The sequence below is a fragment of the Psychrobacter nivimaris genome (assembly GCF_043419765.1).
Taxonomy (GTDB): Bacteria; Pseudomonadota; Gammaproteobacteria; order Pseudomonadales; family Moraxellaceae; genus Psychrobacter.
Window position 1 is genome coordinate 671400 of the sequence record NZ_JBHOFX010000001.1, and the last position, 57671, is coordinate 729070.

Below are 57671 nucleotides of genomic sequence, written 5' to 3' on the forward strand. Positions count from 1 at the left end.
GTCTAAAATTCGGCAGCCCTCAAGCAGTGCTGGACATACCAGACCACAGCCGTAATAACGATTCAATACCTCATCGTGAATATTTGCGAGTAAGGGCTTGAGCCACTCAGGCATATTGCTGATATCACAACAAGCCGAAGTCTTTAAATCATCGGTACTCTGTAACTCTTTGCCATAGTAATTTTGTACGACGTCATGCATAACAATATCCTTATTGAATGTACCATCCAGTTAAAAGTATTAGGGCGTGTCCTCATTTTAAAAATGGTGATAAAAATGAGATAAATTGCAGTCAAACAAGAAAAATAGCGCAGATAATATCGAGATATTAGTCAGCTATTTGACGCCGTTTGGCAAGATTTAGCCATTTTTAACCCATTTAGATAACTATCGATTGAATTGAGGACACGCCCTAGTAAATCATCTTAGAATATACAACTACGTTGGTGAGTTTATTAATCCATTTTTCAATGAAGCGTTATCAGCTATTATCGACCTTAATATTGACGTGAGAATCTAACCAGCCTGACGGCAAATGTACTAGATCTTCAGGCTCATCAATGTCATGTAACGGTGTTAACAATGCCAATGTCCAACCCAAATCCGCCACATGCTGCTTGGTCACAGTGGCCACACTAGCCGTACTCCAAACAATGTCCGAAAACAAGCTTGCATCAACCTCTCTAAATCCTAACAGTACATAACCACCATCAGTCGCTGGAATCATGACCACATCCTGTTGATTTAGCTGCTGTACCGCTGTCTGAATACATCCTGACGTAAGACTAGGACAGTCCGTACCAATTAACACAACCTTTTTAAAACGTTGCAATGCTTGCTGACTGGCTATCAACATACGCAAACCCAAATCACCCTCTGCCTGCGCAGACCAACGCAATGAGTCAGGCAAATCAAATGCTTGCCAGCATGGATCTGTTGGTGCTGGACTCACACATAGCTCAACGGTAAAGCCCGTATCAATAGCCTGCTCAATACTATGCAGTAAGAGTTGCCTTGCCATACGTGCAGCGCCATCTACCCCTAGCGCTGGCTGCAAACGGGTTTTTGCCTTATTAGGCGCTGGATACTTTGCAAACAGAATGATGCAGGTATCTTGCTGTTTTGCAGATGAATTAGCTGTCACTATAACGGTCTCTCAATTAGTCAAATGTACAAGGACGAACTCTTTCTTATTTTGTCTATCATATTTATAAATCAAACAATCTCACTACTTATGGTAGCGTTGCTTTAAAACGTTAGGCGATACGCCGCGCCAATAATCAAAGCGCAAATGCCACATCAAGAAAATCGTCCGCCATGTACCATGCTGCTGCCAACGCCTCGCTGAGGTCGTCACTGTGCTTTTTAAACAAGCGGGCCTACTAATGGTTTTTAGACGCTTACATAGCTCAACATCTTCCATCAATGGCTGATCAGGATAGCCACCAATCTGCTCGAACAAAGACTTTTTGATAAATATTGCTTGATCACCAGTGGCTATACCCATTAAGCGCGAGCGTTGATTTATCATTAATCCGACGATTTTTAACAATGGCTCACGACTATCTAAACGGACATCAAAACGTCCCCAATCGTACTGAGCTACTGCCTGCTGAACGTTATCTATCGCGTCAACTGGCAGCTCGGTATCAGCATGTAAAAATAGCAACACGTCACCTGTTGCCAACATAGCGCCCGTATTCATTTGCCGTGCACGTCCTACCGTAGATTCGATAACACGCCATTCGATAGCTGATTGAGCAATCTCTGTACTTTTGAGCATCTCTTTGGCGACAGTAACCGAACCATCCACTGAACCACCATCGACCAATATCAATTGTTGCGGTGCTGGATCGAGATGGACAATATGAGCCATAAGCTCAGGCAAGTTATCCGCTTCATTTAATAATGGAACAATAATTGATAGGTTCAATGGATATACCGTCACGTTAATCAGCGATTAAGATTAAAAACTGGCTTATTTTTTATTCAAATTCCAGTTGTAGTCGGTATAGCTTATTTTTATCTTGCCTTGTTTGAGATCTGCTGTCTGAGCTTTGCTCAATCCTAATGACGAGCTGTAACGACCTAAAAACCCTGCCAAATCTTTTGTGCCACGCCAATTGGTTGCAAAATCCTCTTTATACCATTTAAAAATTGGTGATACTTTGAGCGTATCGCCTTTGAGACTGTTGCGGCTACTGTCTGCTAAAAACTTAGACGTTGCCTGCTCTAACTGACTGTCTAAACGCTTGCCAGTAAAGGCATCATCTTGCAGTGCAGGGCAACCGATACTGGCACAATTGACCGCAAAATGAATTCTCGGATCGTTGTAACGTTTAGAACCACGAATCAAGTTGTGCTCGATATCATCAAGTGAGCGCGTCTTACCGAGTAGCGAAACAAACTCTTGCTTCCATGGTGACCCAAACAGTCCGCCAATATCTTTGATAGATTTGACGTTTGGATATTTCGTCAATACCAAATCAACCGTACCAGCGTTATAAACATTGATTAAAAATGCCAACTGCTCATTTTTACTCCAACGATTGAACTCTGATTGAGATACCTTGCTCGTCGCTTCTAGATAGCTTGTCAGCTTACTTTGATCTGCTTTCATACCAGCATAATTGACCACTGAAGCTTTGCCACCGTTGGTCATGGTCACATGCTTATTTAATAAGCTATCCCAGCTCTGATGGTTGAAGTCAGCATGAGCAGCCACACTTGCTAATAAAATAGTCGTAGCAATCACTGGTTGGGCGAAAAACGTCTTCGCTGAAAAGTTAAATACTGACATAGGACTTACTCCGTTTACACTGATTGTTTTTTATCTAAATTTTTATGTATGCTAAAAGCACCTATGTTTAAAGTACTTAGGCTTAAAGCATCTATGTTTAAAGTGCTTATATTGAAAGTGCTTACATTAGAATAGCTAAGGCGTGTCTGCTAACGCTGGCTCTACTGGCTCTTCTTCTAACGCGCCGCCACAGCTACTGCCCTGTCCTGCTGTACAACCATAGCAGTGGTCAGCAATGGCGATGTCATCACCAGAAGGGTTTTGCGTTAACAAATCACTTAGGTGTCGCCGTGACTTGTTGGGGACAGGTATCTCTAGCTGCTGATTAAAATCACAATCAAATAGCTCACCTAACCAATTGACACTAATGGTCGAACGGCACATGACCTCGGCTAAATTGGCAGCCATATAATTAGTTTTGAGCAAATCCATATACGGATGGAACTGGTCTTTTGCCAATAGCACCGCCCCAAAACGCTGAATTGGCATATTTGTTAGGGCAAACAGATGATTAAACTCGATGTCAAAGTGCGCTTTTAACTCACGCTTGTAATCTGCTTCAAGCTGGTGTTGATTGGGCGGCAACGTCGCACCTTGTGGGTTGTAGACCAAATTTAATGTTAAACTTGAATCAGGCTTGCCGTACCCCAAGCTGTTGAGCTTCTGTAATCCCAATATACTGTCATCAAACGCACCTTTACCGCGCTGTTTATCCACGTTTTCTAAGGAATAACAAGGCAGAGACGCCACCACTTCAACTTGGTTGTCTGCCAAAAACTGCGCCATATCCTCATAACCCTCTTCCATAAGAATGGTCAGGTTACAGCGGTCTATTACTTTGACACCTAATGCCCGAGCGGCCGTGACCAAATACTTAAAATCCTCGTGCATCTCAGGCGCACCGCCCGTCAAATCAAGTGTATCGATGTTTTGTGCTTGTAATACCTCTGGTATCAGCTCAACCAACTCACGTGACATCATCTCGGTACGATAAGGGCTGGCAGCCACATGACAGTGCACGCAGGACATATTGCATAAGTAGCCCATATTGACTTGTAATATCGTCAATTGACGTCGTTTTATCGCTGGAAAATCAGTATGCTCAAGTAACTCGATAGTTGATTTCATGGTGGTCTAAAATCCTGTTAGCAGTACAACTAAAAAAGGATAGCAACGTAACATTAAAGATTAGAAAACACAGATAGCGCATTGCTTTTACTGTTTATTTTTAATATTTACAACGTAAAACCTGATTGCTTACTTTACGGTTTATCTAATCAATCATACCTGATTATGAATACGCATTGATGACTAATCAGATGGATTTTATGGTTTATTCCAAATGAGCATTAACCTTCGTTAGTTTCTTATCAGCTTCGATGAACCGCTTATCAATATACTTTTTGAGATGCCATACCCAGCGACCTTGTAGATTTACATTACCCCAACTACCAATGGCGTATTTATCACCGCAAGACAGCAGATATAGCGTGCGCGACTTTGGCTGATAACTCTTCATTACGTTGTCACCCAGATAGGCCAATAAATTATCAGCTTCGACAGCACCACCATGCACCGAGTGAACCCCTGAGTGCGCCACGTATTTATCGATTCGTGTCGCCACATCACCAACCGCAAACACATTAGGATGAGAGACGCTCTGTTGCTTATCGTTTACTGCGACAAACCCATCACCTTCGATTTCTAAATCCGTAGAAGCTGTCCATGCCGACCCTATGACGCCAGTCGCAGCGATGACCGCATTGATGGGCAATGATTTATGCGTAGTTGATAATTTACCGTCACGATAATCGCTCGCTCGTTCTCGAACTATCGTAATATCATGACGATGTAACTGCTTAATAACCCGCTGTCGAAAGCCTGAATTAAACCCTGACAAGAGATTCTCGCCGCATATCAATATCACTTGATGGTGACGATTGATGTTCCGTAGTGCAACTTGAGCGGCCATGACCAACTCTATGGCCGCAGCGCCTGCCCCAATAATAGCCAATTGGTACTTTTCAGATGACTGGGCATCCTTCAAAATCCGCTGCCATTGGGTGATAAATGTTGATAACGGTCGTATGGCAATCACGTCAGTATCAGCATGGGCATTAACAGCGCCAACATCAACATCTGTATCGTCACTGTCGCTTCTGTGATCCTTGTGATTGTATAGCCAACGCATGTCTGTATCTGCGCCCGTATTTAGAGACAAGACGTCGTAGTCAAAATCCGTTTGTTCATCGCCAGTCGTAACCACCTTGTTTGACGCTGCGTTTACTTTTACAAGCGATTGCTGAATAAAGCGCACGCCTGCTCGTACACAAAGCGATTTGATATCGATACTGATATCATGCAGCTGATAATGCCCTGCCATCCAACCCGGTAACATGCCAGAATATATCGTTTGCGGTTGCTCACTAATTAAGTGAATGTCTGCATCGGTCGTATCGGTATTCTTTAAACGCGCTGCGCTAAATCGGCGTAACATGCCAATGTGAGCATGACCTGCCCCTGCCAATAGTAGTGTCTTTTTCGGTGAAAATTTTGTCATAGATGATTCTATCAAGCCGATTGGTTGCTGTTAGTGTTTGATGGAATGTTGATTAATATAAATGACTTTAAAAACTCATTTAAAAGTATCATATAAATAAGACAAATCTGTTGCAGGCGAACAGTAAGAGCGTAAATGGCTTATGTAGCGTCAAAAGTACTTACTGCGCTAGGGCTTGCTCTTATTTTAAAAATAGCGATAAAAACAATAAAATAAGGTGAAATTATTTACCAACGCCCAGTACAATAGAACATTATAAGAGCCGCATGATAAATTGCGCTGCTTGACCCATTATTTGAGAAACATCGTCAAAACCGTTAATGAAAATTATAAGTAATCAAGGAACATTACATGAGTACCAACATCGATACCAGTAACGATCACATTTTGTCTTCTGACAATATTCACTACTTGCATCATGACTTTTTTGAACCAAGTAGCAAAGACGTCGAGATTAGCGCGACTTTACTGATTGTGCATGGCATGGCAGAGCACAGCGGTCGCTATAACGATTTTGCACAGTTTTTAGCAGATAATGGTATCGCTGTGGCCACTTATGATCATTTGGGTCATGGACAGACTATCAAGACTGAAGCCGATCTTGGGTTTTTTGGTGAGGAGCATCCGGTACAGTCGTTACTAAAAGACGTGATTGTGATGGCCGATAGCCTAAAAGACCGTCATCCAGACGTCCCGCATTTTGTGATGGGTCACTCAATGGGGTCGTTTATCGTGCGCAATGTACTGAAACATCATGCGCATAATTTTACAGGCGCCATCCTAATGGGTTCCGCAGACGCTAACCCACTGGCCAAGGTTCTATTACCTATTAACAAGCTACTCGCCAGAGTCGCCCCAAGACAACCGAATACAGTTTTTGCCAAGGTGATGAACAAAGTCCTTAACAGCCAACTATCTGATCGTAATTCGTCCTCACAGTTTGCGTGGCTCAGTGAAAATACCGCAAACATTGAAGCCTATGAAGCCGATCCTAAGACTGGTTTTGACTTTACCAATAATGGCTTTATGACATTGTTTACGCTTATGGATACTGGACTGAATAAAAATTGGGCTACCACTATTGCCAAAAACTTCCCAATGCTATTTATCAGCGGTGAAGATGATCCGATTGGTGAAATGGGTCGCGGTATACGTAGGGTTGTCACGCGTCTGGATAAGCGTCATTTCAGTCATGTCGATATTCAGCTGTATCCTAATATGCGCCATGAAGTGCTGCACGAAAAGGATAAACAGACTGTGTATCAAGATATTTTAGAGTGGATAGAGACCAACACGACAGACGATTAAATCATGATAAATGAGTTGTTTTGAGGGAGTACCTGAAAACGACTCATTCAATACTGTCATAATAAGACCCTCAACGTGTTTGCTAAAAGCGGTCAAATTAGCGACAATACGGCAAGCAAGTTTTTGGACCAAGCCATACCTTGAATTTTCTTTAGGCCGGGTCATATAAGTCTTTAACCATAACATTAAGATCACCCTCCCTTTCATTCATTTTAGGAACCTTTATGTCATTACAACAAACCATCGAACAAGCATTTGAAAATCGCAATGAATACAGCCCAGCTAATATGCCACAAGACGTGCGCGATGCTATCAATCAAGTACTTGAGCAACTAGATAACGGTAGCCTGCGCGTAGCAGAAAAGAAAGATGGCGAATGGGTTGTCAATCAGTGGGCCAAAAAAGCCGTACTATTGTCTTTCCGTTTAAACGATAACTACGTCCAAGCCGCTGGCGAACACGTACAGTTCTATGACAAAGTACCGACTAAATTTGCTAACTGGACTGAAGCACAGTTTAAAGAAGCAGGCGTACGCGTTGTACCACCAGCTGTCGCTCGTAGAGGTTCATTCATCGCAGCAGGCGCAGTATTGATGCCGTCATACGTCAACATCGGTGCATATGTCGATCAAGGTGCGATGGTTGATACATGGGCGACTGTTGGTTCATGTGCTCAAATCGGTAAAAACGTGCATCTGTCAGGCGGCGTTGGCATCGGTGGCGTATTAGAGCCATTGCAAGCAAACCCTACCATCATCGAAGACAACTGCTTCATCGGTGCACGCTCTGAAATCGTTGAAGGCGTTATCGTTGAAGAAGGCGCTGTCATCTCTATGGGCGTCTACATCGGTCAATCGACGCGCATCTATGATCGCGAGACTGGCGAGATTCATCGTGGTCGTGTACCGGCAGGTTCTGTTGTCGTACCAGGTAGCTTACCGTCAGAAGATGGCACGCACAGCTTGTACGCTGCTATCATTGTGAAAAAAGTTGATGCGCAAACTCGTGCAAAAACATCAGTAAACGAGCTATTACGCCTAGCCTAAATACTTAGTACGTACCATTATTTGGTACATAATATTGTTTTATATGAAGATGCTGGAGGATGACTCCAGCATCTTTTTTGCAGCTTAATATAACGCGTTACGTTATAATCCTCTTTTAGTTTGTCTTTATACAAACACAAAATCATTCGTACCATCCCCTGCCTTTTTATTACGATTGATAAGCGCTTCATCGCCTTATCGACCTTTAACTGTATTTGAAATATTATGAGTGAATCATCATTACGCACCGCCGCTATCCCTGTCACTGACCCCGAAGCAGGGTTACGTCTGACTGAGATTTTTTATTCCTTACAAGGTGAGGCAATCACTTCAGGCTTGCCGACGATATTTGTGCGTCTAACGGGCTGCCCGCTGCGCTGCGTCTATTGTGATACCGAATATGCTTTTACTGGCGGTGAACGTCAATCATTAGAAACCATCATAGAAACCATCAAAGGTTATCCGTGCAAGCGCATCTGTCTGACGGGCGGTGAGCCATTAGCACAGCCAAATGCCATTGAATTGATGAAACGTTTGCTGAGCGATGGGTATGAGATATCCCTTGAAACCGCAGGCGCGCTCACGGTAGAAAACGTGCCAGCAGCAGTCAGTAAGGTAATGGATCTCAAAACACCAAGCTCAGGCGAAGTCGATAAAAATCTATGGTCAAACCTCGACTATCTCACTCAGCATGACCAAATCAAGTTTGTCATTATGAATCGTACAGATTACGACTGGGCAAAAGCTAAATTGACCGAGTATAAGCTAAACGAACTGGTCGGTACGGTATGGTTCTCTCCGATGTTTAATGTCGCAGATGATGTCGATGAACAGCTTAGCCCTGAAGTACCTGTATTGGCGCGCGAGCTAGCAGAATGGATGTTGGCTGATGCCTTGCCAGTTCGCTTTCAGCTGCAATTACATAAGATCATTTGGGCGGATGCCAAAGGCAAGTAACTATCAGCAAGTAACAAACAGAAAGTGTTAACACGTTGAGTGCCATGGATAAGGTAGCGGTATGATCAAACTCATTTTATTGGGCTTGCTAGCGGGTGCGTTTTTTAGCTCGACATTTATCTTAAATGAGCTCATGAGTAGCGCAGGTGGACATTGGTTTTGGTCAGCGAGTCTACGCTATGTCTTTATGCTATTGATTATCACCGCCGTTATTGCGATACAACATGGCTTTGGTCGTATTAAAGCGCTAATGAATATTTTTCTTCAGCATTGGGGCTTTTGGTGCATTACTGGCAGTATTGGGTTTGGACTGTTTTATACCGGTATTTGCTATGCCGCAGATCATGTTGCGGGATGGGTAGTAGCAGCTACCTTTATGTTTACCGTCGTCACCAGTTTGCTTGTACTATTGGCATTTGGTCAACGTTTTGATAAAAAATTCATCGTATATGCTGTCATTGTCTTTATCGGTGTAGCACTCGTCAATATCAGTGAAGGTCTGCATGCTGCCTCTATAACTGATGCTGTTCCAATGTCTGACATGCTGCTCTACGGTGCGCTACCCGCTCTTATCGCCGCTTTTAGCTACCCAATTGGTAACCAGCTGGTTTGGCAGGCTTCTCATAATGCCCGCCAGCGCAATACTGAACTACAGAAGGCAGCAGCGTTGAACGCTCAAAGAGCTAGTATTGGTATTGATATTAACGATCAAAGTGAACCACTCATATCCGAAGCTTATGATCTGCCAGCTACGACATATGATGCTACCGACCTCGATATCGTACTTCAAAGTAACAACACTGCGGCAACCTCATTTCTACAAAATCTAATTGCTCGTATTCCTTCTATCGAAACCACGCTACTGCAAAATGCCTTTAACAAAGTGTGGCTAATGACTCTTGGGTGTTTGCCATTTTGGCTGTTTTTGGGCATTATAGTGCGCCCTGACCAGCCCCACTCCTCCCAAATAATCAATACGTTGCTCGTTGCTCTATTGGCAGGCGTGGCAGCGACCACTATATTTCTGTATGCGCGCGAGCAAGCTGTTACTTCAAGCGAAGTTGCAGGGGTTGACTCAACTCAAGCCAGTGAAGTTATTTTTGCTTTGATTGGGGGTATATTATTGTTAGATAACGCCATACCTTCGGCGATGGGACTGGTCGGTATAGGGCTAATTATTGTAGGGCTGATATTCTTTGCAAAAGACGGTTAAATGGCACTATAACACTACGCCTATTTCGTTAAATTTATGCATTGAATAACCGCCTAAAAAACACCTATCACTTTGATGATCTCGATTTGGCACTATAACCATGGGTAATGCTTTGATTTTTCCTGATATTCTATTATATTTATTGGACATGGTTGGCATTGTTGCCTGCGCGATTGCAGGGACTTTGCTTGCGCAGCATAAAGGCTTCGACATTGCTGGGTGTATTCTGGTAGCAATGGTCAATGCCATCGGCGGTGGTACTTTACGTGATATGGCTCTCGACCGTCACCCTCTATTTTGGATGACTGACCTTAATTACGTGATCGTTATCACGGTGACCTCTCTTATTTTACAAATATTCTTTCACCTTTATCATAAGATTGACAACGCATTGAAGCTTTTTGATGCTATTGGGCTAGCAGCTTTTAGTGTCATTGGTTTTAAGGTAGCCTTAACCTTAGACATGTCTCCCCTCATTGCTATTATGATGGGGGTCTGGACTGCCATTATCGGTGGTTTGCTCCGTGATATCATTTGTAATGAGATTCCGCTGGTACTACAGCGTGAGATTTATATTACTGCCAGTATCGCAGGGTCTGTGACCTATTTATGTTTACAGTATTTTGGGGTGGGCGCCAGTCTCAACGAATTTATTATGCTGTTTGTCATCTTTGCAGTTCGTATGCTCGCGCTCAGATTCGACTGGCATCTACCTTCTATTCGACTCGTGGACTGATTGATTGAGCAAGACTCTGCGTAGATGGCCTTTGTTTGACTGACAATAATTGAAAATAGTGAGAATTGCCCATGTTGGCTATTGTATTGGACCCTACCGTACTGATCACTACTTTTGACCCGCGCTCTTTGATATATTTCTTCGATATGATTGGTATTATCGCCTGTAGTGTTTCAGGAACGATACTTGCTAAGCACAAAAACTTCGACGTCTTCGGCTGTCTGCTCGTGTCTATCGTCACTGCTATCGGCGGCGGTACGGTACGTGATGTCATTTTGGATCGCCATCCGTTATTTTGGATGGTAGATATGAGCTATCTGACCCTCATTACGATTTCATCGCTAGCGATGCAGATATTTTTTCATCCAAACTCTAGACGAGTGGATAAGTTCCTTAAACTATCTGACACCATTGGTCTGTCAGCATTTACGCTAATCGGTATCAAAGTTGCTGATAGCATGGGTGCCAATGTGCCTGTAGCGCTATTATTAGGTGTGATTACCATTGTGGTTGGTGGCATCATTCGCGATATGATTTGCAATGAGATTCCATTGGTACTACAGCAAGAGATTTACATCACCGCAGCGTTAACGGGTGGTATTCTGTACTTTGCTCTAAAGAACTTAGGAGTGACAGATTGGGTAGCTGACATCTCTACGATGAGTACGATTTTTACTTTGCGTATGCTTGCTATTCGTTACGATTGGCAGTTCCCCACACTAGAGTGGAAATACTGATACTAGGGCGTGTCTTCATTCCAAAAATACCAACGCGCCCATCTTTGAGCGCGTTGGTATTATCGATTTGGCATTGCCGTTTTAGCCTTACTCTACCACAGCCAAATCCTTGACCATCAGCTGTAAGCTTTGCTTGCCATTCCATTCATTGATGTCTAGCTGAAATAATAAATGGACTTGCTTGGCACGGTAATCCCAAGCGTCATTATCGAAGTTAAAGCAAATGGCCTCTATCGGATATTGAACGTCTGGATAGCGTAGCGATAACTTAAGATGTTTGTCTTTTAAAATCTTGAAGCTCAATACCTCAAACACACCGTCAAATATCGGTGGTGCAAATCCATGACCCCAGATACTGGCATCGGCTAAATGCTCGGCAAACCACAAGCTAAAGTCACTCGCTTGCAAAGGTCCATCGGTGAATTTTTGCTCTGCAAATACCTCATCATCCATCTGAGCCATCACTTCGTTAAAAGCTGTGACAAATGCCTCAAAGTTACGGCGCTTGAGGGTCAGACCTGCTGCCATCGCGTGCCCACCGAAGTGACTGATTAAGTCTGGATAACGCTCAGCAACTTGTTCAATCGCATCACGAATATGTACGCCAGCGATAGAACGTGCAGAACCTTTAATAGCACTATCTTCATCCGTTTGTTCAGTGTCTGCTGGTGCAAAAACGATACTGGGTAAATAATGGCTTTCTTTTAAGCGACCAGCGACAATGCCAATAACTCCTTGATGCCAGTCATCTTGGTATAGAATAATACTACGCGCACCTGAATTGCTAGTCTTAGCAGTAGAGACAGCTTGAGTAGCCACATTCTGAGTAACAAGCGCTTGAGTAATTGTGTCATCGTTACTAGTATTATCATTATCATTGATATCGCCACTCACACTCTCGTCGCTATTATTTTCATTAGCCAGTGCTTGTACGATACTATCAGCTTGCGCACGCATCTCGCCCTCTACATGACGACGCGTACGGTTCAACTGTTCAAGCTCTTGTGCCAAACGTTGTGCGGTGCTCCAGTCTTCAGTCAATAAGCATTCGATACCGATGCGCATATTATCCATACGCCCAGCTGCATTGATACGTGGCCCTAATACAAAACCAAAATCCTGAGCATGAAGCTGTTTGGGATCACGGCCCGCTTGCTCAAGCAATGCCAGTATTCCTATACAGCAGCGGCCTTGACGAATAGCCGATAATCCGTGATGTACCAAGATACGGTTGTTTTTATCCAGTACCCCAACGTCTGCAATCGTCCCAAGTGCGACCAAATCCAAATATTGGCTCACCTGTACCGTAGACTTGCCAGCTTCGCGGCGCAACTTTGCTAAGCGTCCGAGCACATAAAATGCGACTCCAACTCCGACCAATGCCTTACTAGCGAAATTACACGCCAGCTGATTGGGGTTGACCACCGCTTCCGCAGGTGGCGTTTCTTTGGTCGTGAGATGGTGGTCGGTGATAATCACCGTGATACCATCAGCTTGGGCGCGTGCCACCCCTTCATGACTTGAGATACCATTATCAACAGTCACTATCATATCTGGCTGAAAATTCTCAATACCTAACTCGACAATCTCTGGCGTCAGGCCATAACCGTACTTAAAACGATCTGGTACTAGGAAATCAACGACCGCACCCATTTTTGTGAGCGCGCGCATCATTAGTGCCGTACTGGTAGCACCATCACAGTCAAAGTCACCAACGATCAAGATACGCTGACGCTCATCAATGGCCACATCTAATAAGCGCACGGCTTCAGTGACACCGTGCAGGGCCTCAGCAGGCAATAGACCTGATAGGCTAGTCTCCAGCTCATCAAGCGCAGTGATACCTCGCCCTGCATACAGACGGGCAAGCGTGAATGATTGAGCGGCAAATGGTTGCAGCGCGGCGGGCAACTCGTCGATGCGAGTGCTGGTATAACGGGGGGTTAAATTTAGCATGAGGGTATTCTACTGGCTTTAGTAGAGGGTCACAATGACAATTTATACTACCTCTGTATATCATTAGGCATTGTGCAACCTGATGAATAATGCCTGTAAACTAGCAATAATTGATACCGCCATTTTTATAGCTCATGTAAATCACCTTCGTTTAATCACTTACAAAAAAGGTGCACAGTGTGAGCAATTTCATTCATTTTGCTACAAAGCAATGATTGTAAGCCACGCATAAATCCATAAAATAGTAAGCAACTGAAAGATTTGTTATCTATTGAACTTTTTATCATTTATATTTTAATTATTTATAAGGACACTTTATGAAAACCACGCCACTTGCTGAAAAACTTCCAAATACGATCGACCCTAACCTAGACCTTGATAAGGTTAAGAAAGAATGTCAGGGAATGGTAAAGAGACGCGCTAGAGTTTCTGCTGGTGTAGCAGTCGTTCCAGTGCCATTTTTTGATGTGGCAGTTGATGCGGGCATGTTGACGCAGTTGATTCCAGAAATTAGTGAGCGTTTCGGTCTCATTGAAGATCGTCAGTCGGCTATTAACCTAGAATCACGCGAAGTACATTGGAGCGCAGTAAAAGATCGTACCGTAGATTTCGCTGGTCTAATGGCAACACGTGGTATCGTCAAAAAAACCATTCAAGGTTTCGGTGGTCGTATCGCTGCTAAACAAGTGACCAAGTTTATCCCACTTGGCGGTCAATTGGTTGCTGCAACGATGGGCTATACCATTTTTAAGAAAATCGCCAATGACCATATCAATGAATGCTATAAGTTAGCAAAAGATATTCAGCAAAAAGAACACGGCAAAAACGTGTAAATAAGCCGAATAGCTTAGTCTATATCAAGCCAGTTAAGTGATTACTTAGCTGGCTTTTTTGTGGTTTATACAGATAGGTTATAGCGCTGCAAAATAAAATGCGCTTGTGGTTAATGATGTTATTGCTAGGTTTTACTGATAATATACAGCTTGATTTATGACAGACACCTTAAAGGACTAACTTATGAAAAAAATCTTGGCTTCAACGATGATGCTAGCGACTTTTGCTTTGGCGGGGTGTACCACAACAGGTGCTACAAACAACGGTACAGGTACAGCAATCGGTACCGCAAACGAGATCGGTATGAATGTTTTTAGAGCTGCGATCGACAACCAATGCCGTAGCCAAATCGAAAAACAAAACGCGTGGCGTGTTGCAAGCGTCGCCATGACAGAAGCACAGCAAGAATCTGTTAAAACCAATGTTTGTGGCTGTGTCAGTGAGCAAGCACCGCAGCAAGTGACGATTGTTGAACTGGGCAATGCCGCGATTGACTCTCAGTACCGTACTCAGTTAGTCGCACAAGTCGTCGCCAAATCTCTACAGAGCTGCTATACAAGCTTTGTTCAATAGAACAATCAAATGATTCGTTAGAATAAAAAATAATAAAAAGGGTGCGTTATACATAACGCACCCTTTTTATTGCTAACAGATTAGTTCAATCAATTAGCCTAAAATTTATTTGTATCAGATGGTTGAGACGTTATAGAAGCCGTAAAAGGTAACGATTGGCTACGACGGAAATACTTCGAGGTGCTATCAATAATTTTATCTACTTCCTTAATTAAATCATTGATTACATCATCATAAATACCATGGTATAGCTCTTTTTCAAATGCTGTAAATGGGTGTTTGCGCGATGCTGAACCCACCTCAGTGACACCGTCTTTACTATAAAAAATATCTACGCGACCATTACTATTCAACACACAATTTAATAGTCCGCCTTCAATCTCCATCTCTACGCGTTCTGGCATAAAAATATAGTCATCCACATTGATAAGCTTTTTCTCTACTTCTCGTTTAAAAAATGATTTGATATCGAACATAGGTACATCCCTAACTTTATAATTATAAGATACGTGAGCATGCCGAGCACTGTGACTGTTACCCAGTATTCATCCGCGTGATTAACGGGTCATGCTTTACTCAGTTATCCTATAAGATAGCGTTAGATTATTTAAGGTGCGATATGTAAAACTGCGTTTGATGTTGGTAAAAATGAGAGACTACAGGTGGTTCTCTTTGTAGATATCGGGTGCGGGTTCAAATATTAACCAACCTTTTTTTATCCATTCTTGAATAATATCCTTGCCCATTATATGCATAAGATTAGCAAGTGACATGTGTTGTGACTGATGATACTAAACCTTTATAACAACCCTATTCAGCAGGTTCTCACTGTTGAGACTAAACATTTCTCTGATATACTCGGCATCTGAAGAATCTAAAGAGTGTCCCCAAATAATAATCTCATAGTCATTTTGAAGCAGGTAATCTATAGGCGGCTTATTTATTAACTTTACGTCAGTATTATCTAAGAACATATAATCTGTATTGTTTACAATTTTTTGAAAAGTTTTAACAAAGCCATATACTTTATATTTTTTCAGTTGTTCTTCATCTAAATCGCTGATTCCAAAAACGATATTCTTACGTTCTGCACTGCCATGAATATACTCCACTTCTATTTGATTAAGTTGATCATCAAGAATCTTCGGATACAGCCTTTCAAAAGTATTGGAATAATTAAATGTATAAACTGCATCAATCTCTTTTCCTAAATCACCAAAACTATTAAAAGGTCTAACTGGCTTAAGTTGATTAATTACTAAGTTTATATAGCTAGTAAATATTTCCGAGAAAAAAGTTAGATCTGCTAATAGCCTTCCAAATAATTCAGCTCCTTTAAAACCAGTATAAGAACTGGAAATTCTATCCAAGTACTTTGTATCTATAACTCTATCTATATCAAAGTTCATAAAGATACTAGATTCATGGCTCTTATCAGCTTTTGCCTTTTCTCTTTTATCATGACTATCATACAATCTAAAATTCTCAACTGCTTTACTCATGCTATAGTTGCTAATTTCTTCGCATGAACCGAATATTTTTGAGATAATAGAAAAATCTCTAAGAATTCTTTGTATTTGAGTACTCTTAAATCTCATTTCATTGAGGTACTTTGGAGAAAACTGAACTAACTTATCACCTAAAAATTTATCAAAATCAGCTTTGCTAGTTTGATATCTATCGATTTGATATTCAGTATTAAAATTTATATTTACACTTGAAATAGTACTGTGATCAAAGTCTTTACTGAGAAGAGTATCAATACTTAATAAAACATTTTCTATCTCAGTCTCAAAATCAATCCACGTATCTACATCGGTCAGATGATGCTTGAAATGCTGAAACCAACCATTATTTATTAACTTCTCTTGCAGATCATTCACGGTATGAATCGATAACCTCAAATTATCTGTTTTATACAACTGCCTAGTCTTTGTAAAAAAATCTTTATCTCTATCGGAACATTCACCTGCGATATATTTGCGGAATAAACTATCAAATCCCAGCTCAGTGTCTTCTTCACTGTCTTCTACTATTTTCATTGCGTCCATAAAATGTACGTAAGCCGTTGGTAAATAGTGAGCTAAATCAAAACCATTGCCTAATACAAATATTCTTTTAGTATCCAAAGCCATAACTCCTTCAAATGTTTTTTCATTATACATTAGCAAACTATATTTGACTGACGTAGGAATTACGAACTCTAAAAGTAATTGTTGGTAGAATTTACCCTTTAATTTATTCCAAAAAAAAGGAAGCGACCAATAAGCAACTTCCCTTTTTTATTATCGAACTGCATTAACTAAGTTAGTTAGACCCAGCCTTTTTCACGAAATGATTTGAGTACCTCTACAAATACTGCCATCTCATCAGGTCGGCCAAGTGTTAAGCGATTAAAGCCAGTGATTGGCGCAAACTCACGCCCGACAGCGATACCATGTTCTCGCATTCTATCGATATAGGTTTGCACATCGCCTTTTATCTCATGGAATATAAAGCTCGCTTGTGATGGCAAATAGCGCAAACCAAGCTCATCTAATGTTTGCTCAACCAGCTGACGCGATTGATTGGCTGTACGTAAGCTCAATGCTAGAAATGCTTCATCATCAAGCGTCGCTAACGCAGCTACAGCACCTGACAAATTGGTATTATCAATCGAGATAAATGCTTCTAATCTAGCAATCGTTTGCGGGCTAGCAACTGCATAGCCGACACGCATGCCAGCGAGTGCACATAGTTTTGAGAAAGTACGCACCACAACGATATTTTCTGAGTACTCCTCTCGTATCCATGCGACACCACTCTCAAAACTTGGATCAGTCACATACTCTGAATAAGCTTCATCGAGTAAAAAGTAATGGTTACTTGGTGCATTTCCTACCCATTCTTTGAGCTTTACTGTGTCAGTAATAGTCGACGTTGGGTTGTTTGGATTGCACAGATAAAACAAGCTAATACCGTCAAAGCCATCAGCCACTTTTTGCATACCTTGCAAGTCAAAGGCGTAGTTTTCAGTCGTCAGCGGTACTTTTACCACAGGTACATCGATAGATGTCGCATATAACTCAGCATAGGCAAAGGTTGGATGCGGCACAATAACTTGGAACTTCTTGCCTGCTACTAATGCTTGATTTTGTAGCATTTGGACGACAGTACGAATATTTTCACTAGAGCCACTGCCTAGAGAAATTTGACTCTCTGTCACACCGTTTATCTCAGCGACTTTGGTAATAAGAGCCGCACGTTGGTCATCGGGATAACGAAAGCCGATGTCTAAAGAGTTGATAACCGCTTGTTTGGCAGCATCTGACATACCGAGTGAATTTTCGTTAGAGTTTAATTCTATTAAGTTGTTGGTAAGCACAGTGAATAATACGCCTAGATTATGTCCATTCCAAAAATTTAGTCTGTGTTGATAATGTGAGCTATAAAAACAGTAAGCCTAGCCTACCAAGAACATTACACGTACTCGGCTTATTAGCTTGTGCCTTAAATTTTTGAAATATTATATGGATGGTGAGGTTTATGCGGATATGGTAAGTGGCAATGCGTTGTATTACAAGTATTCTGCACATTCCGATATTGAATAAACCACAAAAAAGTGAGGTACTCAAAAAGCACCTCACCTTCGCTATTGTTTAGCCTCTTTTTAGCCTTAATGTTTAACCCAAGCTATCAGATTAAATGTGCTTTTAACTCTAGTACTTTATCACGCGTTTTTGCTGCTTCTTCAAACTTCAAATCACGCGACATTTGCTGCATTTGCTTCTCTAATCGTTTGATTTCTTTAGCAAGCAAATCAGGACTACGCAAAATATTGATATCCACATCTGGCAGGTTACTCTTAACTGGGATAGCTTGATTGTCATTGGCATCCAAGCTTTCACCCGTATCAATCTTGTCCGTGATACTACGACGAGCACCTTTTGGCGTAATGTTATGCTCAAGGTTAAAGGCAATCTGCTTATCACGGCGACGATCCGTCTCATCTATTGCCTTTTGCATACTTGGCGTAATGCGATCGGCATAGAGAATGGCTTTACCATTCAAGTGACGGGCGGCACGACCAATCGTCTGAATAAGCGAACGCTCTGAACGTAAGAAGCCCTCTTTATCAGCATCGAATATCGCTACCAGTGATACCTCAGGCATATCCAAGCCTTCACGTAACAGGTTAATACCGACCAGCACATCATGCACGCCAGTACGGAGCTCATGGATAATCTGCATACGCTCGACAGTATCGATGTCCGAATGTAGATAGGCGACTTTTACATCGTACTCTTTAAGGTAACTGGTCAAATCTTCCGACATACGCTTGGTCAATGTGGTAATCAGTACACGCTCGTCCTTTTCACGGCGTTTGGTAATCTCTGATAGCACATCATCGACTTGCGTCAAGACAGGACGTATCTCAATTTCAGGATCAATCAGACCAGTAGGACGTACGACCTGCTCTACGACTTGCTCGCTATGCTCAAGCTCATATAGCGCTGGCGTAGCACTGACATAAATGGTTTTGGGCTTGATACGCTCCCACTCTTCAAATTTCATCGGGCGGTTGTTCATCGCGCTTGGTAGACGGAAACCATAATTAACCAAGTTTTCTTTGCGTGATCTATCGCCTTTATACATCGCGCCAATCTGCGAAACCGTCACGTGCGACTCATCAAGGAACAACAAGGCATCTTCTGGAATATAATCAAACAACGTCGGCGGCGCTTCCCCTGATGGACGACCAGAGAGATGCTGTGAGTAGTTTTCGATACCGTTACAGTAACCAAGCTGCTGAATCATCTCCAAGTCATACTGTGTACGCTCTTTGAGACGCTGTGCTTCAATCAACTTGTTGTTGTCACGGAAGTACTCTAAACGCGGCTCTAACTCAGCACGAATCGTATGACTGGCAGCTTCTAGCTTATTGCGCGGCGTCACATAGTGCGACTTTGGATAAATGGTAATACGTGGCACACTGCGCACCGTCTTACCCGTCAAGGGATCAAACCACGTAATCTTCTCAACTTCGTTATCAAATAAATGCACACGTACGGCCAGCTGCTCAGACTCAGCAGGATAGATATCTAATAGCTCTCCACGCAAGCGATACGTACCACGACCAAAATCTAGCTCGTTACGCGTGTACTGCATCTCAACCAAACGCTTAATGGTTGCCGTACGGTCAATGTTATCGCCCACAACGACATGCAGTAGCATTTTCAGATAGCTCTCTGGATCACCCAAACCATAAATGCATGATACAGAAGCGACGATAATCGCATCACGTCGCTCTAACAAGGCACGCGTGGCGGACAGGCGCATCTGATCAATATGATCGTTAATAGCGCTGTCTTTTTCGATAAAGGTATCACTCGCTGCGACATACGCTTCTGGCTGATAATAATCATAATAGCTGACAAAATATTCGACCGCATTATTGGGGAAGAACGATTTAAACTCACCATATAGCTGAGCCGCTAGCGTTTTATTATGTGCCATGATAATGGTTGGGCGCTGAGTTTCAGCGATGACCTTTGCCATGGTATAGGTCTTACCAGAACCAGTCACACCCAATAGCAACTGCTCGTCCATGTCCGAATTGATGCCGTTAACTAGCTTTTTGATGGCTTGCGGCTGGTCGCCCGCTGGCTCAAAGTCAGTAACCATCTCAAAGGCACGACTTGATATTTGCGTCCCTGACGCATTAACACCACTAATTTCAGCTTCGCCTTGGAGCTGAGTGGCCAATTGATTTAACTGACGCGATGAGCGCGGTTCAGGCATTCGCATAATGGCTTTCTTCTTCTTAAGGTTTATAACAATATGGGGTCTGAGCAGCGGTTTTTAAAGGAGAATAAGGAGTCTTATCCTATAGCCGAAACGCTCTCTCGCTGCCCAAAATATAAGTATATAAAGGTAAGGTTTATTAAAAGTTAAGGTTTAATATTAGCGGATAAAACTTACATCGTTATAAAAAACGAACACAGTATTCGATAAATTTACAAAGCTTTTCACGGTTAACAGACTCGTTACACGACCACCTAACAAAGCCTAACACTCAAGGGTTCCAACACTGAATTAAGCTGCTATTATCGTTCTTGAATTAACAAGTTGATGACTTCTAAGTATTAGTAGTCAGTACTAATGAATGGATAGCTTTATAGCAATTAGTATCATTAGCTTTAACTTGATTGTCATCGAATAGAAAACCAATAAAAATACATTGAACTTTCATTCAATATAATAATTTTAAATAAATGACGGAGTAAAATATGAGAGAACGTTACGCAAGTGGTATTTCAGACGAAACTGCGAAAAAAATGATTGATTTGCTAAACGCTAACCTAGCAAACGTTATTGATTTGACCTTAGATGGCAAACAGTGTCATTGGAATCTACAAGGCACTGGTTTTATCGGTGTGCATCAATTGTTAGATGAGACATCAGATCGTATCCTTGAAGTATCAGATACTATCGCAGAGCGCATTGTAATCCTAGGTGGGCAACCAAACGGTTTGGCAAGTCGCGTAGTCAAAGAGTCTATCCTAGATGATTACCCAACCGACATCACTGAAGTAGATCAGCATGTTCGTGAGCTAACTAGCCGTTATAAGAAAGTTGCAGAGACATTGCGCGAAGCGATTGCTACTGCTGGCGACGCAGGTGATGAAGACACCGCTGACTTATTTACAGAAGCTAGCCGTATCATCGATAAAGATGCATGGTTCATCGGCGCAAACGCTCCAAAGAACTAATAGCATTTAATTTGACTAGTTATTAAGTACTAGAGTTATAAAAAAGCCGTCATAGTTGACGGCTTTTTTGTGTCTGGGTTTTTGAATTTAGAAAGTGTACTTAAAAGCACTCGATAAGACCCACATATTACACATTCAATTCATCAAACCCCAGATTAAATACTCTCTAAACTTAGCAGCTCAGCATTAGGTTCGGACAGTGTCAAGATAGCCTCTTGAAAGACTGGGTTACCTCTGAATAGATTTTCAATCTCTTCAAATTTTTGAGCGATATGCTCTTCTTTTTGATTGCCTGCTATATCTACTGCTGCCACCATAAATATCTTCTTTGGGCCGACCCACTCTAGGTGCAGATAGGACACACTGTCGATATCTGGATGATTTAGCAGCTCGCTCAAAACATATTCGTGCATACGGTCAGTGACTCTATGCCCAACCAAAAAATCTCGGTTACGACTGATCAAAAATATGGCGACGACGCCCAATAATAGACCAACAATGATAGACCCTAACGCATCCCAATATGGTTCGCCCGTATAAGCGTGCATACCCATAGCAGCAGCGGCAATCACCAAACCAATAACCGCTGCTAAATCTTCAAAGAATACACCGCGCAACGTTGGGTTAGACGTATCTACGACATAGCCAAGTGCACTGATATCGAGCGCTTCACCATGTTTTTTACTTTGTCTGTATGCCTGAACCAATGAGATCCCTTCGAGCACAAACGCCACTGCCAATACGATAAAGCCAATCGTATAATTAGTCTCAGATTCAGTAGCGTTCCATTCTTTGATACCCGTATAGATAGAGACAATCGAACCTGCCGTAAACACACCAAAAGCAGCAATCATCGACCAAACATAAGACTCTTTGCCGTAGCCTAACGGATGGCTTTTATCAGCAGGTTTGATGGACTTTTTTTCTGCGACGATGAGCAAAGTACCATTGCCAGCATCTGCCCATGAGTGAGCTGCTTCTGCAATCATGGAAGCTGAGCCCGTCATAAAAGCGGCAACTGTTTTTGCGATAGCGATAACCAGATTGGCCCCAACCGCAATCAACACCGTGATCAGTGAGCCTGAATGCTCATCATTGGTTTCAGGGCTTTGATTAAGGGTATGTTTTAATTCAGGGTCACTTGGAATTTTAGGATTACCTGCCCCACGCGCACGAGGTGTTTGCGCCTTAGGAGTGACTGGTAAATGGCGCTGCGGATTAGCAATAGATGGCTTTAGACTCATGCTAGACTCACTGAAATAACGTATTGATAGTAGAATTTTTACCGTAGATAAATGCTTGAAACATATATTAGCTTAAAATAAGCGCTCTACAATATCAGTGTCTTTTTAGTGAGTCGTTGTATGAATTATTAATTCAATAAAACTAGATAACTTTATACAATTTTAGATGGCTTTGAATAACTTGGGCTATTTTTCGTCATCTGCTTCGCGTTCGCCAAACTGCTTGTTAATCTCTTCGAAGTCGCAACTAGGACGATGTGAGCTTTCCATACGCAGTTTCTTTCGCTCTTTTGCTGCATCAGCTCGACACTGCTGCATCTTGTTTTTGATATCGAGTGGCGGTGCGGAGGTTGGTTTACCGTTGTCATCGATAGCCACCATCGTAAAGTAACAGCTATTGGTATGACGAACAGTACGACCACGTACATCTTCTGCTTCGACGCGGATACCTACTTCCATTGAGGTATTACCAACATAATTGACACTGGCTGCAAAAGTAACCAACTCGCCCACATATATCGGCTCACGGAACATTACTTGATCGACAGACAATGTCACCACATAGTTACCACTATAGCGACTGGCACAAGCATAAGCGACCTGATCAAGCATCTTGAGCAAATCCCCACCATGCACATTGCCAATGAAATTCGCCATATCAGGCGTCATAAGTACTGACATGTATAGCTCATGGTTTAATGGGGCTTTTTTGGCAGTGGAGCTGGTATTGTATTGCGGCATAATATTCCTTAATGGTTTGACACTTATTTATTATGCCTACCATTTATACAGCAGGTCGCCGTATAGCACAAACAGACCTCTGTCATTAGACAGTCTAAATTGTGTAAATTGGCACTATTTAAACAGCGTTATATAGGCCAAGATATAAGCGCTAGCTCAACCAGTGAAAGCGATACGCAAGCCACGCCACTATGGCGCTAACCGAACCGGTCAAAATACCACCCCATACAAAGTCAACCAACGCCGTATCTAACGTAAAGCCCTTATACAGTGCCAAATTGGTAAAGTCGTATGTTCCATAAGCCATCAAGCCAATCAGTCCGCCGAGTAAGAAGATATGACCAATGGATGCGCCAGCTTTGATTTGCGGATATAAAACCAAAATACAAAGCGCCAATATATAAAACATATAAAACACGCCAGCGGCCATCATGTTTGGCTCATCAGCCAATAGATGCCCGATACGCGACTCATAAAAGGCGCCTTTCATGGTCGTCAGCCAGACAGCATCGACACCCAAAAAGATAACAACAGCAGCGAGATAAATGAAAACGTAACCCATGATATTACCTCTTATAAAATGAATAAAAACGGATAAGATTTATAATGTTAGTCTTGGTTGGATAAAGTCTAAAAATGCCAAAATACGCGAAGATACGGCACTGTTTTTGTAATATACCGCCTGTATGGCTTCACGGTTGTTTGGTCTGACTATCGCCTCAGGCAATACTTCAACCAATCTGCCAGATTCTAAATCTTCACCAATCATAAAATGTGACAGTAAAGCAATGCCCTGATGATTCAAACATAGCTGACGCAAGGTCTCGCCGCTACTACCAGTCATATGAAAATTCAGTTTAACTGGTGTTCTTAACGGCCAACTGTTTAGTTTTGACGCATCGTTAAAGCCAATTAACTTATGAGTGCTTAAATCATCAACGTTCAAATCATTAATACTAGCTACTTCATTATGCTGATATAAATATTCAGGACTGGCTACTAGCCGCAGCTTACTTTTACCCAATAGACGCGCATGCAAGTTTGAGTCTTTTAAATCGCCAATTCTGATAGCCAAATCCGTCTTGTGCTCAAGCAAATCAATAATATTGTCATGCGAGGTAAGGTCGAGAGTGATATGTGGATACTGCGCCACAAAATCACCAACCAAAGGTGTCAGTTGATGAAAGACAAACGGGCTCGCGGCGTCAATCCGTAAATGCCCACTCGGCGCTTGTTTTAACAGCTTAATCGCCTCTTCACCGGTATATAACGTATTTAAACTCTCACGCGCATATCTTATAAAGACATGCCCCTCCTCCGTCAGCTCCAAGCGCCGTGTCGTTCTATTTAGCAGCGTGCACTGCAGCGTATCTTCGAGTCTGGACACAGCACGAGATACCTTAGCTACTTGCTGATTCAGTAGGTTGGCAGCGCCAGTAAAGCTGCCCGTGTCTACTACTGTCAAAAATATCTCTATGTCTTCTGTTTTAGCATGTCCCATCATCATGATTACCTTTACAAAATTGACAAAGGTATTTTGTCATTTGTGCTGTTTTTTGCAAACTATAAATCGGTCAAACTACGCGCATCATTTAATTATTAGGATGTCGTTATGCCACTCGCTTTATGGGCGCTTACTCTAAGCGCATTTGCAATTGGGACAACCGAATTTGTCATCGTTGGATTGGTACCAACTATTGCCGCCGATCTGGGCGTGAGCTTACCTTCAGCAGGGTTGCTCGTTAGTCTATATGCCGTCGGTGTCGCTATCGGTGCCCCTATACTTACCGCACTCACTGGCCGCTGGAACCGCAAAATCGTACTGATGAGCCTAATGGGTCTGTTTGTCATCGGCAACTTGCTGGCTTGGCAAGCACCCAGCTATGAAACCTTAATAATTGCCCGTATCCTGACCGGTCTGGCGCATGGTGTGTTTTTCTCTATTGGTTCCATGATTGCTACTAGCCTTGTCAGTAAAGAAAAAGAAGCCAGCGCGATTGCCATTATGTTTACAGGACTTACCGTGGCGCTCGTCACTGGCGTACCCCTTGGTACATGGATTGGACAGCATTTTGGCTGGCGCGCTACGTTTCTAGTCGTGTCAGTACTAGGTTTAATCGCTTTAATCGGTAGCGCAATATTAGTACCGAAAAACCTAAAAAAATCTATCCCTGCAACCTTCAAAGAGCAACTACAAGTCATTGTAAAACCACAATTACTGCTGGTTTATCTAATGACTATCCTCGGCTATGGCGGTACGTTTACGGCATTTACCTACCTAGCCCCTATCTTAGAACAGCAGACCAAATTTGCACCTTCAGCCATTGGTCTTATTATGCTCGTATATGGCGTGTCCGTTGCGATCGGTAACATCTGGGGCGGAAAACTTGCAGATAAACGTGGCCCTATTAGTGCGCTTAGCATTATATTTAGCGCCTTAAGTGTCATTCTTTTATTGTTCACCTTTACTATGCAATCCAAGATTGCTGCTGTGCTGACTATTTTGGTATGGGGTGCTTTCGCCTTTGGTAATGTACCGGGTCTACAGATCTACGTGGTCAAGCAAGCTGAAAAATATACGCCAAATGCCGTCGATGTCGCCTCTGGATTGAACATTGCTGCATTCAATATCGGTATTGCACTGGGCTCAATCATCGGTGGTAGCGTGGTTGAAAATATGTCATTGCAAGACACAGCTTGGATCGGCGCTGTTATCTCTTTAATGGCATTAGCGGTCACACGCTATTCAGGTCTGCGTGATAAGCGTGCCCTGCAAGCATCGTAGAACCTTTCGATGTAAAAATTTTCAATGTACAACCTCTCAACATATGGGTCTCAAACTGTTTAGACAGTATGAGACCTTATGAATGTCATGAACAAAACATATTTATATCATCAGACCTATACTGACGCGGTGTCTGCCCTATCTTCTTCACTAAATGTCTCATCATTCAAAACCGTTTCATGATTTAAGACAGCAGATGGCAGATCAGAAAAATGCAGCGTATCAATATTATTAGGCTTCACCGCAGTAACTTGCACCACACCGATCGTGCGCTCCAAAAACCCACCTTCGCAATAGCAAAAGTAAAACTCCCATAGGCGGATAAAGGCATCGTCATAACCAAGTGCTTGAATCTCTGCACGCTGCGCCATAAACGCAGCACGCCAGTCACGCAGCGTGTACGCATAATCAAAGCCATAATCATGCAATTGCTTGACGACCATATCGGTCTGCTCAGTGAATTGGGTCGTCAGTTCTTGGTTTGAGAGCAGACAACCACCTGGGAAGATGTGCGTTTGGATAAAATCGACTGAATCGATATAGTCTTGATAATTTTGATCATTAAAAGTGATGGCCTGCAATACCATAAGACCTGTCGGCTTGAGTAAGCTATTACACTTGGCAAAGAAAGTCGGTAAGTATTCATGGCCCACCGCTTCAATCATCTCGATGCTGACTAGCTTGTCATATTGACCTGTCAGCTCGCGGTAATCTTGCTTGAGCAGTGTGATTTTGTCAGACAGACCTGCCGCCTCGACTCGTCGCTTCGCTTCATCATACTGGGCATCAGAGATAGTCGTGGTGGTCACATGGCAGCCGTAATGCTTGGCTGCAAAAATAGCAAAACCGCCCCATCCTGTACCGATTTCAATCACATTATCATCAGCACTAAGCTGTAAACGTTGACATATAAGCGACAGTTTGTGCTGCTGAGCATCACTGAGCGTCACGTCAGGCGTAGGATAAACTGCTGATGAGTACATCATCGTATCGTCCAAAAACCGCTCATACATGTCATTGCCCAAATCATAATGCGCTAGGATATTCGATTTGGATCCAGATTTGTCATTGCTACGTAGCTGATGCTTCGCTTTTTCAAAGGCTTTACTAATACCAGCAAAACGATTCTCTAGTTTGTTGAGCACTGCTACGTTACGAGCTGCCAAGCGAATCAAACCTGTTAGATCATCCGTATCCCACTCACCATCGATATAACTGTCTGCTAGCGCGATAGAGCCACCAAGTAATAGCTGACGATAGACAGCAGGGTCATGTATCTGTAGCGTCACATGTAGCGAATGGCGACCAACCGCCGAGCTACTAGCGTCATTAGTAGCTACTTTACCAAAGCTACTTGTCTTAGGTTCCTGCTCGCCAAATGTTTCAATCAAAGTAAGACTGCCAAACTGGATATGCTGCAGTGCACGAAATATAAGCTTTCTAGCTAAGTGATTAACACTATTGCTGACTGGCTGTAGTACAGCACTTTCATTAACTATTTTGCTCACACGAGCAGTGAGTTTTTCTAGTTTTGTGACTGGTGCTCGATCGGTCGGTCGTGCTGGCATCGTGTATTTATCCTTGTTTAAATGCTTTATTTTTTAGTGGTTCATTTTCAGTCATACACTGACAAGATTTTTAATGTTTAAAAATTGCTAGAACTATAAGACATTTTTTACGCTCGATACTGCTGGCTGCTTTTCTACTGTCTACTTTTCTGTTGACTGTCGGCCAATTTTTCATCGTAGTTGATATACGGCACCTTTTTAATCGCATATAGCTTAAACGCATGCCAATAAATACGGGTTAAGGAGGTCATATTCATCAAGGGGTTTTTTCGCAAGCTATGACGAACAGCCTCTTCTGTCATTGGCACCCCTGATATCTTTATGCCAGTTTTTAATACTTCACCGCGCTCATCGCTGATGTTGATAGCGATACGCACTTGTAAGCCAGTATTAGATAGCTCATCCGTTTTAGTACCTTTTACTGTGACCTGCCAGCGGTACAGCTGATCGATAGGGTTAAAAGGTGATACGTGAAAATCCTTGTCATGACAGAACTCAGTATCCTCTCCTTCTAACAAAAACCCATAGTAATGGCGCTTGTCCCATGGCGTATTAGACACTTCAGCCAACAGATGAGTGGGCGTTTGCTGCGCATCAAACCCCAAGTAAAAATTAACTGGGCTAAAGTACATGCCAGCATTACGGCAAACAAGTAATCCCAACATATCGCCTTCAGGCGCGCTTCCTGCATGTTTTTCAAATGCTTGAATTAGGCGTTTTTCTAGTGCTTGAATAGACTGTATATGGTTATCAAGACTTTTATCATTCCTTAGGCTATTGGTATTCTGTAGATAGTCATCAGGACAGAATTGTTGTAGCGCCTTTTTCTTTAGTGAAAATAGAGGCAGACCTTTTGCTAGTAGCTTTTTCGGTAATACTTTACGTAATGGTAATTTCCCTGAAACTTTACTCTCATCAAATACTGCCGTGCTAATTTCAGGAAGTTCTTGCCCTGCCGCCAGTGCACTGATATTGACGCCCCAATAACGGTAAGGGTAAACGAATTTATTCACACTAGGTAGCAGCCGACTGTGCCATGTCGTACCCTCAAACAGCTGATGTGGCAATGCAGTGGTATCACAAGAAGACTCATGACTTGGCATAGCGTTGTTATCTTGGGCGGACATGGTCATAAATAGTCTCTTGTGTAACGGCGTACTTTTTATATAGCGAATCTTTCAAAATACTTAGAATACATAACGGCATTAGTCGTCATATTATTTGGCTTTACGGCGACCGAATAAGCCAGGCTTCTTATATTGGCTCGTATTATCAGTTGAACTCTGCAAACGATCAGCATACTCAACCAGTTCCTGATTGGTCGTCGCTATGGTGACTTCACGCTTATTCAGCTTACGTAATTTGGTATCCGCTTTTATAGGCAAGTCTTTATAACGAAACGGCGTATACGCGCTATCAGCGTCAGGTAAATGAGCTGGATCAATCTCGTCTTTTATATCAATATCAAGACCAAGCGCCTGACAGACACGTAATCCACTTCGCACGCCGTCCTCATGAAAGCCATTAAACCAATAAGCCCCGCAGAAATGCGTGTGCGAACCGTTACCCGAGATACTCGACCATTTAGTTTGCGCATCAATCATCGCAAGATCGAATACTGGATGACTGTAATCAATGCTCTTAATTATCTGCTTATCATCGACGCTTTTGTTGTCTACAGCTGGATTTAATGTGACCAAATAATTGTGTTTTTTGGTCAGGCGTTGCAGGATATTCATGTGATAAGTCAGCACTGGCTTTGCAGGTATCTGTGCGTTTCCAACCGCTTGCTCATCCTTAGCATTGCCTGAAACTGTTTCATCTATTAAGTAATTCCAGCTTGCCCATGCCAATGATCTCTTAGGTAAAACACTGGTATCGGTGTGCAGTACAGCCGTGTTTTTAGTAAAGCGGAAATGACCTAATACTTCAGATTCATCGGTGCTCGCATCCTTTAGAATCTTTAGCGCAGTATCTGCATGACAAGCAAAGATCACATCATCGAATACAAGATTTTCGCTACGGTTGTCAGCGTTACCTTTATCCTGCACTGTCAAAGCATTCTTCACCGTCAAAATCACTTGCTCACCATCACGAACTACAGACTGTACTGGGCTATTGACTCGTATCTTGCCACCCGCTTTGATAAAGCGTGGAATCAGTTTATTGACGTACTGCTTTGAGCCGCCTTTTATCGTAAACCACTGCGGACGATTGACCACGTCGAGCAAACCGTGGTTGTCAAAGAATTGTGCAAAAAACACTAGTGGAAATTCTTGTACTTCATCTAGGCTGGTTGACCAAATGGCCGAGACCATTGGCAGTAGGTAGTTATCGGTAAATAGCTGACCATATTTCTTTTGCGTCAAATAACCACCGAGCGTTTGTTCTGCAAAGCTACTGACATCTTGTCCTTGGGCGCGCGCGCTATCATAATCGTGGCGCAGCTGTTTGATATGCTTATTAAACTGCAAAACATCTTTGATAAATTGCCAAAATTTTGGATTAAGTACATTTTTACGCTGTGATAATAAAGTGTTGAGCGTATGACCGTTGTATTCAAAATGACGTGCAGTATTCTTGACAGAAAAGCTCATGTCCGTTGCCTGAAAAGGCACCTGCAGCTCATGAAGCAAGCGAAAAAAGTTCGGGTATGTGCGCTCGTTAAAAACAATAAACCCTGTATCTATCGCACTACTCTCTACATTGCTACTCTTTGTTTTTTTACCGTCTTGTAGCGCCACATCAATCGTATTTACATGCCCGCCGATATAATCATTGGCTTCAAATACCGTCACATCATGTTGCGCGCCTAAGTAATGCGCACAAGTCAGCCCTGACACACCTGAGCCGATGATAGCAATACGTTTTTGGGTAGTCTGATGGTCAGAATCTGTTGTAGCATTAATAGCAATCTTTTGGTTACTTGCACGCTTGAAACGAGTAAACGGCATAAAAGCATTCCCTTCTGTATTTTTCTGTCGATATGATGGCTAAGAGTTCTATCAATGGTAGATTACTTTTTATTAAGTTTTTCGCTAACTTGCTGCCAGACCAAATCAGGCAACGTACCTAATGCTTTCAAAGGCATGGTTAGTTTTTTCGGAAATTCGATCACATCATGCCCACTTTCGATACCATCGCGTATGGCTTGACTGGCCTGCGCTGGCGTCTGGATAAATGGCATCGGAAAGTCATTCTGTTTGGTCATCGGTGTCTCAACAAAACCAGGTACAACTAAGCTAACTGACACATCATGCGGAGCAAGGCTAATCTGTAGAGTCTTCATTAGATAATGGATAGCAGCTTTTGAGCTACCATAGGCTTCAGCGCGCGCAAAAGGCACATAAGCAGACGCTGAACCGATACCGACCAAGCGACCTTTTGAAGCGATTAGCTTTGGCAGCACTCCTTCGATCGCATGGGACAACGTACCCATATTGACCGACATGACTTTCATAAAGACACTGCTATCAAAGTTCGGCATATCTAAGTACTCGCACATACCAGCGCCACAAATTGCTAGATCGACATTGTCGATTTTTTCAAAAGCTTCGATGACCTTTTCTCGATCCATGAGGTCTAAATCAATCGTTTCTGCGCCTAACGCCTGAAGTTCAGCCAATGCTTCGTCGTCACGGCCAACTGCATATACATGATGATCTGCTAGTAGATAGTCTTTTGCCAACTGCTTACCAATGCCCGACGTCGCCCCAGTAATGAGAATGTGTAATTTTTCAGTAGAATCTGTCATCGTAAATATCCTTTTTGAGTATTCTTATCTTTTTAAGTATTTTCATAATATGGAATTAATGGGCTTAAACTGATTACCTAATAAAACCTTAGACCTTTGATAGCAACTAGCTATTATTATTCTTCGCAGATATCATTGGTCGTATTTCATTAAGCTATAAGCCATTTTATTTAACAAATCTAAATAATTATAGTGGTTGGCTACAGGCTTATTGTTGTGTCTTCGCAATCATATGGGCTTAAGCTTAATCTCAGCGTGTTATTTGTCATCTTCACAAGGATGCTGCTATCACAAGCAACGACACAATATTCTGTTACTAGCGTCATAAGACAGCTCTATATCAGCATGCTACAATGCAAAAACTAATGCAAAAACTAGAAATCGCGTCGTTTGCCGAAGCATCATCACCATTATCTATAATCGAATGACCGCCGTATTACAGTAAGATGATGCTATCTTTTCTTAAACTATCTGACATCTTGTCCTGATAGCAATGAAAACGTTATATAATTAATATCAGATTTTCACCAACCCCACCCTCATATAAAAAAGGATCTCTCATGAGCGAGTTGCAACTGTCTGACCGCGTCAACAACATCCAACCATCACCTACGCTAGCGATTACCAATAAAGCCAAAGAGCTAAAAGCTGCTGGTAAAGATATTATCGGTTTGGGCGCTGGTGAACCTGATTTTGATACCCCTGAACACATCAAAAAAGCAGCGATCGATGCAATCAATGATGGCTTTACGAAATATACGGCTGTCGATGGTACGCCAGAGCTAAAAACAGCCATCATCGAGAAGTTTAAGCGCGACAACGACATCAGCTATGAGCCAAACGAAATCCTAGTATCGGTCGGTGGTAAGCAGTCATTCTTTAACCTTGCCCAAGCGTTTATCAATCCTGGCGATGAAGTCATCATCCCAGCACCATACTGGGTCAGCTACCCTGACATGGTTATCATCGCAGAAGGCGTGCCAGTCATCGTCAAATGTCCAGCTGAGCAAGACTTCAAAATCACCCCTGAGCAGTTAGAAGAAGCCATCACTGACAAGACTAAATTGTTGGTATTAAACAGCCCATCTAACCCAACAGGTATGATTTACACATTAGATGAGCTAAAGGCCATCGCTGAAGTATTGAGAAAGCATCCACAAGTCTATGTAGCTTCAGACGATATGTACGAACACATCCGCTGGACAGGTGATAAGTTCTACAATATCTTAAACGCGGCACCTGAGCTAAAAGATCGTGCTATCATCTTGAACGGTGTGTCTAAAGCGTATGCGATGACAGGCTGGCGTATCGGCTATGCGGGTGGCCCTGCTAAGCTAATCGGCGCGATGAAAAAGGTACAGTCACAATCTACCTCATGCCCAACGTCAATCAGCCAAGTGGCTGCCGAAGTTGCTATCAGTGGTGATCAGAGCGTACTAGAGCCGATGGTAGCCGCCTTTGAGAAACGCTGTGACCTAGTCGTAGATGGTTTAAATGCTATTAAAGGCATTACTTGCTTGCGTCCTGATGGCGCATTCTATGTATACCCAAATATCGTACCGCTCATCAAAGCGGCTGGCCTGTCATCATGTACTGAATTCTCAGCATGGTTATTGGACAAAGTTGGCGTGGCAGTCGTACCTGGCGATGCGTTCGGTCTCGGCGGTTATATGCGTATCTCATACGCTACTGATGAAGCAACATTGAAAGACGCCCTATCACGTATCGAAAAAGCAGTGGCTGATTTAGACGTTGTTGAATAAATCGTAAATAGCAACGAGTCTTACCCCTGTTTATAAAAAAGACGCCCTATACACTCTATAGGGCGTCTTTTTTTGCGAAAGTCTTGGGCATAACTAGGAAAAACACGCTATCTCATCATTAAAATGACAATTTTTACTAATTATGCAAAAAAAGGCTTGACGTATTTTTTAACTTTGCTAGAATACGCCCCACTTAGCAAGAACTCGTTAGAGACTTCTAAGGCTCGTTGTAAGCGATTAAACACTTACAGCCTATTCTCCAATAGCTCAGTTGGTAGAGCAACGGACTGTTAATCCGTGTGTCCCTGGTTCGAGCCCAGGTTGGAGAGCCACATTTTAGTAGTAAATTTCTTGAGTCAACCTTGATTCAATTATGGCATTTGCCAAAACCCTCATCAATTTGATGAGGGTTTTTTTATGCGTATCATTTAGGGTCTGTTGAACACTCAAATGTGGTACTGGCAGTGACTATTCTTTAGACAATACGCAGTGAAATTTTTGACGCCTAGTCGTTCTAGGTTAGACAATTTAGCCATGTATTGGCAAAAAATAGCCCTGCCCTGAAAGGCTGATGCTAAAATCACCTCAAACGTTGTTGCAAGCCTAGTTAAGGTCTCGACATTATCGTCGGTTTACGCCTAATTTGATGCGATTTTAGCGATCAGCAGTCCTAATATTTGAATGTTCAACAGACCCTAATATTGGTTATCTATTTTGCCATTTTGATAAGCGCTAATCACTACTTTATCTCATACTTGTTTATGACCATGATACTTAAAAGTAAGCAACATGGTCACGATAGAATATTACTGTAGCAAGTTCTCTATTGGCTAGCTTAGCTTGGCAACATTGGCAACCAGAATACCAATGCTAACAATGTCACTAACAACACAGGTGGCGTGATCAGTAGACCAATCTTTATGTACTGTCCCCAGCTGATTTTGTAGTCCTTTTCTGCCAACACATGTAACCATAGCAAAGTAGCCAGACTACCAATCGGCGTAAACTTAGGGCCCAAATCATTACCGATGACATTGGCATAAATCATTAGCTCTCGTGTTGCTGCAGGCACTTGTGCTTGATCAATCGCAAGCGCGCCGACTAGGGTCGCTGGCATATTATTCATAACAGACGCGACTATAGCAGACAAGAACCCAGTTCCAACGGTAGCAATGACTGCGCCTTGTTGACCCAACCAGTTGAGTACTTGCGCCCCATAGGCAGTAAGTCCTGCATTACCTAAACCATATACCACCAAATACATACCGATTGAAAATAGTACGATTTGCCAAGGTGCTTTACGTACTACATCACTTATCGAGACCACGGCATCACGCCCGCCTTGCCATATACGACCAGCGATTGCCATTAGTGCAACAGCAGCGATGCCCGTGACCAGTGAAATAGGCAGCCCCAACGGCTCTGTTGCAAAGTAGGCGACCAGTAGCAAACCTAATAGTGGAAAAGCAGCTCGAAAGACCAATGGATCGGTAATAGCAGACTCTGGAGCGCTTAGCTCACTAGTCGAGTAGGTTTTTGGAATATGGCGTGCATAGACAACCCACAATACCAGTAGCGTCGCTAATACAGACACTATATTGACCGGTACCATCACCGCTGCATAACGACCAAAGCCTATGTCAAAATAATTGGCACTGACGATATTGACTAAATTTGAGGTGACCAATGGCAGACTTGCCGTATCAGCGATAAAACCAGTCGCTATAATAAATGCCAGAGCTGATGGTGGCGAAAATTTCAGACGTAGCAAGATAGCGATGACGATCGGAGTCAGTAGTAGCGCAGCACCATCATTGGCAAAAAATGCAGAAATAAAGGCGCCAAGCACGACAATCATCGGAAACAACAAGCGCCCTTGTCCATTGCCAAGGCGTGCCACGTGTAATGCGGCCCAGCCAAAGAACCCTGCCCTATCTAAGATAAGGGAGATGATAATCAGCGCCACAAAAGTAAAGGTCGCATCCCAGACAATATCCCAGACGATACCCACATCTGATAGCCGCACGACGCCAAGCGCTAACGCGACTAAGGCACCACCCATGGCGCTCCAGCCGATACCCAATCCTTTAGGTTGCCAGATAACTAAGACTAAAGTAACCACAAAAATAGCAAATGCAAGCATTGTACAACCTTACTTAAGCTGACTTTATTCAGCCGATTTAATATAGGGAATTAGGTCGATTAGGAAATTAGATCGATTAGGAGGCTAGATCGATTTTTGATTGACGCGGCTCGATAGTTCTTCAGCACTCTCAACGCGTTCTGAATAACGATCAGTGAGATAATCTGAACGTCCGCGTGTGAGCCAAGTAAACTTCACTAGCTCTTCACAAACATCGACAAGGCGCAGATATAATGGAGACATATCCATGCGATTGTCGTCGTTGAACTCTAAGAACGCTTTGGGTATCGAAGATTGATTAGGGATAGTAATCATCCGCATCCAGCGCCCGAGAATACGCATCTGATTAACCGTATTAAAGCTCTGACTACCACCACTGACTTGCATCAGTGCTAGGGTTTTACCTTGAGTTGGACGTACGCCACCTAAGGACAGCGGTATCCAGTCGATTTGCGCTTTCATAATACTGGTAATACTACCGTGACGCTCTGGACTCACCCACAGCATGCCTTCTGACCACTGCGCCAGCTCCCGCAATTCTTGCACTTTGGGATGGTCTGAGTCTACATCGTCAGGCAACGGCAAGCCGGATGGATCAAACATTTTTACTTCACAACCATACCAACGTAGCAATCGGCTAGACTCTTCAGCGGCCAATCTAGAAAACGAGCGTGCACGGACAGAACCGTATAGCACTAATATTTTCGGTGGATGACGTGAGTCATTCGGTGCAACCAAAGACTCAATGTCGATAGGTTGAAGATTATCTATATCAATATTGGGCAAATCTTCTAAGCTAAATTTTGGCGAAACAGTAGATTCGGCTTCTAATACTTGGTCAACCTCAGTGTTTGTCATGAGTAATAACCTCGCCGTCTTCTTTTGTGAAGCTACTTACTGGATTGGCTAGCAATTCAAACACACGCTCTGAAGGACGACATAGAGCAGCGCCTTTATCAGTCACTACGATAGGACGGTTGATTAAAATAGGATGCGCAATCATGGCATCGATAATTTGATCGTCAGACAACTCAGGATTATCCAGACCAAGCTCATCATTAATAGCTTCTTTGCTTCTTAATAGCTCTCTAGGCGAAATCTGCATCTGTGCCAACAGCTCCACTAAGCGGTCGCGCGTTGGTGTATTTTTCAGATATTCCACCACTTCTGGCTCTTCACCTGATGCTTTAATAATGGCAAGCGTGTTACGAGATGTACCGCATTTAGGATTATGAAAGATTAATGGCTTCATAGTTTTTACACCTATTTTATGTATTTATTGAAATGATAATTGGTTTACTCATTACCTTACTCAGCAGACTCATTTACGCTGCAGCCACTCAGGCTATCCATAAGTGACGCACACAATTCTGGATGTCCCGCACAGCAATCTTGCAACAGGAACTGAATGACGTTATCCATATGTGATAGCGAAGCACGATAGATAATCTGTCGGCTATGACGCTGTGAGACCACCCATCCTGCTCGCGCCAGCACCGATAAGTGGGCTGACATTGTGTTATGAGGGACAGAGAGCTGACGGGCTATTTCGCCCGCAGGTAGGCCTTCAGGCTCATGGCTGACTAGCAGCTTAAAAGCCTTTAAACGAGTATCTTGAGAGAGCGCAGCAAAGCTTGCGATAGCATTAGTTATTTCCATATGTCCAATAATACAGACATATTAAAATAATTCAATATTTTTTGAATGAGGTTATCATTCCTTAGAGACATCAGGCATTACTCATCAAGGTACGATGAGTCAAACCAACGTAACTTCCGTAATTCACCTTAAGTATTAGAAACTATCAGTTTCGGAAGTAAGACTGGACAGGGATAGTATTAAATAATTTGATGCTATAGCTTGATATAATATTACCTGCCCCGGCAACTTATTATTTTTTTGCGCGTTTAAATACCCTACCAACATGAATCAAGCTGATTAGTTTAATCAATGGTTTGATGAGTAGTTGTGCGCTGCCAAGGATAAATAGCCATGTGCCGTCCGTCGTTAACGACTCTTTCAAAAAGAAAAAGCTACCAATCAAAAACCAAACAGCGATAAGTAAATCATTCACTGCGCCCAAAGCATCATATCGTCGCTGTATGGCAATATGCTCTTGCCCAATATCAACATCTAACGCTTTGCGGTCGCTCAAAATTTATCCTTTGCTTGCATGTACTTGAGTCATAGATATATCAATTGGCCAGTACCCCTGTCAACAAGCTACTGTAGAAAATCTATCAATTAAGACGTCTGTCCTCAGCCCCACTACCTACCATTTAATAACTTTATTTCACCTATAGAATTTTTAGTCCTGAAAAAAGCATACATGAGACGCTAAATATCAATCCTAAATAATATCTAAGATCTTGATTAAAAGGCATTATCATCGATATTTTAGGAAATGATTTAACAACGTAAACTTTACTTTCATTCAGACACTTTAACAGTCTCGCATTAGCACTTTCATAGCTAAGCTTCATCACAGAATTCGTAGCATTAAGTAAATTACTACTATAGTTCTCTTCTGATACCTCATATTCGTAGACTATATTTATAGAGTGCCAATGTCCTAAGCAAAACTCTCTACCAACAGGAGATATGTTATATGAAACGGTCTTGAAGTTGATTTTCTCTCCAAATAAATAGACAAATGCATCTACTAAAAAAGTACCCACTATAATAATAGTGATAAGCGAAGAAAATAAGAACATGGTATATAGAAGAAATATTTCGTACATAAGCTGAATCGCTATAATTTTTTTATAATCATTCTTACAAGAAAAGGAAATATTATAAGAATATAAGTAATTTAGAACCATTTTTGTAAACAACAAAGCAGAACCTACAATGCCAAATACAAAGAACCGTATTAGAGCAGTTATAGCCTTCAGAATACTAGAATAGTGAACTTAAATGAATAGTGACTTACTTATAGTTGTCACGTTGGATTAATATATACCCTATGGCTTCAATATAAATGACATCATATGATAATGATTACTTTTCACAAGTCTCGTATTTCCACATAAACTCCTTCTGTACCTATTGCACTTACTCAAACTCACAATCGTAATTCCAAAAGATCATTATATTTATATTCTTTTATTTCATCCATCTATCCAAAAGAGCACTGTTTATTGGACGAATACCTATATAAATATAAAGTCAATATATGTTATTGTATATTGATAGCTATTAAAGAATTTCCCCGAATAATAATTCGATCAGACAAATCAACGTGGCTAGTAATATGCTACTGGCAAAAAGCTCATTTGACATAACTATAATAAGGACAAGACATGCTATTAGAAAAAATCAAAACACCCGGACTTTCGCACCTGTCCTACTTGGTAGGCTCTGGCGGTCAAGCAGCGGTAGTTGACCCACGTCGTGATTGTGCGATATATGTAGAAAAAGCGCGCGCAGCAGGACTTGAGATTACTCATATTTTTGAGACACATCGTAATGAGGATTTGGTTTCTGGGGCACCTATCTTGGCCGCAATGACAGGGGCAACCGTTTTACATGGCCCTAATCCAGAACAACCTGTTGTCTACGCTGAGACCGCACGTAATGGTGATTGTTTTCCAATTGGCCAATTAGAAATCCGTGTCTTAGAAACGCCTGGTCATACCGATGATCACCTAGCTTATGCGCTGTTTGACACGGCATACCCAGATAAGGCTGTTGGCGTTTTTACTGGGGATGCGCTCTTTGTAGGTGATGTCGGTCGTACTGACTTCTATCCTGAGCGTCGTAGAGAAGTTGCAGGTTTACTTTATGACTCATTACAAGACATTTTAGCGCTCGGTGATCAGGCGATTATTTATCCAGCTCATGGTGCAGGCTCCGTCTGTGGATCAGGCATGGCGGAGCGAGAGTTCTCTACCGTCGGTCATGAAAGAATGAACAATCCACGTTTACAGATTACCGATCGTGAGACGTTTATTGATTTCAAGACTAGCGAAAACCATTATCAACCACCCTACTTCAGATTGATGGAGCGCCTTAATATGGAAGGTGGTGAAGCGCCTCCAGTCGTTATGCGTCCGCGTAACCTTTCACTTAAACAGCTAAATGATTGCAATGCTGATCATCTCATCGATATTCGTGAACCCATGGCATATGCGTCAGGACACCTGCCCGGTTCTATGAGCTTACCTGTCAACATGCTGCCTGCGTTTGCTGGATGGTTTATCGAAGAAGGACAAAGCTTGGCACTGATTGCCTCTGATGAAAAGCAACTTGCGACTGCGATGGAGCATCTGGTACGTATTGCTTTTGATAATATTGTCGGTGGGTATGTGGGTGTCGTCCCTACCGCTGCCAAAGGGGAACAGATGCAGCAAACCCCTATGGTCGATACAACCGAGGTAGAGAGTCGTCTTAATAATGCTCAGAACTGGACATTGCTCGATGTACGCGATATCGATGAGAGGAATATCAATGCAATCGAAGGGTCACAGCATATTTATGTTGGTCACCTGAATGAGCGTTGGCATGAGCTTGACCAAAGTCGTCACTATACATTGATGTGTGCTAGTGGTGCTCGGGCAACAATAGCAGCAGGATGGCTTGCTAGTCGAGGTTTTGAGAACGTTGATATATATCTAGGGTCAATGGGTGCATGCCAAGCAACGCATGAGTAAGTCTCTACCCGTAGCTAAAATCTACAACTATCTACAACGCGTCATAGATTCTGGATAATACGTTTTAAGCAAAGTCATTTAAAATGCTATACCTAAGATAAATACGATGACCCTTCTTTTATTCAATATAAGCCTGATATAAAAGAAGGGTTTACCTTTTAGCGGACTTCTAAGTGATATGACTTAAATACATATAAATCATAGTTCTAGATTTTAACTCTTACTGTACTTCCTTACTTGACTGATAACTCATAAAACATAGATACATAAAAAACAGACACAAAAAAACCCCAAACAACCTAATGCTTGAGGCGAAACTTGCTTAAACTTAACAGTTTAAATTCGTTTTAAATATGGCGCAGCGGACGGGACTCGAACCCGCGACCCCCGGCGTGACAGGCCGGTATTCTAACCAACTGAACTACCGCTGCTTAGGTCTCTTAGCTTGTTTAGCCACTTGCTAAGAAGTGGTGGGTGATGACGGATTCGAACCGCCGACATTCTGCGTGTAAGGCAGACGCTCTACCAACTGAGCTAATCACCCTTCGAACAATTGCTAGGCAATTTATTCAACATCAACTGAGCTCTTAAGTTTGTCACTAAGCTCCGTTGCTGTGGGTGTGTATTATATAGATTTACTGTTGGGTGTCAAACGGTATTTACCACTTTTTTAGATATTTTTTCAATTTTTATTAGAATATCTAGCAAGCATTTGTTTTTATTGATTTTATATTTTCATACAAAACCAATATTTTTTAGGTTTAATGCTTACTTATTGGCTAATGCTTGCTCTATGTCGTTTTTGATGGCTTCTGGCTTAGTCGTTGGTGCATAGCGGTCAATCACCTGACCTTTACTATCGACTAGGAACTTGGTGAAATTCCACTTGATACCGTCTGTCAGCACGCCACCCTTTTGTTCTTTGAGCCATTCATAGATAGGATGAGCATCTGCGCCATTGACGTCAGTTTTCGCCATCATCGGAAAGCTGACACCATAGTTCTTTTGGCAAAACACACCAATCTCGTCATTGCTACCTGGGTCTTGGCTACCAAATTGATTACAAGGAAAACCGATAACCACCAGTCCTTGGTCTTTATACTGTTGATATAGCGACTCTAAACCTTCGAACTGCGGCGTAAATCCACATTTGCTTGCGGTATTGACGATTAATAATACTTTATCTTGGTAATCTAAAAATGCTTGCGAGCTACCATCCATGCGCTCAGCCGTAAAATCATAAATTGTACTCATCATTTATCCTTAAATTGAGGTTTTTATTGTTTTGGGTGTTTGTGCAGTGTTTCTGTTTCTATCATACACATAATAAAACTATTGAAAAGGAAGCACCGTGTACTTCCCTTTCACGTTTCTAATACTACTTAGCCTACTTACTTCTCAGACTTATCTAAATCGATAGATACTGAGTTGATGCAATAGCGCATGCCTGTTGTCTCAGTAGGACCATCAGGGAATACATGACCTAAATGTGCGCCGCAGTTGCTACAAGTGACTTCAGTACGAGTCATGCCTAGCGAGTTATCAACGTGCTCTTCAATCGCGCTGTTATCGATACCTTGATCAAAACTTGGCCAGCCACAGCTCGCATCAAATTTATTACTTGAGTCAAATAAGCTTGCACCGCAGCCTTTACAACGGTAAACGCCATCATCAGTCGCATCATTATATACACCTGTAAATGGACGCTCAGTGCCCTTCTCACGCATAATATGATACTCATCAGCGGTTAAACGCTCTTTCCAGTCAGCTTCAGTCAACTGGCTGATTTCTTCTTTGCTTAGTTGATTGTCTTGCATAATTTATCCTTATTCGAGTATTTATTATCTAATCTCGGTAACTATTTTATCGCCATATGATTATGAAAACGACGTGCTCTATCTGTTGGTTATCGACGCACTATTCAAGGCATATATAAGAAAAGTACTCTCTATATTGGGAGATAGAAAGCATGATTGAAGCGATTGATTGAGTTAAATATAGCAAATTACTTTTAGATAATGATGGGTAAAGATGTAATTTTGATAATTATACACTTTATGCTCTATATAAGAGATTTAGAGCTATATAAATATAAGCTAAATGTTAATTGCAAGATATACTTGCAAACACCAATAGAACTGATTGTAAAATCATTTGCAAATTAGCTATCAATGCAATAATATCTTGCATTAGTGTTTAACTAAAATGTTTAATGTATCTCTACACTGAATAATTACTGATTAATAAAGGCTCAAACGACAATGTCTGACGACAATAGCAAAAGTATGCAAGCGGAACGACTGGTACAGTTGCGCCGTGACAAAGGATTTACTGCTGAGCAGCTAGCACAAGCCATGACAGCCGCTGGTGCAAAAGTGAGTCGTGGCGCTATCTCAAACTGGGAGCGCGGTACCAATGGCATTGTCTCATCCAAGCTGCCTACACTTGCACGTATTTTGGGCTGTAGTGAAGGCTACCTATTGCGCGGCGACCTCAATAACGAGGCTATTGATACAGACGAGCCAACATCATCTGTAAAGCGCAATGAACATCAAGAAATAGGCAAGGCTTCACATACCCAGTCAGATATTAAGACAACTGAGGCTCAATCGCCGACAACTCCTACTGCTGGTAAAGACTCAAAAACCAATTCGACAACCAACCCGAAAAACGGTCATGCTATGAACACCATAAAAAAATCTGATAAATTACAAAACGTTTGCTATGACATTCGTGGTCCTCTATTGCAGACTGCTAATAAGATGGAAGCAGAAGGCAAACGCATATTAAAACTAAACGTGGGCAATCCCGCGCCTTTTGGCTTAGAAGCCCCGCATGAGATTTTGCGCGATGTCGCTATGAACTTATCTGAGGCGACTGGCTATTCAGACTCGCAAGGGATTTTCTCAGCACGTAAAGCCATTTTGCAGTATTACCAATCAAAGGGATTGCTGTCGGCCGTTGACGTACGTGATGTGTATTTGGGCAATGGGGTTTCTGAGCTTATCGTCATGACCATGCAGGCATTGATGAACGATGGTGATGAAGTCCTAATTCCAATGCCAGACTACCCGCTTTGGACAGCAGCGGCCAACCTCGCTGGTGGTACTGCTGTGCACTATCGCTGCAATGAAGAAGATAACTGGCACCCTGATATTGAAGATATTAAGTCTAAAATCACGAGCAAAACTAAAGGTATCGTGGTTATTAACCCAAATAACCCGACAGGCTCACTTTATAGTGATGAGCTATTAAAGCAAATCATCGAAGTTGCTAAAGAGCATGATTTGATCATCATGGCCGATGAGATTTACGATCGTATTCTCTATGATGACAATGTACATACCCCGATGAGCACCCTAACTGACGACGTGCTGGTACTTTCTTACAATGGCTTGTCAAAGTCACATCGTATTGCAGGATTTCGCTCAGGTTGGATGATGGTATCGGGCCGCAAACAGCACGCAGCTGATTTTATTGAAGGCTTAGATATGCTCGCATCTATGCGTCTTTGCTCTAACGTACAAGGACAGTACGCCATTCAAACAGCGATGGGTGGGCATCAGAGCATGCAAGACCTGACTTCTGAAAAGGGTCGCCTATATAAGCAACGTGAAATGGCAGTCTCACGTCTTAATGCTATCAAAGGTATTTCTTGTACCATGCCTCAAGGCGCGTTTTACTGTTTCCCAAAAATGGATCCAGAGGTTTACCCTATCACCGATGATATGGACTTTATGATGGACTTGCTCGTTGAAGAAAACGTATTGATGGTTCAAGGTACTGGGTTTAACTGGGACAGACCCGACCATTTCCGTCTGGTGTTCTTACCTAACTTGCTTGACCTAGAGAATGCGATGGATAGATTAGACAGGTTTTTTGCCAAAAAACGTAAGCAGTTTGGTACTGAGTAAATCGTCATATATCATTAAAAAAACGCTTATCGGCATGATGCTGATAAGCGTTTTTTATTGCGTTAAACCTAGTTTATTCAAACTCAATTATGATAATTCGCTGATAAAAACAGCGCATTAAAAAATATTGCTTAATACGAGATAACTTATAGCAGACATAGTAGCCGCTGCAGGCAGTGTCACAATCCAAGCCAAACCAATTGGTTTCATAAGCTTCCAGTTAGTATCTCTGTTGACGATACCGATACCCAGTACCGCGCCTACTAGCGTGTGAGTACTTGATACAGGCAGACCCATAGTCGATGCGCCCATCACAACTGCCGCCGCCGCTAGCTCAGCTGAGAATCCTGAAGCTGGATGCATTTTCGCTAGATTGGTACCAACAGTTTGAATCACTTCTTTACCAATGAACCAAAGACCAACGATTAGTGCCACACCAAAAGTCAGCATGACAGCAGGTGGTACAGCAGCTTCAGTAGCGATACTATTGGTACGAATCACATCCATAATGGCGGCAAAAGGACCAACCGCGTTGGCAATATCGTTTGAACCATGACTAAAGGCAAAAGCTGACGCGGTAAAGACCTGCATCCAGCTAAACATAATGAACGTCGCTTTGGTCAAATCTTCTTTGTGCTTACCGCGGATACTCTTGGTATAGATATAGGTCGCTAACCATACTAGCGCCGCTATCATACCCATAATCAAGAAGCCCTGTAGTGTGGTCAGGCCGCTATTAACATTTTTTAGACCTTTAAAGACGACTAGAGAAGTCATCACCGCACCACCTGCGGCAGCAATGATAGGTACCCATTGCTTAAGTGCTTTTAGAGTATCAAGGCTACTACGCTCATTCTCAATATCATAAAGCTTTTTGTAGTAATCAGTTTCTAAATCTTCAACGTTACAATCGTCATCTTTATAGATTTCCTGATCACGTAACATCGCTGACGTATAGGCCAATTGCTCAGACTCTGTCAAACCATCCAAAAACTCTTTATGGTTTTGCTTTAAGACTTTTTTATTGCCTTTTAGCGTCGCAATATAAGCTTCGGTTTTATCGTTATATTCAATGATGTTTTTCTTGATTTGTCCATATAAAAGATAAGACAACACGCCACCTAGTAGCGGCGACAACACCCAAGAAATAGCGATGGTTCCAACTGTTCCCCAGTCTACTGTTGATAGCGCCATGTCCGTACCACCTAACGTGATACCTAAAACAATGGAGCTACCAATCACACCGCCAATAATGGAGTGAGTGGTCGAAACAGGCAGACCTTTTTTGGTCGCAAATAACAGCCAAAATGCTGCTGCAACCAATGCGGAGAGCATGACATAAATGAACTGATTGGGCGTCACTGATAGACCATCTAGATCGACGATGCCGCTTCGAATCGTATCAGTAACCTCCCCGCCTGCAAGGACTGCCCCCGATACTTCAAATATCGCGGCAATACCCAATGCTTGCGGGATAGTCAACGTCCCTGCACCCACCGAAGTACCAAATGAGTTGGCGACATCGTTACCACCGATATTGAATGCCATAAAGACACCAAAAGCGGTCGCCACGATGAATAGCGTCGTTTGCTGACGCATGGTGTAATCTAAACCCCACCACAAAAAGTAGGAAGTCATCGCAATCAGTAAAATGGCAAAAAATAGATTTATTCTCATAGAGCCAACTGGCTTGACTGACTCTGTAGAACTGCTGCTAATACCCATACGTTAGTACGTCCTGCGTAAGCTGATTAAAATTATATGAGGTTGATAATACTGCGCTGCTACTCACAGTGCTTGTTGCAGCATCTAATGAAGTAGCAATAGAAAATATATAACATGCGGTTAGAAGGTCTTAAACCGACTATAACGAAAGGAAAAGTACATCCTTCAACATGTCACAAAGCCGCAAGTAATGTTGCCAAATCGTCTGATTACAGCATCTTGCGGCTTATATATTTCTTAGCGATATTTGTGGTACTACTAACAGCTATTGTAACAATTTTTGTCGTAATTATTAAGTTATCTATACTAAATAACCAAAACACGTTGTTTACTAAATTAAAATTATTATTTAGCAGAAGCTGTTTCGCGCTCTATTATATTAAATATGAGCACATAATGCATGATGATATTGCGAGATTTGTAACTGCGAGTGTATACGGACAAGACTACACTCTGTAAAAGACAGGGTGGCTCGAATATGTTTCGAGCCATCCTATTTAGAAAATACGTGAAAAATACAGTTATATAAATCTATGACAGTCCTTAAACTTCAATCATTTCTAACAATTATTTGCTTTCAGTAAATGCAGACAACTGCTCGATAGCATGATCTAACACGTCCAAACGCGCCTGACGCTTTTCGTTGGTCGCAATAACACACCATGGCGCTGTTGTTGTATCCGTGCGTGCCAGCATATCTGCTGCAGACTGCACATAGTCTGACCATTTATCACGGTTACGCCAGTCATCATCTGTCAGTTTAAATTGCTTATGCGGTGTTTCTTGACGATCTTCAAACCGTTTAAGCTGCTCTTTTTTATCAATCGCTAACCAATATTTGATAACCAACGTTCCTGCTGCTGCCAAATCCGCCTCAAAACGATTGATTTCATCATATGCTCGTTGCCATTCATCAATAGACGCAAATCCTTCAATACGCTCAACCAGCACGCGTCCATACCACGTACGATCGAAAATAGCGATACGGCTAATACGGTTCGTTTGTTCGTCAGGCAATCGCGTCCAGAATCGCCACAAGTAAGGATGCTGAGTTTCATACAACATCGGCGCGCCAATATTATAGATTTGATACTCGCGAGGATCTAGCGGTGCGACCAACCTTTTGATCGCACCGCCCTTTCCCGCAGCGTCCATCCCTTCAAAGGCAAACACCACATGCCGACCTTGACGGGCACGTAGCAACTCAGCAAGCCGCGCTTGCTTCTCCGCCAACGCCTCACGATAGTCGGACTTACTGATTTTTTTATCTTTAATAGACGTCAGCTGCTTAGGTATCGACACAGGCTCAAACTGTTTTTGTTTAGTATCTGAATTAAGTTCCAGTTTTTCGGACTGGGAATGGTTTTTTGAAGTTTTCTTGTCATTGTCGTTGTCATTGTCATTGCTATCTGTTTGGCTACTTGCTAGCGCGGTTTGCATCGCATGTAGCACCAAGTGACAAAAGTTATCAGCGGCCTCTAACTTATCGTCACCATCAATGATGACCCAATCATCCTGTTGACGCAGCAAGGTCGCAGCCACCTCATTAAACTTTTCGATGACTTGCTTATTATGCCAGTCAATTTGATACAGAAACTGCGGATCTGCTTCATCATCCTTTAAGCGACTGTGTAACGTTTCGATATCAACATGAAACCAGCATTTTAATAATTTGGTTTGATTGGCACTGAGATCTTTTTCAAATGCTTTTAGTGTATTTAACTGCTGCTGTAGATAGTCTTGCCACTGATCGATAGGAAGCGGATTTTTATCTTTTTGACCTTTATCATTTGATAATGCTTCAAGGTTTTCACTATCAGATGTCGCTAGTCGCATGACGTTGTATAATAAATCAGCATACCAGTTGCCAAAATACACCATGACATCACCATGGCGTGGCATTGCGCTAGTATGCGCTTGCCAAATGGGTTGATAACTCAATGGCGAATGACCAATGGTTGCCTCAACTTTAAGCAGCCTGGGATCTACCCATTGCCGTAACTGCTTAACGGCGGTACCTTTACCTGCTTGCTCCATTCCATTAACTAGCACCAATAGACCTGTTGGCTTGTTGAGGGTCGGCGGCGTTTGCTGGCGAGTGGCTTTTAAAGCATACTGAGCTGTTACCAATGCCAATCTAAGCGAATCCTCATCCAGTGAAAACTGACTTAAAGGATTGGGCTTTAGACGCTGCTCCACAACTTGCTCACTAAATTGTGTACTTACCGCTTGTGGTGCTTTTGGTTCAGTAGTATCATTTTTTTGAGACATGATTACACTCGCTATTATTGTTGTTGGGCTGCTTTACCGTTGAATGACTTATGGGATAGCTATTAATAGGACAACTTTCCATATTTCGACCTCATCACTCATTTTTATCTCATTTAATCATAGCACTGCACCAATCGAGTAAATAATATTGCTGTGTAACAGATTGGTATTTGTATTCTTAATTATTTTCTTTTAAGGTGAACACAATTTTGGGTATAGGATAGAACAGTTGTTGAAAACCTTATAACCCTGAACCACCATATTTAAAACAACCATACTCAAATTTGATTACCCTATTTACTTCTACAGGATCTACTGCCATGACCGCTTTAGCTGATTTACAACAGCATTTAACACGTTTTTGGGCGATGCCTCATCACCAAGATGATGAATTAAATGCTAAGCTCAAAGAAGTACAATCATGGCAACAAGCTCGTCTCCAGCAGACGCATCGTGAGCTATTTGAACAACCTAAAAACCAACTAATGGCAGATTACTTTCTCACCCAACTGTATGGCGGCGAAGAGTTCAAGTTATTAGCAGAGCAGTTAGCACGTATTCTGCCAAAAGCGAAAAAGCTAGAACGTCTTGCTAAAGAGTCAGCTCTAGAGGCTGGTAGTATGGGTATCCAAGCAGCGATTTTTGCTATTGAGCTAGATCTGCATTTAGCCCAATGGTTACTCGCTCAAGATTTGCCGGTAAACGAAGAGAACATGCTAACTGCCTATCGTACTGTCGATGAAGAAGACGAGCGCCGAGTTCAGATTGCCAATCTAAAAGACGTCTGCTATCGCACGGACAAACATCTAAATTCGTTTATGCTCAAAAAAGCCTTTGCACTAGCAAAAAGTACAGCCTATCGTCATGGCTACCAGCCGCTTTATGATTTTATTGATACAGGCTTTAAGGCCATGAAACCTCTGAGCAGCGTCAGTGATTTTATCGAGCCGTTCTGCAAGCGTGAACTGTCCATTATTGATCAGGTTCATGATACGGATAATGGCAGTAAGCCAGTAGCGTTTGGTGTATCATAAGGTCAATATGTTGAATAGCCAATTGACGCTTACTATTTAACGATTTCTTCCGATAAAGACAATCATACGATAAAGACAATCATAAAAATAAATTCTAGGACAACATGATGACTGATAATTCAAAAGATAGCAGCGCTCCTTCTAATCAAGCCACAACAACCAATGGTCATTTGCAAGACAAACTGGTAAAAGACAGTATTGCTCATAATCAGCAGATTAGTGCGCAGATATTACGTAACCAAACAACCAATGTCGTGCCGAGCAAGAATAATAGCGTTGCTAGTGATGACAATAGCGACTTTACTAAAGTTCAAGATTTACCAACTGGGACGCCGCAAGGCCAACAAACTACTATGCCAAACAACGATCAAACGACTCGCACAAACCCTTCAGAGCAAACAATAAAACAAACGCTATTCAATCAGCGTGATGATATCAATAATCCGCACACGCCTGAAACAGACGGCAACGAGCAAACGCATTTTGGCTATAAGACCGTCAATAAAGCAGAAAAACAAGCACGTGTGGCTGACGTATTCACTTCTGTTGCCAAAAAATACGACATCATGAATGACTTGATGTCATTCGGTATTCATCGTCTGTGGAAACGCTATGCGATTAGTCTATCAGGCGTACGTGCTGGTCAGCATGTCCTTGATATCGCTGGTGGTACGGGCGATTTGGCCAAAGTATTTAGCCGTGAAGTCGGTAGAAATGGCCACGTGGTACTATCTGATATCAATGCTGCGATGTTAGAAGTGGGCCGTGAGCGCTTGATCAATGCTGGTTGTAACAACGTCGATTTTGTATTGGCGAACGCTGAAACGTTGGCCCCTTTTGATGACGAAAGCTTTGATTTGGTCACCATTAGCTTTGGTTTGCGTAACGTCACAGACAAAGATGCCGCGCTAAAATCTATGTATCGCGTCCTAAAGCCAGGCGGTCGTCTATTGATTTTGGAATTCTCAAAGCCAGTATTTGAGCCACTATCTAAAGCCTATGATTTGTATTCATTTACCGCACTGCCAGTGATGGGTAAGCTGATTGCTAATGATGCTGAAAGTTATCAGTATTTGGCTGAGTCAATTCGTATGCATCCTGATCAACAGACACTTAAGCAGATGATGCAACAAGCTGGGTTTGAAAACTGTGATTATCATAACTTGACTGCTGGCATCGTAGCTGTCCATCGCGGATTTAAAGCGTAATGATAGAATAAGATTGGCAAAACCATTACATTTAATAGACCATATTGAACCTAACACGAACACACGATGCGCTGATGCAGCTAATGCGAAGGCGCTCACTTAACGATGCGAGAGCCTTATGCTGACTGTCCTTCTATTAGCTGGTGCCGAAAAGCTAATTAACATTGCCATTGCTAGTGATGAGATTACCAAAGCAGGTTTAGCGCCGCTTGCAGGTAAGGTGTTACGTCTTAATATGGGACTGCCTGAAATTCATTTAGATATCTTGTTTACTCAAGAGCGTTTGCGCTTTGAGCCGGTCACGACGGATAGCGTGTTTGAGCCAAGTGGCCAGATGAGTGAGCGCCAAAAAGCCAGCATGGAACGCGCACGTTTTGGTCACAGTCGTCCAGACTGCACCATCACCGTAGACAATGCCGCTCAATTGCTCAATCTGATGCGTGGCGCTGAAGGTAACTTGCCAATTGCTGGCGATTACAAAGTGCTAATGCAGCTCAAACAACTGGTTGCAGGATTTGATCCTGACGTGGCTGGACAGCTTGAGCCGTTTATTGGTAAACCAATGGCTAGCCAGTTACACCTTCTTATCTCTCAGCTCAAAGGTAGCTGGCGTCATAGTGCCAAACGTGCTTTTGATGACGTTAGTGATTGGGCCAATGAAGTGGCTGGCAATAGCACACCTGATCCTATCGAGGTGGCAGAAGTAAATGATCTGAAACAGCAACTGTTAAAATTACGTGCTGACATCGAACGGGAAGAAGCCAAACTTGCTGCTATCAAAGAAGAGCAAGCACAGTTTCTTAATAACTCGTTTCATCAATAGTCGACCACATCAATCATAAATAAACGCTATTACCGATGGCACTATTTATGATTATGCGCAGCGCTTACCCCATTTTCGTCTTTGTTTAGAGTACCTAACCTCATGCTATTATCGCACCGCGCTCGTCTACTTGAGCTTTGGCGTATCGCCGCAATGTATCGCCTTGATACCCATTTTTCTATCGAAGAAGCACCGCAGCTGCAACCTTTGGCGCGATTAATTCGCATGCATCCAGCAGCATGGGGCAAGAAGCACCAACCGAATGCGATTAAGTATGCACTTGAGGAGATGGGTACGCTGTTCCTGAAATTAGGCCAGTTACTCTCAACGCGTCGCGACTTGGTACCACCTGAGATTATCGCTCAGTTGATTCAATTGCAGGACAAAGTTAAGCCTTTTGACGCTGATATTGCTGTCGCTCAAATTCAGCATCCTAAGCATGGTCTTGGCCAATCTATTGAGACCTTGTTTGCCCGGTTTGATATCAAACCACTAGCGGCCGCTTCTATCGCCCAAGTTCACACAGCTGCCCTACATGATGGGCGTGAAGTCGTGGTAAAAGTGGTTCGCCCCGATATTCGCACTGTGATTGTTTCTGACTTTGAACTATTGCGGGAATTGGCAAGTTGGGCATCTGCACGTATTGAAGCGGCACGTGCCATTCATATTATTGATATTGTCGAAGACTATCGGCAAGTCATGCTCAATGAGCTCGATTTGACGCTTGAGGCTGATAATACTACTCAGATGCGTAATAACTTCTTGGGTTCAGCATTGATGTATGTGCCTGAAGTTTATGATGCTGCCAAAAACGTGATGGTCATGGAGCGTATCCAAGGTGTCCCTATCTCACAAGTTGAGATGTTTGATCAGTTAGGTTATGACCGTGCAGCGCTTGCAGAAAAAGGCCTAACGATATTTTTTACTCAGGTCTTCCGTGATAACTTCTTTCATGCTGATATGCATCCAGGCAATGTGTTTGTAGAGACGCCACCTGTGCAAACTCTACATGCAGGTATGGCAGCAGTTGATTTAGGTCATGAACCACGTTATATCGGGCTTGATTGCGCCATCATGGGCACTTTATCAAAAGACGATCAGCTCATCGTGGCACGGATGTTACTTGCCGTAATGAACAATAACTTTACCGCTGTGGTTGATATCGTCAGTCGTGCAGGTTGGATACCACCAAATGCTGATAAGCATGCCCTGATGCGTGATATGAAACGTACCGTCGGTCCTATGCTACAAAAATCAATCGATGATATCGACTTTGCGGGCGTACTGATGCAGATTTTGGACATTGCGCGTAGACACCATATGAGTATCCCACCGCAGCTGATGCTTCTGCTAAAAACTTTGGTCCATGTGGAAGGACTCGGTCGTGATTTATATCCTAATCTGGACATTTGGTCACTTGCCAAACCAATTCTAAGCGGTTGGATTAAAGAGCAGTTAGATCCTATGCGTAACCTACAGCAACTGCGCCAACAACTGCCTGAAATGCTTTTGTCTACTACTGATATTCCTAAACTATTAGATCAAGGTCTACAAAGCCTTGCCTCACAGGGCTCTCGCCAAGACAGTCAACTACGTGAAATACAACAGATTCGCGCTGACATGCTAAATGACCGTCGTCGTGATTGGTTAGCACTCGCAGGGTTTGCTATTTTTATTGCTATCGCTACGCAAGTTATCGGCTGGCTATCACCTATATTTTATATACTGGCTGTCTTGGTAGTTGTTTGGAGAATTTTAGCTTAGAAGTCAGATTTATTTTTAACCAATCAGTTCAGAAAATTTTTCACAATTTTAGACTTAAACAAAAAATGCGCCTACTTCTCATCAAAAGCAGGCGCATTTTTTATATTGAATACTATAACATCTGGTCGATTGCCATCTGTGTCAGTACGCGGCCACGAGCAGTACGCAGCACATAACCTTGTTGAATCAGATACGGCTCAATTACGTCCTCAAGTGTACCCCGGTCTTCAGCCATCGCTGCTGCCACTGCTTCAACACCAGCAGGACCACCATCAAAGCGCTCATGCAATATTTCGATATAGCGTCTGTCTAAATGATCAAGACCGCGTCTATCCACTGCCAACATATCTAACGCACTACCTGCAATCGCGCCATTAATACTACCATCGCCTCTTACCTCGGCATAGTCACGCACGCGGCGTAATAGGCGGTTAGCAATCCTTGGTGTACCACGTGCACGGCGCGCAATCTCTACAGCGCCATCTTCACTCATTGGTACGCGCATTAGACGTGCTGCGCGACTGACAATCGTCGTTAGATCAGCAATGTTGTAAAACTCAAGGCGCTGTACAATCCCAAAACGGTCACGTAGTGGTGAGGTTAACAGTCCTGCTCTCGTCGTTGCTGCTACCAAGGTAAACGGTGGCAAATCAAGCTTGATAGAACGCGCAGCAGGCCCTTCACCAATCATAATATCTAATTGGAAATCTTCCATCGCTGGATAAAGTATCTCTTCAATGACCGAGCTTAGACGGTGAATTTCATCAATAAATAGTACGTCACCCGCTTCTAGATTAGTCAGCATGGCCGCCAAATCTCCTGGGCGCTCAAGCACAGGCCCTGAAGTAGAACGTAAATTACCACCCATTTCACGAGCGATAATATTGGCGAGGGTCGTCTTGCCCAGACCCGGTGGACCAAATATAAGTGTGTGATCTAGCGCTTCGTCACGGCCACGAGCAGCACCGATGAACACTTCCATCTGCTCACGTACCACCGGCTGACCAATATACTCGGCCAATAATGCTGGTCGGATATTGGCATCAGGAGCATCACTTGCGCCTTCTAGCGGATTAATTAAACGATCTTGCGTCATAGAATTTATCATTGTATTAAAAAATTAGTTAACAAATAGCATAACCAAACGCTGCGCATAAGTCATGCAAAACCTCATTAAGCGAGTACTAAAACGAAAATAAGCGACATTTAATGTCGCTTATTAATTTAATACATTATGTGGTTGTCATCGATAGACGGCTAGTTAATATGAATTAAAAGCCAGATAGTTGCTGTAAAGTAGCTTTTAACAGACCTTGAGTATCAGCAAAAGTATCTCCTTTACTCTTAGCAGCTTTAATCGCCAGCTGAGCTTCTTTTTCTTTGTAGCCCAAGCTAATCAACGCGCCTTCCACTTCAGCGATGATACTGCCTTCGTGAGAAATCGTAGTTTCCTGAGGTGTCAATTCAAACGAGCCACTATCAACGTCGATATTCTTTAACTTGTCTTTTAGCTCAATCAATAAACGTTGCGCTGTCTTTTTACCGATACCTGGGATACGAGTTAATGCCATCTCCGACTCTTGCTCAACATGCATTTTTAACTCAGCTGCTGACATTGCAGACAGCATAGCCAAGGCCATTTTTGCACCAACCCCGTTAATTTTAATTAATTGGCGAAAGACATCGCGTTCTTTTCGATCGATGAAGCCGTAGAGCAACTGTGCATCTTCGCGAACATGGAAATGTGTCCAAATGCTGGCTTGTTCGTTAAGCTGTAACTGGCAAAATGAAGGCAATGGCAGTTCGATATCATAACCCACACCAGAGGTCGTCATGATACAAGCAGTCGGTGCCATCAAGTACTGCACCTGTCCGGTAATCAATCCAATCATTATTTACGACCTCTTATGTAAAATATTATAAAATCAGCTGCTACTTCATGATTAACAACTACGTTCTACAACACAGTCTTATTGGTAAAAATTTACCATACCTTCAAGACTGGTTGGACGAATTTTATGTGCTTGACCTGCAGAGCCGAACGCTTCAAAACGATTGGTACAGATATCTGACATCGCTACCATAGACGCTTTGAAGTACTTGCGTGGATCAAATTCACTTGGATTTTTCGCAAGGAATTCGCGGATAGCACCAGTTGATGCCAGACGTAAATCCGTATCGATATTTACTTTACGCACACCATGTTTGATCGCTTCAACAATTTGTTCAACTGGCACGCCATAAGTTTCGCCGATATCACCGCCATTTTCATTAATAACTTTTAGCCATTCTTGTGGCACTGATGAAGAACCGTGCATGACAAGGTGGGTATTAGGAATACGGGCATGAATCTCTTTTACACGCTCAATAGATAAGATATCGCCTGTCGGTGGACGTGTGAACTTATAGGCACCATGGCTAGTACCGATAGCAATCGCTAACGCATCGACATTGGTATCTTTTACAAACTGCTCAGCTTCATCAGCACTGGTCAATAGTTGCTCATGATCTAGCACACCTTCAGCGCCAGAGCCATCTTCTTCGCCAGCCATACCAGTTTCAAGACTACCTAGGCAACCGATTTCGCCCTCTACAGAGACGCCGCAAGCATGAGCCATCTTAACAACTTCGCGCGTGACGCTAGCATTGTAGTCATAATCCATTGGCGTTTTGCCATCTTCACCAAGTGAGCCGTCCATCATCACTGATGAGAAACCTAATTGGATTGAGCGTTGGCAAATAGCTGGTGACATACCGTGATCTTGATGCATTACCACTGGAATATGTGGCCATTCTTCGATCGCAGCGATAATCAAATGACGCAAAAATGCTGACCCTGCATAGTTACGTGCGCCTGCACTGGCTTGGACAATAACAGGTGAATCACAAGCATCCGCAGCCATCATGATTGCACGCATTTGCTCTAAGTTATTGACGTTAAAGGCAGGAACACCATAGCTGTGTTCAGCGGCATGATCTAGAAGTTGACGTAAGGATATTAGGGCCATAAGACACTCTCTGATTGGATTTTGAATAGTATTTTAAAAAACAGCTTAATAGCAATCATTTCACTGTATATTCGACCATACTGACCGTATATAGGCTAGTGAAAGTCTGAATGATATTGGATATGATTACCACGCGGTGATTATAGCAAAAATTGTTCTGTCTTCGTAGCGGTTGACCGACTATTTGTCAGTCTATACCGTCTCTTAATATCAATTTAACTTTTATAAACTGTCACTTTATAAACTGCCACAATGACATATAACGCAAAAAGCCTTGGCAATCACCAAGGCTTTTCTAGTATTTTGAGGCTTATAAAGCAATGACTCTTTTTAGAAATTATTTACCGATGAGTATCTATTAATCAATAGCATACCAGCAAATCAGTCATTATAGTGCTTAGTTATCGCGTAGCTTAGTACTGTTGCTCTGCATCAACTGCAACATCATTTGCGCCATCAGCAACAGCGTTAGCGCCATCAGCAACAGCTTCAGCAGTATTTTCAACCGCTGTGTTAGTGCTTTCAGCAATAGCATCGCCAGTGTTTTCTAGAGCGTCTGTCGCAGCTGCACCAGCAGTGTCAGCGCCTTCGGCAACTTCAGTACCAGCGTCTTGAGCAGCAGCTTCAGCTTCAGCAGCAGCAGCGTCTGTTTCAGCGGCAGCAGCATCAGCGTTTGCAGCAGCATCATCGCCAGCAGATTCAACAGCAGCTTCAGTGTTTTCTTCTGTTTGTTGGCTACATGCAGTGATTGCAAAGGTACCAGCAAGTACGCTAGCAAGTAATAAATGACGTTTTAACATAATAAACCTCTCGTAAATAATGCATGTCAAAATACATGGTCGCGCTATTTTATAGAGTGCGAATCAGACATGCAATAATAATTTTCAGTATATAAATAAATAATTACTGCTTAATAATAATCGATGGCTATTGCACTTACTTATGCTAATAAAAACAAGTAAATCAACAGCCAAAATATTATTTTTACAGACTACCTTAGTTATTTAAAGTTAGTTGTACGTCTAATGTTACTAAGCTACAGAGTATCGTTAATTAGTTAGGCATCTATTTGCAGAGCAGCGACTGCCGGAAGTACTTTACCTTCAACAAACTCTAAAAACGCACCGCCACCTGTTGACATATAGCTCACACCATCAGCAACTTGATATTTATCGATAGCCGCTAACGTATCACCGCCGCCCGCGATAGAGAAACCATCGCTGTCTCTTACAGCAGTAGCTAATATCTGTGTGCCTTGCCCGAAAGCATCGACCTCAAATACACCCACTGGACCATTCCACAAGATGGTTTTTGCATTAATAATGGCAGCTGCAAGTCGCTTTGCGCTTTCTGGTGCGATATCCAATATCATGTCATTGTCACCAATCGCCTCAACTGATTTGATCGTTGCGGTGGCTTTTTGCAATGAGCCAGTAAAGTCAGCAAAATCGATGTCGTTTTTATCAGCGACTACGACGTACTCAGGCAGTAGAATTTCAGTCTTGGTCATAATGTCACGTGCAGTATCAAGCAAGTCTGCTTCGTACAATGAGGCGCCAACACTGTGACCTTGTGCTGCTAAGAAAGTATTAGCAATACCGCCACCAACAATAATTTGCGTGCAAACTTCAGCCAAGCTGTGTAGCACTTCTAATTTGGTAGACACTTTTGACCCACCAACGATAGCGAGCATTGGCTGTGCTGGCGTTTCAAGCGCTAGGCTCAAAGCATCAAGTTCAGCGGCTAACAATGGCCCTGCACACACAGTTTTGTCTGCTTGACGCATCGCTTGCGTAACGCCT

Annotated in this window: 50 protein-coding genes and 3 tRNA genes (2 of these 53 cut by a window edge); 18 read left to right on the forward strand and 35 right to left on the reverse strand. The window is 42.6% G+C overall.

Going from position 1 to position 57671, the window contains the following annotated elements:
• From ACHEVO_RS02420 to ACHEVO_RS02445, 6 genes are all read right to left on the reverse strand, one after another.
• Nucleotides 1–201: the start of a methyltransferase domain-containing protein gene (locus tag ACHEVO_RS02420; protein WP_394123766.1), read on the reverse strand. The gene continues 843 nt to the left of window position 1, outside the view; the window shows 201 of its 1044 coding nt (coding positions 1–201); its start codon is at nucleotides 199–201; its stop codon lies beyond the left edge, outside the window.
• 280 nt (nucleotides 202–481) lie between these two features.
• The gene (locus ACHEVO_RS02425) at nucleotides 482–1144 is read right to left on the reverse strand and encodes a TIGR04282 family arsenosugar biosynthesis glycosyltransferase (protein WP_394123767.1); all 663 of its coding nucleotides are present in this window, start codon (nucleotides 1142–1144) and stop codon (nucleotides 482–484) included.
• A gap of 84 nt (nucleotides 1145–1228) precedes the next feature.
• Complete coding sequence (locus ACHEVO_RS02430) at nucleotides 1229–1948, reverse strand: TIGR04283 family arsenosugar biosynthesis glycosyltransferase (RefSeq protein WP_394123768.1); 720 nt, start codon at nucleotides 1946–1948, stop codon at nucleotides 1229–1231.
• 30 nt (nucleotides 1949–1978) lie between these two features.
• A complete protein-coding gene (locus ACHEVO_RS02435; protein ID WP_394123769.1) occupies nucleotides 1979–2800 on the reverse strand; it encodes a DUF547 domain-containing protein in 822 nt (273 codons plus the stop codon).
• Nucleotides 2801–2935: 135 nt separating this feature from the next.
• Complete coding sequence (gene arsS / locus ACHEVO_RS02440; protein WP_394123770.1) at nucleotides 2936–3928, reverse strand: arsenosugar biosynthesis radical SAM (seleno)protein ArsS; 993 nt, start codon at nucleotides 3926–3928, stop codon at nucleotides 2936–2938.
• 205 nt (nucleotides 3929–4133) lie between these two features.
• Entirely contained in the window at nucleotides 4134–5360 is a 1227-nt protein-coding gene (locus ACHEVO_RS02445) for an FAD-dependent oxidoreductase (RefSeq protein ID WP_394123771.1), read from the reverse strand.
• 351 nt (nucleotides 5361–5711) lie between these two features.
• On the opposite strand from ACHEVO_RS02445, the gene ACHEVO_RS02450 reads away from it, so the two are divergent.
• From ACHEVO_RS02450 to ACHEVO_RS02475, 6 genes are all read left to right on the forward strand, one after another.
• The gene (locus ACHEVO_RS02450) at nucleotides 5712–6668 is read left to right on the forward strand and encodes an alpha/beta fold hydrolase (RefSeq protein ID WP_394123772.1); all 957 of its coding nucleotides are present in this window, start codon (nucleotides 5712–5714) and stop codon (nucleotides 6666–6668) included.
• 224 nt (nucleotides 6669–6892) lie between these two features.
• Nucleotides 6893–7714, forward strand: coding sequence for a 2,3,4,5-tetrahydropyridine-2,6-dicarboxylate N-succinyltransferase (dapD, locus tag ACHEVO_RS02455; RefSeq protein WP_057760881.1), 822 nt, complete (start codon nucleotides 6893–6895; stop codon nucleotides 7712–7714).
• Nucleotides 7715–7939: 225 nt separating this feature from the next.
• Complete coding sequence (queE, locus tag ACHEVO_RS02460) at nucleotides 7940–8671, forward strand: 7-carboxy-7-deazaguanine synthase QueE (protein ID WP_057760883.1); 732 nt, start codon at nucleotides 7940–7942, stop codon at nucleotides 8669–8671.
• A 61-nt stretch (nucleotides 8672–8732) separates the two neighbouring features.
• On the forward strand, nucleotides 8733–9884 hold the full coding sequence (locus tag ACHEVO_RS02465; RefSeq protein WP_394123773.1) for a multidrug resistance efflux transporter family protein: 1152 nt from the start codon (nucleotides 8733–8735) through the stop codon (nucleotides 9882–9884).
• A gap of 100 nt (nucleotides 9885–9984) precedes the next feature.
• Nucleotides 9985–10620 (forward strand): trimeric intracellular cation channel family protein, encoded by a 636-nt coding sequence (locus ACHEVO_RS02470; RefSeq protein ID WP_290175471.1) that lies wholly within the window; start codon nucleotides 9985–9987, stop codon nucleotides 10618–10620.
• Between the two features lie 71 nt (nucleotides 10621–10691).
• Nucleotides 10692–11357, forward strand: coding sequence for a trimeric intracellular cation channel family protein (locus ACHEVO_RS02475; RefSeq protein WP_394123774.1), 666 nt, complete (start codon nucleotides 10692–10694; stop codon nucleotides 11355–11357).
• Between the two features lie 87 nt (nucleotides 11358–11444).
• Here ACHEVO_RS02475 and ACHEVO_RS02480 read toward each other — a convergent pair whose 3' ends face one another.
• Nucleotides 11445–13313, reverse strand: coding sequence for a single-stranded-DNA-specific exonuclease RecJ (locus ACHEVO_RS02480; RefSeq protein WP_394123775.1), 1869 nt, complete (start codon nucleotides 13311–13313; stop codon nucleotides 11445–11447).
• A 317-nt stretch (nucleotides 13314–13630) separates the two neighbouring features.
• Between ACHEVO_RS02480 and ACHEVO_RS02485 the strand changes: the two genes are divergently transcribed.
• Both ACHEVO_RS02485 and ACHEVO_RS02490 read left to right on the forward strand, forming a co-directional pair.
• Nucleotides 13631–14146, forward strand: coding sequence for a hypothetical protein (locus ACHEVO_RS02485; protein ID WP_057760892.1), 516 nt, complete (start codon nucleotides 13631–13633; stop codon nucleotides 14144–14146).
• A gap of 184 nt (nucleotides 14147–14330) precedes the next feature.
• A complete protein-coding gene (locus ACHEVO_RS02490) occupies nucleotides 14331–14720 on the forward strand; it encodes a hypothetical protein (protein WP_201567403.1) in 390 nt (129 codons plus the stop codon).
• A 98-nt stretch (nucleotides 14721–14818) separates the two neighbouring features.
• Here the strand turns inward: ACHEVO_RS02490 and ACHEVO_RS02495 are convergent, their stop codons facing one another.
• The 4 genes from ACHEVO_RS02495 to uvrB all read right to left on the reverse strand — a co-directional run bounded on the left by ACHEVO_RS02495 (nucleotide 14819) and on the right by uvrB (nucleotide 20507).
• Nucleotides 14819–15196, reverse strand: a complete 378-nt coding sequence (locus ACHEVO_RS02495; protein ID WP_394123776.1) for a hypothetical protein — start codon at nucleotides 15194–15196, stop codon at nucleotides 14819–14821.
• Between the two features lie 315 nt (nucleotides 15197–15511).
• Nucleotides 15512–16885, reverse strand: a complete 1374-nt coding sequence (locus tag ACHEVO_RS02500) for an AbiH family protein (RefSeq protein WP_394123777.1) — start codon at nucleotides 16883–16885, stop codon at nucleotides 15512–15514.
• 146 nt (nucleotides 16886–17031) lie between these two features.
• Nucleotides 17032–18084, reverse strand: coding sequence for a pyridoxal phosphate-dependent aminotransferase (locus ACHEVO_RS02505; protein WP_394123778.1), 1053 nt, complete (start codon nucleotides 18082–18084; stop codon nucleotides 17032–17034).
• A 311-nt stretch (nucleotides 18085–18395) separates the two neighbouring features.
• Nucleotides 18396–20507, reverse strand: coding sequence for an excinuclease ABC subunit UvrB (gene uvrB, locus ACHEVO_RS02510; RefSeq protein WP_101206411.1), 2112 nt, complete (start codon nucleotides 20505–20507; stop codon nucleotides 18396–18398).
• 482 nt (nucleotides 20508–20989) lie between these two features.
• On the opposite strand from uvrB, the gene dps reads away from it, so the two are divergent.
• The gene (gene dps, locus ACHEVO_RS02515) at nucleotides 20990–21472 is read left to right on the forward strand and encodes a DNA starvation/stationary phase protection protein Dps (RefSeq protein ID WP_394123779.1); all 483 of its coding nucleotides are present in this window, start codon (nucleotides 20990–20992) and stop codon (nucleotides 21470–21472) included.
• Between the two features lie 155 nt (nucleotides 21473–21627).
• Here dps and ACHEVO_RS02520 read toward each other — a convergent pair whose 3' ends face one another.
• From ACHEVO_RS02520 to ACHEVO_RS02535, 4 genes are all read right to left on the reverse strand, one after another.
• Nucleotides 21628–22716: a cation diffusion facilitator family transporter gene (locus tag ACHEVO_RS02520; RefSeq protein WP_394123780.1), complete on the reverse strand. Its 1089-nt coding sequence runs from the start codon at nucleotides 22714–22716 to the stop codon at nucleotides 21628–21630.
• Between the two features lie 186 nt (nucleotides 22717–22902).
• A complete protein-coding gene (locus tag ACHEVO_RS02525; RefSeq protein WP_394123781.1) occupies nucleotides 22903–23457 on the reverse strand; it encodes an acyl-CoA thioesterase in 555 nt (184 codons plus the stop codon).
• 151 nt (nucleotides 23458–23608) lie between these two features.
• Nucleotides 23609–24019 (reverse strand): DUF2177 family protein, encoded by a 411-nt coding sequence (locus ACHEVO_RS02530; protein ID WP_394123782.1) that lies wholly within the window; start codon nucleotides 24017–24019, stop codon nucleotides 23609–23611.
• A 39-nt stretch (nucleotides 24020–24058) separates the two neighbouring features.
• Entirely contained in the window at nucleotides 24059–24964 is a 906-nt protein-coding gene (locus ACHEVO_RS02535) for a LysR family transcriptional regulator (RefSeq protein ID WP_394123783.1), read from the reverse strand.
• Between the two features lie 105 nt (nucleotides 24965–25069).
• Here ACHEVO_RS02535 and ACHEVO_RS02540 point away from each other — a divergent pair, with 105 nt between their 5' ends.
• Nucleotides 25070–26242, forward strand: coding sequence for an MFS transporter (locus tag ACHEVO_RS02540; RefSeq protein WP_394123784.1), 1173 nt, complete (start codon nucleotides 25070–25072; stop codon nucleotides 26240–26242).
• A 116-nt stretch (nucleotides 26243–26358) separates the two neighbouring features.
• Here ACHEVO_RS02540 and ACHEVO_RS02545 read toward each other — a convergent pair whose 3' ends face one another.
• The 4 genes from ACHEVO_RS02545 to ACHEVO_RS02560 all read right to left on the reverse strand — a co-directional run bounded on the left by ACHEVO_RS02545 (nucleotide 26359) and on the right by ACHEVO_RS02560 (nucleotide 31564).
• The gene (locus ACHEVO_RS02545) at nucleotides 26359–27810 is read right to left on the reverse strand and encodes a class I SAM-dependent methyltransferase (protein WP_394123785.1); all 1452 of its coding nucleotides are present in this window, start codon (nucleotides 27808–27810) and stop codon (nucleotides 26359–26361) included.
• 134 nt (nucleotides 27811–27944) lie between these two features.
• Complete coding sequence (locus tag ACHEVO_RS02550) at nucleotides 27945–28943, reverse strand: DUF1365 domain-containing protein (protein ID WP_394123786.1); 999 nt, start codon at nucleotides 28941–28943, stop codon at nucleotides 27945–27947.
• An 84-nt stretch (nucleotides 28944–29027) separates the two neighbouring features.
• Nucleotides 29028–30764 carry an NAD(P)/FAD-dependent oxidoreductase gene (locus ACHEVO_RS02555; protein WP_394123787.1) on the reverse strand — a complete coding sequence of 579 codons (1737 nt, stop codon included), beginning with the start codon at nucleotides 30762–30764 and terminating at the stop codon, nucleotides 29028–29030.
• A gap of 62 nt (nucleotides 30765–30826) precedes the next feature.
• The gene (locus ACHEVO_RS02560) at nucleotides 30827–31564 is read right to left on the reverse strand and encodes an SDR family NAD(P)-dependent oxidoreductase (RefSeq protein ID WP_394123788.1); all 738 of its coding nucleotides are present in this window, start codon (nucleotides 31562–31564) and stop codon (nucleotides 30827–30829) included.
• A gap of 560 nt (nucleotides 31565–32124) precedes the next feature.
• On the opposite strand from ACHEVO_RS02560, the gene ACHEVO_RS02565 reads away from it, so the two are divergent.
• Nucleotides 32125–33327 carry a pyridoxal phosphate-dependent aminotransferase gene (locus ACHEVO_RS02565; RefSeq protein ID WP_394123789.1) on the forward strand — a complete coding sequence of 401 codons (1203 nt, stop codon included), beginning with the start codon at nucleotides 32125–32127 and terminating at the stop codon, nucleotides 33325–33327.
• A 256-nt stretch (nucleotides 33328–33583) separates the two neighbouring features.
• A tRNA-Asn gene (locus tag ACHEVO_RS02570) sits at nucleotides 33584–33659 on the forward strand.
• Nucleotides 33660–34162: 503 nt separating this feature from the next.
• Here the strand turns inward: ACHEVO_RS02570 and ACHEVO_RS02575 are convergent.
• The 5 genes from ACHEVO_RS02575 to ACHEVO_RS02595 form a co-directional block, all read right to left on the reverse strand.
• The gene (locus ACHEVO_RS02575; protein ID WP_379544780.1) at nucleotides 34163–35470 is read right to left on the reverse strand and encodes an arsenic transporter; all 1308 of its coding nucleotides are present in this window, start codon (nucleotides 35468–35470) and stop codon (nucleotides 34163–34165) included.
• An 84-nt stretch (nucleotides 35471–35554) separates the two neighbouring features.
• Entirely contained in the window at nucleotides 35555–36328 is a 774-nt protein-coding gene (gene arsH / locus ACHEVO_RS02580; RefSeq protein ID WP_379544782.1) for an arsenical resistance protein ArsH, read from the reverse strand.
• Nucleotides 36315–36722 (reverse strand): arsenate reductase (glutaredoxin), encoded by a 408-nt coding sequence (arsC, locus tag ACHEVO_RS02585; RefSeq protein ID WP_101206398.1) that lies wholly within the window; start codon nucleotides 36720–36722, stop codon nucleotides 36315–36317. The genes arsH and arsC overlap by 14 nt, the downstream gene beginning before the upstream one ends.
• A gap of 56 nt (nucleotides 36723–36778) precedes the next feature.
• On the reverse strand, nucleotides 36779–37129 hold the full coding sequence (locus ACHEVO_RS02590) for an ArsR/SmtB family transcription factor (protein ID WP_379544783.1): 351 nt from the start codon (nucleotides 37127–37129) through the stop codon (nucleotides 36779–36781).
• Between the two features lie 232 nt (nucleotides 37130–37361).
• Nucleotides 37362–37625 (reverse strand): YrhK family protein, encoded by a 264-nt coding sequence (locus tag ACHEVO_RS02595; RefSeq protein ID WP_191113930.1) that lies wholly within the window; start codon nucleotides 37623–37625, stop codon nucleotides 37362–37364.
• A 1147-nt stretch (nucleotides 37626–38772) separates the two neighbouring features.
• Here ACHEVO_RS02595 and ACHEVO_RS02600 point away from each other — a divergent pair.
• The gene (locus ACHEVO_RS02600) at nucleotides 38773–40122 is read left to right on the forward strand and encodes an MBL fold metallo-hydrolase (protein ID WP_394123790.1); all 1350 of its coding nucleotides are present in this window, start codon (nucleotides 38773–38775) and stop codon (nucleotides 40120–40122) included.
• Nucleotides 40123–40476: 354 nt separating this feature from the next.
• Here ACHEVO_RS02600 and ACHEVO_RS02605 read toward each other — a convergent pair.
• The 4 genes from ACHEVO_RS02605 to msrB all read right to left on the reverse strand — a co-directional run bounded on the left by ACHEVO_RS02605 (nucleotide 40477) and on the right by msrB (nucleotide 41939).
• A tRNA-Asp gene (locus tag ACHEVO_RS02605) sits at nucleotides 40477–40553 on the reverse strand.
• Nucleotides 40554–40590: 37 nt separating this feature from the next.
• Nucleotides 40591–40666, reverse strand: a tRNA-Val gene (locus ACHEVO_RS02610).
• A gap of 224 nt (nucleotides 40667–40890) precedes the next feature.
• The gene (locus tag ACHEVO_RS02615) at nucleotides 40891–41376 is read right to left on the reverse strand and encodes a glutathione peroxidase (RefSeq protein ID WP_394123791.1); all 486 of its coding nucleotides are present in this window, start codon (nucleotides 41374–41376) and stop codon (nucleotides 40891–40893) included.
• Nucleotides 41377–41513: 137 nt separating this feature from the next.
• A complete protein-coding gene (gene msrB, locus ACHEVO_RS02620; protein ID WP_057760931.1) occupies nucleotides 41514–41939 on the reverse strand; it encodes a peptide-methionine (R)-S-oxide reductase MsrB in 426 nt (141 codons plus the stop codon).
• Between the two features lie 444 nt (nucleotides 41940–42383).
• Here msrB and ACHEVO_RS02625 point away from each other — a divergent pair, with 444 nt between their 5' ends.
• The gene (locus tag ACHEVO_RS02625; RefSeq protein WP_394123792.1) at nucleotides 42384–44036 is read left to right on the forward strand and encodes an aminotransferase class I/II-fold pyridoxal phosphate-dependent enzyme; all 1653 of its coding nucleotides are present in this window, start codon (nucleotides 42384–42386) and stop codon (nucleotides 44034–44036) included.
• Between the two features lie 117 nt (nucleotides 44037–44153).
• Here the strand turns inward: ACHEVO_RS02625 and ACHEVO_RS02630 are convergent, their stop codons facing one another.
• Nucleotides 44154–45761, reverse strand: coding sequence for an inorganic phosphate transporter (locus ACHEVO_RS02630; protein ID WP_290176460.1), 1608 nt, complete (start codon nucleotides 45759–45761; stop codon nucleotides 44154–44156).
• Nucleotides 45762–46328: 567 nt separating this feature from the next.
• Nucleotides 46329–48032: an ATPase gene (locus ACHEVO_RS02635; RefSeq protein ID WP_394123793.1), complete on the reverse strand. Its 1704-nt coding sequence runs from the start codon at nucleotides 48030–48032 to the stop codon at nucleotides 46329–46331.
• A gap of 320 nt (nucleotides 48033–48352) precedes the next feature.
• Between ACHEVO_RS02635 and ACHEVO_RS02640 the strand changes: the two genes are divergently transcribed.
• The 4 genes from ACHEVO_RS02640 (at nucleotide 48353) to ACHEVO_RS02655 (ending at nucleotide 52861) form a co-directional block, all read left to right on the forward strand.
• Complete coding sequence (locus ACHEVO_RS02640; protein WP_394123794.1) at nucleotides 48353–49066, forward strand: FFLEELY motif protein; 714 nt, start codon at nucleotides 48353–48355, stop codon at nucleotides 49064–49066.
• 104 nt (nucleotides 49067–49170) lie between these two features.
• The gene (gene ubiE / locus ACHEVO_RS02645) at nucleotides 49171–50274 is read left to right on the forward strand and encodes a bifunctional demethylmenaquinone methyltransferase/2-methoxy-6-polyprenyl-1,4-benzoquinol methylase UbiE (RefSeq protein ID WP_394123795.1); all 1104 of its coding nucleotides are present in this window, start codon (nucleotides 49171–49173) and stop codon (nucleotides 50272–50274) included.
• Between the two features lie 118 nt (nucleotides 50275–50392).
• The gene (locus ACHEVO_RS02650; protein WP_394123796.1) at nucleotides 50393–51097 is read left to right on the forward strand and encodes a ubiquinone biosynthesis accessory factor UbiJ; all 705 of its coding nucleotides are present in this window, start codon (nucleotides 50393–50395) and stop codon (nucleotides 51095–51097) included.
• Nucleotides 51098–51199: 102 nt separating this feature from the next.
• Entirely contained in the window at nucleotides 51200–52861 is a 1662-nt protein-coding gene (locus ACHEVO_RS02655; RefSeq protein WP_394123797.1) for an ABC1 kinase family protein, read from the forward strand.
• Between the two features lie 112 nt (nucleotides 52862–52973).
• Here ACHEVO_RS02655 and ruvB read toward each other — a convergent pair whose 3' ends face one another.
• The 5 genes from ruvB to ACHEVO_RS02680 all read right to left on the reverse strand — a co-directional run.
• Nucleotides 52974–53957 carry a Holliday junction branch migration DNA helicase RuvB gene (gene ruvB, locus ACHEVO_RS02660; RefSeq protein WP_057760949.1) on the reverse strand — a complete coding sequence of 328 codons (984 nt, stop codon included), beginning with the start codon at nucleotides 53955–53957 and terminating at the stop codon, nucleotides 52974–52976.
• Between the two features lie 175 nt (nucleotides 53958–54132).
• A complete protein-coding gene (ruvA, locus tag ACHEVO_RS02665) occupies nucleotides 54133–54753 on the reverse strand; it encodes a Holliday junction branch migration protein RuvA (RefSeq protein ID WP_102090462.1) in 621 nt (206 codons plus the stop codon).
• A 78-nt stretch (nucleotides 54754–54831) separates the two neighbouring features.
• Nucleotides 54832–55869, reverse strand: a complete 1038-nt coding sequence (fba, locus tag ACHEVO_RS02670) for a class II fructose-bisphosphate aldolase (RefSeq protein ID WP_057760953.1) — start codon at nucleotides 55867–55869, stop codon at nucleotides 54832–54834.
• A gap of 413 nt (nucleotides 55870–56282) precedes the next feature.
• The gene (locus tag ACHEVO_RS02675) at nucleotides 56283–56669 is read right to left on the reverse strand and encodes a hypothetical protein (RefSeq protein ID WP_201567361.1); all 387 of its coding nucleotides are present in this window, start codon (nucleotides 56667–56669) and stop codon (nucleotides 56283–56285) included.
• A gap of 257 nt (nucleotides 56670–56926) precedes the next feature.
• A protein-coding gene (locus ACHEVO_RS02680; protein ID WP_394123798.1) for a phosphoglycerate kinase crosses the window boundary here: on the reverse strand, nucleotides 56927–57671 show its 3' portion. The gene runs 470 nt beyond the window's last position; the window shows 745 of its 1215 coding nt (coding positions 471–1215); the start codon falls outside the window, past its right edge; the stop codon is at nucleotides 56927–56929.

Coding starts and splice junctions, on each gene's coding strand:
- queE (WP_057760883.1), top strand. CDS start 7,940: ATGAGTGAATCATCATTACGCACCGCCGCTATCCCTGTCACTGACCCC.
- ACHEVO_RS02465 (WP_394123773.1), top strand. CDS start 8,733: ATGATCAAACTCATTTTATTGGGCTTGCTAGCGGGTGCGTTTTTTAGC.
- ACHEVO_RS02485 (WP_057760892.1), top strand. CDS start 13,631: ATGAAAACCACGCCACTTGCTGAAAAACTTCCAAATACGATCGACCCT.
- ACHEVO_RS02475 (WP_394123774.1), top strand. CDS start 10,692: ATGTTGGCTATTGTATTGGACCCTACCGTACTGATCACTACTTTTGAC.
- ACHEVO_RS02450 (WP_394123772.1), top strand. CDS start 5,712: ATGAGTACCAACATCGATACCAGTAACGATCACATTTTGTCTTCTGAC.
- ACHEVO_RS02565 (WP_394123789.1), top strand. CDS start 32,125: ATGAGCGAGTTGCAACTGTCTGACCGCGTCAACAACATCCAACCATCA.
- ACHEVO_RS02625 (WP_394123792.1), top strand. CDS start 42,384: ATGTCTGACGACAATAGCAAAAGTATGCAAGCGGAACGACTGGTACAG.
- ACHEVO_RS02530 (WP_394123782.1), bottom strand. CDS start 24,019: ATGGGTTACGTTTTCATTTATCTCGCTGCTGTTGTTATCTTTTTGGGT.
- ACHEVO_RS02470 (WP_290175471.1), top strand. CDS start 9,985: ATGGGTAATGCTTTGATTTTTCCTGATATTCTATTATATTTATTGGAC.
- ruvB (WP_057760949.1), bottom strand. CDS start 53,957: ATGACGCAAGATCGTTTAATTAATCCGCTAGAAGGCGCAAGTGATGCT.
- arsH (WP_379544782.1), bottom strand. CDS start 36,328: ATGACAAACACTGAGGTTGACCAAGTATTAGAAGCCGAATCTACTGTT.
- ACHEVO_RS02630 (WP_290176460.1), bottom strand. CDS start 45,761: ATGGGTATTAGCAGCAGTTCTACAGAGTCAGTCAAGCCAGTTGGCTCT.
- ACHEVO_RS02535 (WP_394123783.1), bottom strand. CDS start 24,964: ATGATGATGGGACATGCTAAAACAGAAGACATAGAGATATTTTTGACA.
- dapD (WP_057760881.1), top strand. CDS start 6,893: ATGTCATTACAACAAACCATCGAACAAGCATTTGAAAATCGCAATGAA.
- ACHEVO_RS02525 (WP_394123781.1), bottom strand. CDS start 23,457: ATGCCGCAATACAATACCAGCTCCACTGCCAAAAAAGCCCCATTAAAC.
- ruvA (WP_102090462.1), bottom strand. CDS start 54,753: ATGATTGGATTGATTACCGGACAGGTGCAGTACTTGATGGCACCGACT.
- uvrB (WP_101206411.1), bottom strand. CDS start 20,507: ATGCGAATGCCTGAACCGCGCTCATCGCGTCAGTTAAATCAATTGGCC.
- arsC (WP_101206398.1), bottom strand. CDS start 36,722: ATGAAGCCATTAATCTTTCATAATCCTAAATGCGGTACATCTCGTAAC.
- ACHEVO_RS02600 (WP_394123790.1), top strand. CDS start 38,773: ATGCTATTAGAAAAAATCAAAACACCCGGACTTTCGCACCTGTCCTAC.
- ACHEVO_RS02555 (WP_394123787.1), bottom strand. CDS start 30,764: ATGCCGTTTACTCGTTTCAAGCGTGCAAGTAACCAAAAGATTGCTATT.
- arsS (WP_394123770.1), bottom strand. CDS start 3,928: ATGAAATCAACTATCGAGTTACTTGAGCATACTGATTTTCCAGCGATA.
- ubiE (WP_394123795.1), top strand. CDS start 49,171: ATGATGACTGATAATTCAAAAGATAGCAGCGCTCCTTCTAATCAAGCC.
- ACHEVO_RS02445 (WP_394123771.1), bottom strand. CDS start 5,360: ATGACAAAATTTTCACCGAAAAAGACACTACTATTGGCAGGGGCAGGT.
- dps (WP_394123779.1), top strand. CDS start 20,990: ATGAGAGAACGTTACGCAAGTGGTATTTCAGACGAAACTGCGAAAAAA.
- ACHEVO_RS02650 (WP_394123796.1), top strand. CDS start 50,393: ATGCTGACTGTCCTTCTATTAGCTGGTGCCGAAAAGCTAATTAACATT.
- ACHEVO_RS02550 (WP_394123786.1), bottom strand. CDS start 28,943: ATGACCATGTCCGCCCAAGATAACAACGCTATGCCAAGTCATGAGTCT.
- msrB (WP_057760931.1), bottom strand. CDS start 41,939: ATGCAAGACAATCAACTAAGCAAAGAAGAAATCAGCCAGTTGACTGAA.
- ACHEVO_RS02635 (WP_394123793.1), bottom strand. CDS start 48,032: ATGTCTCAAAAAAATGATACTACTGAACCAAAAGCACCACAAGCGGTA.
- ACHEVO_RS02615 (WP_394123791.1), bottom strand. CDS start 41,376: ATGAGTACAATTTATGATTTTACGGCTGAGCGCATGGATGGTAGCTCG.
- ACHEVO_RS02490 (WP_201567403.1), top strand. CDS start 14,331: ATGAAAAAAATCTTGGCTTCAACGATGATGCTAGCGACTTTTGCTTTG.
- ACHEVO_RS02495 (WP_394123776.1), bottom strand. CDS start 15,196: ATGTTCGATATCAAATCATTTTTTAAACGAGAAGTAGAGAAAAAGCTT.
- ACHEVO_RS02500 (WP_394123777.1), bottom strand. CDS start 16,885: ATGTATAATGAAAAAACATTTGAAGGAGTTATGGCTTTGGATACTAAA.
- ACHEVO_RS02520 (WP_394123780.1), bottom strand. CDS start 22,716: ATGAGTCTAAAGCCATCTATTGCTAATCCGCAGCGCCATTTACCAGTC.
- ACHEVO_RS02545 (WP_394123785.1), bottom strand. CDS start 27,810: ATGCCAGCACGACCGACCGATCGAGCACCAGTCACAAAACTAGAAAAA.
- ACHEVO_RS02575 (WP_379544780.1), bottom strand. CDS start 35,470: ATGCTTGCATTTGCTATTTTTGTGGTTACTTTAGTCTTAGTTATCTGG.
- ACHEVO_RS02590 (WP_379544783.1), bottom strand. CDS start 37,129: ATGGAAATAACTAATGCTATCGCAAGCTTTGCTGCGCTCTCTCAAGAT.
- ACHEVO_RS02540 (WP_394123784.1), top strand. CDS start 25,070: ATGCCACTCGCTTTATGGGCGCTTACTCTAAGCGCATTTGCAATTGGG.
- ACHEVO_RS02480 (WP_394123775.1), bottom strand. CDS start 13,313: ATGCTAAATTTAACCCCCCGTTATACCAGCACTCGCATCGACGAGTTG.
- ACHEVO_RS02675 (WP_201567361.1), bottom strand. CDS start 56,669: ATGTTAAAACGTCATTTATTACTTGCTAGCGTACTTGCTGGTACCTTT.
- fba (WP_057760953.1), bottom strand. CDS start 55,869: ATGGCCCTAATATCCTTACGTCAACTTCTAGATCATGCCGCTGAACAC.
- ACHEVO_RS02435 (WP_394123769.1), bottom strand. CDS start 2,800: ATGTCAGTATTTAACTTTTCAGCGAAGACGTTTTTCGCCCAACCAGTG.
- ACHEVO_RS02560 (WP_394123788.1), bottom strand. CDS start 31,564: ATGACAGATTCTACTGAAAAATTACACATTCTCATTACTGGGGCGACG.
- ACHEVO_RS02655 (WP_394123797.1), top strand. CDS start 51,200: ATGCTATTATCGCACCGCGCTCGTCTACTTGAGCTTTGGCGTATCGCC.
- ACHEVO_RS02640 (WP_394123794.1), top strand. CDS start 48,353: ATGACCGCTTTAGCTGATTTACAACAGCATTTAACACGTTTTTGGGCG.